Origin of the sequence: Propionivibrio sp., from assembly GCF_017995515.1 — a bacterium.
Classification (GTDB): Bacteria; Pseudomonadota; Gammaproteobacteria; order Burkholderiales; family Rhodocyclaceae; genus Propionivibrio.
Map to the genome: position 1 here is coordinate 10,257 of NZ_JAGOIT010000010.1, position 40,995 is coordinate 51,251.

The following is a 40,995-nucleotide window of genomic DNA, read 5'->3' on the forward strand; positions in this document are numbered from 1 at the left end:
CGCGCTCGCCGGCGCGCAGATCGTCGAGCGACTTGCCGGAGAGCTTGCCGTACCCGGCAAACTTGCGCACCGAGAAATTCACGTCGCCGTCGGCTGCCTTGTAGGCCAGGCCGTTCTGCTCCAACCGGTTGATCAGTGAAAGCATCTGCGGCACGTACTCGGTTGCGCGCGGCTCGTGGTCGGGTCGCTCGACGCCGAGCGCGTCCGAATCCTCGTTCATGAAACCGATGAAGCGGTTGGTCAACTCGCCGATGGTTTCGCCGTTTTCGTTCGCGCGCCGGATGATCTTGTCGTCGATGTCGGTGATGTTGCGTACGTAGGTGAGGTCAAAGCCGCTGGCCCGCAGCCAGCGCTGGACCATGTCGAAGACGACGAGAACGCGCGCATGACCCAGATGGCAGTAGTCATAGACGGTCATGCCACAGACGTACATGCGAACCTTACCCGGCTCGATGGGGACAAATTCCTGCTTTTCCCGCACAAGGGTATTGTAGATTTTCAGCATTTTCGGCTCACGAGAGCGCTCCACGCATGGTCGGGAGCGTAAGGAAGACTTGGGAATCGACGCGCTTCTTGCTAGAATCCGCGAGTTAAATTTTTAACGTTCGAACTATACCATAACGATGCATCAAGACTCCCAAACGCCTTCATTGGCGCGCCTTTCAGCCATTTTCGTCGGCGTCTTTCTGAGCATTTCAGCGCTCTCTGCCAACGCGCAGACATTGCCCGAGGTTCAAAGCCTGATGAAGCAGGGTCAAATGCCGCAAGCGCTGGAAAAAGTCGATGCTTACATCTCGACGAAGCCCAAGGACGCGCAGGGGCGTTTCATGCGCGGGCTGATCCTGACCGAGTTGGGGCGCTCGGCAGATGCCATCGCGGTGTTCACGAAACTGACGGAAGACTTTCCTGAACTGCCTGAGCCGTACAACAATCTGGCCGTCCTTTACGCACAGCAGAAGCAGTACGACAAGGCGCGCACCGCGCTCGAAATGGCGATTCGCACCCATCCGAGCTACTCCATCGCGCACGAAAACCTCGGCGATGTGTACGCCAAGCTTGCCAGCCAAGCCTACGACAAGGCGCTGCAACTCGATTCCTCGAACGCTGCGACGCAGACCAAGCTTTCCCTGATCAAGGATTTGATCAGCACGACGAAACCGGGCAAGCCCGGCGCAAGCGTTCCGCAACCGGCCGCGCAACCCGCGGTGGAGCCCGTCAAGCCTACCGCAACAGAGCCGTCGGCAGCCGTTACGCCGCCGCCGAAGCCGGCAGAGAAAGCCGTCGAACCGGCGCCAGCTCCCAAAGTGGCCGAAACAAAGGTCACCGAAGAAGCCAAGGCGCCTTTAGAAAAGCCGCAGGACGCCGTCTCGGGCGCAGAAGCCGAGGTTAAAAAGACACTGCTCGGTTGGGCAAACGCCTGGTCGCGCAAGGATGTCAAGGCGTATCTCGGCTACTACGCCAGCGATTTTCAGGCACCGAAAGGAGCCTCACGCAAGACTTGGGAGGCCGAACGGGCATCGCGCATCGACAAGCCCGGCAAACTCCAGGTCAGCGTCGATGACGTAAGAATTTCTATCACCAATGACAAAGCCACCGTCAAGTTCCGGCAGAGCTACGTCTCCTCTTCGCTCAAGTCATCGACCGGCAAGACACTGATACTCGTGAAATCCGGAAATAAATGGCTGATTCAGCAGGAACGCGTCGGTTGATTCGTCAGGCAGCAGTTGCGCTGACCCTGTCGGCAGCCGTTGCTACGGCCGGTGCGGTGTGGTTCAAAGACGCTGATGCCAGCAGCCGGCCGAAGCTCTCCTATTCCGATTCCGGCCTGGAACCGCAACTGGCGAAGATCTTTTCGGAGATTGAAGGCAATCGGCTCGAATCCGCGCGTCAGCTCACCGAATCGCTTCTGAACCAATACCCGACTTTTCGACTGGGCCACCTGATCAAGGGTGATCTACTGCTGGCCCGCAGCAAGCCGATCTCGACGTTCGGCAATGCGAGCAACGCACCGCAGGAAAAACTGAGCGATCTGCGCGACGAGGCGATCGTGCGCCTGAAGGCCTATCGCGACCGTTCGGCAGCGGCCGACTACGTGCCGCGCTACCTCCTGCAAATGCAGTCGGACCAGAAGAACGCCATCGTCGTAGACACGCAGAAATCGCGGCTTTATCTCTACCAGAACGATAACGGTCGGCCGCGCTTCGTCGCGGATTACTACATTTCGCACGGCAAACTCGGTGCGGAGAAGATGCGTGAAGGCGACAAGAAGACGCCGGTCGGTGTCTATCACGTCACCTCGAGCCTGTCGCCAAAGAAGGTGGGCGACTTTTACGGCACCGGCGCCTTTCCGATCAATTATCCCAACGAGTGGGACAAGCGACAGGGGCGCAATGGTCACGGCATCTGGTTGCACGGCACGCCGTCGGACACGTTTTCACGTCCGCCCAAGGCGTCGGACGGCTGCGTCGTGCTGTCCAACGTCGATCTCGATTCCTTGGCCAAGAACCTGCAAATCGGACTGACGCCCGTCATCATCAGCAACTCGGTCGAGTGGCTGACGCTTGACGACTGGCAGAACGAGCGTGCGACACTCAACAACAAGATCGAGGAGTGGCGCAAGGACTGGGAAAGCCGGGACATCGACCGCTATCTGAAACACTATTCGACGAAGTTCACGAGTGGCAAACAAAGCCTGGAGCAATTTGCGATACAAAAACGCCAGGTCAATTCGGGCAAGAGCTGGATCAAGGTCAAGCTCGCCAACCTGTCGATGTTCCGGAATCCAGGCAAGGACGAACTCGTGGTCGTCACTTTCGAACAGGACTATCAGAGCAACAACCTCTCCAACCAGATGAAAAAGAGCCAGTACTGGATCCGCGAAGACAGTACCTGGAAGATTGTTTTTGAAGGAGCTGCATGATGCTGTTGAAGAAGCTTTCAATGATTCCCGCCGGCGTGGCGCTCGCGTTTGCCGCGTTGTCGACCCAGGCCGCACCTTCGGTCGAAATGCAGACGAGCATGGGAACGATCGTCATTGAACTCGATGGCGACAAGGCGCCGCTCACGGTCAAGAATTTCCTCCAATACACGAACGATGGCTTCTACAACGGGACGGTCTTTCACCGCGTCATCGAGGGATTCATGATCCAGGGCGGTGGGTTCACCAAGGACATGGGCGAAAAGCCGACCGGCGCGCAGATTCCCAACGAAGCCAAGAACGGCTTGAAGAACCAGCGCGGGACGATTGCGATGGCGCGCCGTGCCGAACCGCATTCGGCGACCGCCCAGTTCTTCATCAACCACAAGGACAATACGCCGCTCGACTATCCCTCGCGCGACGGTTGGGGCTACGCCGTATTCGGCAAGGTCACGCAAGGACTGGATATTGTCGACAAGATCGCCAAGGTACCTACCGGCAATCGCGGCATGTTCCAGGACGTTCCGGTCGAACCGGTCGTCATCCAGTCGGTCAAAGTCATCCCTGATAAAAAGTAAGGAATATCCATGATCAAGCTTCACACCAACTTCGGCGTCATCAGCATTGAACTCGACGCCGAAAAGGCGCCGGAAACCGCGAAGAACTTCATCGCCTACGCCGAAGCCGGGCACTACGACAACACGATCTTCCACCGCGTCATCAATGGCTTCATGATCCAGGGCGGCGGTTTTGAGTCGGGCATGAAGCAGAAGCCGTGCAGGGATCCGATCAAGAACGAAGCCGACAACGGCCTCAAGAACGATACCTACACGATTGCCATGGCGCGCACTTCCGATCCGCACTCGGCGACCGCGCAGTTCTTCATCAACATCGCCGACAACGACTTCCTCAACTTCAAGATGCCGAACGCCAACGGCTGGGGCTACTGCGTTTTCGGCAAGGTGGTTGACGGCACCGATGTCGTCGACAAGATCAAAGGCGTGAAGACGGGCAGCGCCGGCTTCCATCAGGACGTGCCGAAGGAAGACGTCATCATCGAGCGCGCCGAAGTCTGCTGAGGTTGAAGTCAGTCAGGTCTGAAATCCGCTCGTGATCCACTTCATTTCGGACCTGCACCTCTCGCCGCAAGCCCCCGGCGTCACCCGCATCTTTCTTGATTACCTCGGCGGCTCTGCACGTTCCGCCGAGCAACTCTTCATCCTCGGCGACCTGTTCGAAGTCTGGCCCGGAGACGACGCGATCGACGACGCCGCCGAGGCGCTCAATCAAGACATCGTCAAATCACTGCGTGCGCTGTCCGACGCCGGAACACGCTTGCACCTGATGCACGGCAATCGCGACTTCCTGCTCGGCGAAGAATTCGCGACACGCTGCGGCGCGCAATTACTGCCCGACCCCTACGTCCTGACGCTTCCCGAATGGCAATTCATCCTCTCGCACGGCGACTCGCTGTGCACGGATGACCGGGAATACCAGACGTTTCGTGCACAGGTTCGCAGCGCCGACTGGCGCCGCGCCTTTCTAGAAAAACCGCTGTCCGAGCGCAAGGCGATCGCGCACGCGCTGCGCCAGCAAAGCGAGAAATCAAAGCACAAGAAGCTGCAGCACGCGCAGCGTTACCTGATGGATCTCAACCCGGTCGCCACCGACGACTTCCTGCGCGAGCACGGATACGCCACCTTCATTCACGGCCACACGCACCACCCGGCGACCCACGATCACCTGGTCGACGGCATTCACGTCGAGCGCTGGGTTCTTGCCGACTGGCACGAGAAGCGTGGCGAAGTCCTTTGCTGGGACGGCGAGCGCCTGCAACGCGAAGCCCTGTTCTGACGGCCATTCGCGTTGCCGTTGGCCGATCGAATGAACGCCGGGTGATAGAATTCCGGCTTTCGTTTTTCGGTGCACTGGATACAGCATGAACACGCCCGCCCCTATGCAATACGGGATTGCCCTCGCCGCAGAAATCGAGCGCAACGTCGATGCCGCGCTCGCCGAAGATGTCGGCAGCGGCGATCTCACCGCCCAGCTCGTTCCTGCCGGCGTCATTACACAGGCGACGGTCATTTCGCGCGAAGACGCTGTTCTTTGCGGTACGGCCTGGTTCCGGCGCTGCTTCGAGAAACTCGACCCAACGATCGTCATCGACTGGAAGGCCAAGGATGGTGATCTGATCCAGCCGGGCCAGTTGTTGTGCGAGTTGAAGGGTCCGGCACGCTCGCTGCTCACGGGCGAGCGCACAGCACTCAACTTCCTGCAAATGCTCTCCGGCGTCGCCACTCGCGCGCGACAGTACGCCGACGTCGTCGCCGGCACCCGGGCACAAATCGTCGATACGCGCAAGACCTTGCCCGGCCTTCGTCTTGCCCAGAAGTTCGCCGTCAAGTGCGGCGGTGGCGGCAATCACCGCCTTGGTCTCTACGACGCCATCCTGATCAAGGAGAACCACATCCTGGCGGCCGGCAGCATCGCCGCGGCAATGGCGGCGGCGATGCAGGTCGCCGATGCGACCGAAGGACGTTGCAAGTTCATCCAGGTCGAAGTCGAGACGCTCGACGAGCTGCAGCAGGCGCTTGCCGCAGGGGCAACGATGGTTCTGCTCGACAATATGAGCCTCGAACAGATGCGTGCAGCGGTCGCCGTCAGCGCCGGCCGCGCGGTACTGGAAGCCTCCGGCAACGTCAATCTCGAAACGCTGAGAGGCATCGCCGAGACCGGCGTGGACCGGATCTCGATCGGTGGCCTGACCAAGGACGTGCGCGCACTCGACCTCTCGATGCGCTTCCAAGGCTGAAGCAGAAGCGCCGTGTCGCTCAACCGACGCTGAACGGCAGGCGCCGGCCGGAACAATTCCACATTTTCACGCCTATGATGTGGCTATAATTCTGGCAGCGCCTTATGAAAAGCGGCTGGTGAATGCCGGTTGCAGAACAAAAGAAAGGAAACACCCGATGCTGTTTGCTTTGTTTTATGTACTGGCAATCACGATCCTCGTCCTGCATTTCACCGGTTTTCTGGCGCGGCACAACCTTGAGTGGCTGGTTCTCCTGCTGGCCGCAGCCGTTTTCCCGGCGGTCATCTACCTCTAGCACCTCAAACAGGCGATCGAGCAGGAGCTGGCCCCCCTTCGCCCTCTCGCACCACCGTACATGCGGTTCCGCATACGGCGGTTCATGAAAGACACTGGAGCCGTCGCGTCGTATCGAGCAGCGACACCAGCCCCAAACGATCAACCTGTTGTTCCTCAGTCAGCCGACCGCGAGCGGCGGCGAATTGCAGGGCATGACCACTGGTGGCGCATAGATTTTCTCGTTAGTCACGATGATCTGCCCGACGATGTAGCGAACGAGGGCTGCCCAGCATTCGGGTTTGGTCAACTGAGGCGCAGTCGCCCGGACGGTGTCAAAGTCCTTGCGAACATTGGCAATCATCGCCTTGACCCGAGTGCTGGCGGCATGGGTAATGGTCAGCAGCAGATGGGATTGGCCCGCATGCCGGGTCAGTCGGGCGACCCCGGCCAGCAGCAAAGGCCGCGAAGTAATGGCCTCCATGCGTGGCGAGCGTATCACGGTGAAACCTTGGAATACGTACGTACAGTTGCTTCAACCGCGCCAAGGTCGTGACCTACCAGATCGTTCCATTAATCCTGAAAAACTCGGTTCTTCACCGCAAAGGCGCAAAGATCGCAAAGGTTCGCAACGAAAATCAAAGCGCTACGCGAACAGCACCTGTCTTCCATCACCACCCACAGGGTGAATGGTCAAGTACGATCAACCTGTTGTTTCCTTTGCGATCTTTGCGCCTTCGCGCCTTCGCAGTGAGGTTTTCAGGTTAATACATGGAAAGGATGTTCGAGCTTGGCCCGAATGCTGACCTTGGTGAGCTCCATCCACTCAACCAGGTTGCCCTGCGGCGTATTCTTCAACGCCTTGCGCTTGCCCGGGCGTAGAGCGATGTGCCACGTCACCGGGCACTCAAGATTTGAGTCACGCTTTTCCACGCCTTGGTAGCCGGCATCGCCGAATGCCTGTGTTTCGTCGCCGTGCAGAAGGGCCTGTGCCTGCGTGACATCGCTGACGTGGGCCGCCGTGCCGATCCAGGGTATGCACGAGGCCCGACCGGGCATCGACACCGATATGCGCCTTCATGCCGAAGTACCATTGCCGGCCTTTCTTCGTCTGGTGCATCTCTTCGTCACGCCACCCCTCCCGGTTCTTGGTCGAGGGCGGCGCAGCAATCAGCGTGGCGTCAACGATCGTGCCTCCCTGTGCATCCATTGTGCAAAGTGGCTACTGAGCATCGTTCCGCCAGACGAAATGCCGCCACCGGAATGGCCAGCGACTGTTGTTCTTCCATGCGGCATGGGCGACGCGCGCAACCTCTTGATGGCGCTTGCCGGTGATGCCTGCATCGTGATTGGTGGTCGGGCGGGTACCAAGTCCGAGGTCCACCTGGCTTGGCTGCACAAACGTCCCTTGCTGCCACTGGTTGGCTGCGGCGGCTGGTCCGACGAGTTGCCAGCCAATCCGCCGGACGAGCGAGAAAGCTCGCCGATTCTTCCGTGGAGTTCGGTCGCGGAGATGGAAGAAAATCTGCGCCGGCTTGGCTTGGTCAAACAGACGGGTTGATGACCATCGGCGGGAAATACCGGTCCGGCCGGGTGCATCCGACGACTGTTTGAATGCGATTCCACGCCTCCGTAGTTTCCGCTGCTTCTTGCACAAATTACGGATGCACAAGCCGAGGTGACTTTGGGAACATGGCGTCTTGAGGCGGCTGATTCAGGCGGCAAAGTGTCACTTGCCCCTGTGGGCCCCAAAAATGCACACGGAACAACAGACATGAACGCAAACACACATGCTGCAAGTCGAAGCAGCGACCGCTCCTCTCTCAACCACACCCTGGCCATTCCGGGAATCAACACCACACAGGCGATTGCCCGCTTTTCCGGCGACGAAGGTCGCTACCGCTACTGGCTGGCCGAGTTCGTCAGCCACGGTCCGGCCACTGCCGCGCAAATTCGGCAGGCGATCGACAACGGTTCACGCGATACTGCGGTCAAACTGGCGCACGCATTGAAAGGGCGCACGGGCATGCTCGGTATGACCGAACTGCATTCGATCGCACAGTCGCTCGAACAGTGTCTCAAGAACGGCGAGCCCACGACACTCTGGTTTGAGGAACTGGAAAGCACGGTTGCGCACATGAGCGAGCAGATTTCCGCCGTGCTTGGGCCGGTCGAAGCCTGACGCCTGGCGAGCCCGAGACAACGCATATCACGAGGAATACGAGGGAGACATGAGCGCATCGTTCAAGGTGTATGTGGTCGACGACGACCCCGTCGTTCTCGACATCATGCACGCCATCCTGGAGCCCGATTGCCAGGTGGAGACTTTCCCGAGCGCTGAAGACTGCCTCATGCAGCTCGAAAGCGAGAAACCGGACTTCTTCCTGCTCGACGTGAATCTGCCCGGCATGGACGGCTACACGCTGTGCCGCCAGATCAAGGACAATCCGGCGCTGCGCAGCATTCCGGTCACTTTCGTCTCGAGCAACGATACGATCGAGGAACGGGTCACGGGCTACGACGCGGGCGGTGAGGATTTCATCGTCAAGCCGTTCGAACCCGAAGAGCTCCTGCGCAAGTTGCTGGTGGCGCAGAACATGATCACCGGCCAGCGCTCGCTTGCCGTCCAGGCCGAGGAAGCCGAGCTCCTGTCCTCGCTGGTCATGGCCAACATGGACGAAACCGGCATCCTCCTCCAGTTCATGAGCAAGCTGATCGCCATGGAGTCCGACGACGAGATCGCCACCGGTCTGCTCGAACTGATGCAGCGCTACGGACTCGAAGGCGTCGTGCAGACCCGCATCGGCGGCAAGGCAAAGACCGTCAGCGCGAACGGCAAGGATCATCCGCTGGAGGTCGCCGTCATCGAGCATGTGCGCGACCAGGGCCGTATCTTCGAATTCCGCCAGCGCAGCGTGCATAACTTTGAGCGCGTCACGCTGATGGTCAACAACCTGCCCCTCGACAATCCTGACTTCTGCGGCCGCCTGCGCGATCACCTTTCGGTCGCTGCCCAAGGCGTCGACTCGCGGCTCAAGGCGCTGGAGGCCGAAGCCACGCTGCAGGAGGCGCAGTCCGGCGTGCGCAATGCGCTTGAGAGCGTTAGCGAGACAATCCGCGAACTGCATCGCGTACAGAAGGAGAACACGCTGGCCAGTAGCAAGCTGACTCGGGATTTGCAGCAAACCCTGCTCGATTCGTTTTACCGGCTGGGCTTGACGGATAATCAGGAGAAGTTCCTGCAGGACATGGTCGGCGACTTCATCACCCAGATGTCCAGCCTCCTCAACCGTGGCACCGAAGCGCAGGAGACGCTGCACCGGCTGAGCAGCCGGCTCGAACAACTGCGCTGTAGTTGAAGGTCTTCCATGAATACGACGGACGTCGTCAAGCTGCAGGCAAAGGAGATCGAGCGCCTGGCACGCAACGTCCAGCCTGGGGCCTGGTCGGTCGACACGGACAAGCCGCTATCGACGCTGCTCGGTTCCTGCGTTGCCGTCTGCCTGTTTGACCCGGCGCTCAAGATCGGCGGCATCAACCACTTCATGCTGCCCGAGATGGGGCGCAGCAAGTACGGCGACGTCGATTCCTTGCTCTCCGGCAACTTCGCCATGGAAGCGCTGCTCAACGCCCTGATCGGGCGCGGCGCGCGCAAGGCGCGGCTGCAGGCAAAGGCCTTCGGCGGCGGCACGATCATCGATTCGGACGCCAGCGCGCCCAACATCGGCATGCGCAACGCCAGCTTCGCCAAGGAGTGGCTGCAACGTGAGGGAATTCCGCTGCTCTCTTCCGACTTTCTCGGCCCGTGGTCGCGTAAGATCATCTTTCTCCCGTTCAACGGCGAGGCGTTCTGCAAGCGACTGGTGACGAACATGGCCACGGCGAGCGTCATCGCCCGCGAAGAACGCAGCTACGCCGAAACGCTGTTGCAGAAACCGAAAGCCGTCGACAAGAAGATCGAGCTTTTCTGATGATCGATGCCACCGCCTCCGCAATCACCGCCGCGAACATCACGCAGCAGGAGTTCGTGCTGTTCCAGCGCCTGATCTACAAGATCGCCGGCATCAGCCTGAGCGACGCCAAGCAGGTATTGCTGGTCGGGCGGCTGAGCAAGCGGCTCAAGCAATACGGGCTATCGACTTTCACCGAGTACTACCGCATGCTCGCGTCCGGCGACTACCCGGAAGAGCTGCAGACGATGGTGGATCTGCTGACCACCAACGAAACCTACTTCTTCCGCGAGCCGACGCACTTCGATTTCCTGCGCAACGAGATCGTCGCCAAGCGAAATAATCCTGCAACATTCCGTGTATGGAGCGCCGCGAGCTCGAGCGGCGAAGAGGCCTACTCGATCGCCATGACGCTGGCGGAGACCATGCCTTCCAGTGCGTGGGAAATCGTCGGCTCGGACATCAGCACCAAGGTGCTGGCCGCCGCCGCGGCAGGGCACTACTCGCTGGCGCGCACCGACGGCATTCCGCCCGGTTACATGCGCAAGTACTGCCTGAAAGGCGTGCGCTCGCATGCCGGGACTTTTCTGATTGCGCCGGAGCTGCGCAAAAAAGCCCGCTTCTTCCAGATCAATCTGATGCATCCGGTCGAAGCCGACATCGGCGATTTCGATGTGATCTTTTTGCGCAACGTGATGATCTACTTCGACCCGGAAACGAAGACGCGCGTCGTCCACAACCTGCTCCCGCGGCTGAAGAAAGGCGGCCATCTGATCATCGGCCACTCGGAGACGCTGACCGGCATCACCGACCGCGTGATCGGCGTGCGCCCGACGATCTACCGCAAGCCATGAGCCACCGCCCGCCACCCACCGACACGCAGGAAGACGTCGAAACCGTCGTCCTGCGCCCGGGCGACTTCCATTTCGGCGGCGGCCACACGCGCATTTCGACACTGCTCGGTTCCTGCGTCTCGATCACGCTCTGGCATCCGCGCAAACGGATCGGCGGCATGTGCCATTACATGATGGCCGAGCGCGAACACCCCGACGGCAGCCCCCTCGACGGCCGTTATGCGGGCGAAGCCTTCGCGCTTTTCCTGCGTAACGTCGAGAAGGCCGGAACTCGCACCTCGGAGTACCAGGCCAAGCTTTTTGGCGGCGCCAACATGTTCGCGCAGAAAACCGGCACCAAGCTCGACATCGGCCGCCGCAACATCGAGGCTGCGCACCGCTTCCTCACCGCGCAGCACATCACCGTGATGGCCGAACACATCGGCGGCAGCGGGCGCCGCAAGCTGCACTTCGACGTCTGGAGTGGCAACGTCTGGCTCGCCTTCCCCGAGGGCGCGGACGCCCGCATCAGGAGTCACCATGGCTGAGGCCAGACTCACCGCCGACGTCATGATCAGTCTGGACTCGACACCCGGGCGCGGTCACGCCACCGAGCCGGTGGTTGCCATGGGCACGTCGACAGGCGGTACGCAAGCGCTCGAAACCGTACTCACGCGTCTGCCGGCGACGGTGCCGGGCATCGTCATCGTCCAGCACATGCCGGCCGTCTTCACGGCGATGTTCGCCGAGCGCCTGAACGCGCTGTGCGCCATCGAAGTGCTCGAAGCGAAACACGGCGACCGAGTACAGGCGGGACGCGCGCTCGTCGCACCGGGTGGCAAGCACATGATGCTCAAGCGCCTCGGCAACCAATACACCGTCGATGTCGCCGACGGACCGCCGGTCAACCGGCACCGGCCTTCGGTCGATGTACTCTTCCGCTCGGTCGCCAAGTTCGCCGGCGCCAACGCACTCGGCATCATCATGACCGGCATGGGCGACGACGGTGCGCAAGGGTTGAAGGAGATGCACGACGCGGGCGCGCGCACCGTCGCACAGGACGAAGCGAGCAGCGTTGTCTTCGGCATGCCGAGGGAGGCGATCAAGCTGGGCGCCACCGACCTTACCCTGCCCCTGAACCAGATCCCGGGCGCCATCGTCAATTTCGCTCACCGCACAGGCAAGGGAGGTGCGTGATGGATATTTCTTCAATATTCGCCGCAATCGCCGCCGATGCCGAACGCGGCGACATCGTTTTTCCGACGCACACGGACATCGCCCTGCGCGTCCAGCGCATGCTCGACGATCCGGATTGCGCCATCGACGCGCTCGGCAAGCTGATCGCCGCCGAGCCCATCCTCGCCGCGCGCGTCATCGGGCTGGCCAACTCGGTGAGCTACAACCCGGGCGGCCGCGCCATCACCGAACTCAAGAGCGCAATCTCGCGCCTCGGCTTCGCCGCCCTGCGCGCCATCACCGCGGCCATCGTCGTGCGCCAGATGAAAGAAATGTCGAGCGACGCAGCGCATCGCGCACTCGCCAGCCGCCTCTGGGAGCACACCGCCAACGTCGCCGCGCTGGCGCGCGTCATCGCCCGCCGCGTCACCCGCCAGAACCCGGACGCGGCGTTCTTCGCCGGCATCGTGCATGAAGTCGGCAGCTTCTACCTGCTCGCCCGCGCCGACGCTTTTCCCGGACTGTTTGGCAACGAACTCGATCCGTGGCCGGGCGACGCAGAAGCCCAGGTCGGCCGCGCCGTGCTGCGCGCTCTGGAGGTTCCCGATCACATCCTGGACGCGATCGAAACGTTGTGGTCCGGCTTCCTCGCCATGCCGCCGCACTCGCTCGGCGACACCCTGCTGCTCGCCGACCGCCTGTCGCCGGTGGAATCCCCGCTCGACGCGCTCGACGGCATGAGCCGCAAGGGCATGGCGGTCGAACTCGAAGTGCTGATCGACGATGAAACGCTGACCGACATCCTTGCCGAATCGCGTGAGGAAGTTAGCTCGATCATCGCCGCGCTAAAGGCATGAACGCCGGCGTGCGCACGCGCCGCCAAGGGCATTCTTCCTCCGTAATTCCCGCAGTTTTCTGCGGTTTCCACGGATGCACAGGAGCAGCCGGTTTTGAGAGCATAAGTCATTGAACCAACGGAAGGAAATTCCATATGAGTACGATCATGCTGGTGGACGATTCCGCCACGATCCTGCTGAGTGTCGCGAGCATTCTGAGCAAAGCCGGCTACACGGTCGAAAAGGCCGCAAACGCCGAACTGGCGCTGCAGAAGTTTAATGCGGGGGCGAAGGTCAACCTCCTGATCACCGACCTCAACATGCCCGGCATGAACGGCATCGACCTCATCAAGGAGGTGCGCAAGCTGCCCGCCTACAAGTTCATGCCCATCCTTTTTCTGACCACCGAATCGCAGCAATCGAAGAAGATGGAAGCCAAGGCCGCAGGTGCTTCTGGCTGGATCGTCAAGCCCGCCACGGCGGACGAACTGCTCAACACCATCAAGCTGGTTATTCGCTAGAGCGAGAAATCCGCATGAACTTCTCCAGCTATCAGCGCCGCGCCTTTCTGGTCGCCCTGATCGTCGCCCTCGGTGCCGCTGCTTCGGTCTATGTATTGCACGGCTGGTTCCACCAGCTATTCAAGTCCGCGGCGATCGTCGATGCCCTCGGAGCCGCATTTGTCGTGCTGGCTGGCTTTGTCGCACAGCGCCTTGTCTCAGTAACGTTTTGCCGTGATCACTTGCTGGGAGCCGCCGGGGTCCAGGCCATCGCTGACGCCAAGCTGGAGCGCTTGCACAAAGTGAACGAGGAGGTCGCCGCTGAACTCAAGCAGATGCAGGACTTCAATACCGTCGTACGCGGGCACTTGAAGAATGTGATCGATGAAACCGAAGCAGCCGCGTTCGGCATCGTCGAGCGACTTCAAACCATTGACGCGGTCGTTACCTCACTCGATCAGTTTGTCGCTGGAACAGCAGGAGAATCCGAGAACCTGACCCGCGGTGCACGAGAACGCATCGAAAAAAATCGGGACATCGTGGTCAAGATGAGCGGGTACGTCCAGCAGCGGCTACAAGACGCCGAGCAGGATCAGATACGCGTCGCACAGGTCGTCGGTGAGGCGCGCGCGCTCGAATCACTGGTGCAGTTGATCAAGCATGTCGCCGGGCAGATCAATCTGCTCGCCCTCAACGCGGCGATTGAAGCGGCACGCGCCGGCGAGGCTGGACGCGGTTTTGCCGTCGTCGCCGACGAAGTGCGCAAACTATCGGCAGAAACCGAAACGGCAGTCAGCAAGATCAGCCTCGGCATTCAATCGGTCGCCAAGTCGATCGAAATACAGTTTCAAGACACGCTCTCGCATGACGATCTGGATCAGGAAAAGATCATGCTCAGCCAGTTTTCGACTCAGCTGCAGGAGCTCGGCGAAAGCTATCAGGAGCTGATGCAGCACGAAACCGAGACCCTCAACCAGGTGCAGCGCAGTAGCACCCAGCTCGGCAACATGTTCCTTGAAGCGCAGGCTGGCGTTCAGTTCCAGGACGTCACCCGGCAGCAGATCGAGCAAGTCATGCAGGCGCTGAAGCAACTGGATGAACACGCCGAAGGACTCGCTGAACGTCTGCGCGTTTATGAAGAACCCGCAGCGAACTACACGCCTCTGACACGACGCCTCGAAACCCTGTACAGCGGGTACGTCATGGAGCAGCAGCGTACTAGCCACGACGCTTCCCTAAAGAGAGAGGCTTCGAAACAAGTATCCGTTAAGTCCAACATTGAATTGTTCTAGCCCCGCTATTGCAGGAGACCGCCATGCCCTCCACCCAACTGCTCACCCTCACGGAAGACCTGACCATCTACCACGCGCTGGAACAGAAGCACCGGCTGCTCGATGCCTTAAGCAGCGCCGACGAGCTCGAACTCGACCTGATGCAGGTCGGCGAGATCGACACCGCCGGGCTGCAGCTGCTGATCCTGCTCAAGAAGGAAGCGCAGCGCAGCGGCAAACACCTCGCGATCGTCGCCCACAGCCAGCCGGTACGTGCGGTGATCGACTTCTGCAACCTTGCGGCCGAACTCGGCGACCCGCTGGTCATCCCGGCCGCCGAATCTGCCTGACCGTCTGACCTCTGGAGAAAAGCATGGACGAACTGACCGGCGTTTACATCCAGGAGTGCCGCGAGCAACTCGCCGACATGGAGGCCGGCCTCTTGCGGCTCGAACAGGCCCCGGACGACCGCGACAACCTGAACGGCATCTTCCGCGCCGCGCACACGATCAAGGGCGGCGCCGGCGTCATCGAATGCCGCTTCATCGAGCACTTCACGCACGGCGTCGAGAACCTGCTCGACGCGCTGCGCAACGGCGACTTCGCCGTCACCGGCGGCATGGCGACGCTGCTGCTCGAATGCTGCGACCAGATGGTCGACCTGATCGACGTGCTCGCTGCGCAATCCACGGCTCCCGACGCCGACGTGCAGGCGCGCGGCGATGCGCTGACGCAGCGCCTCGGCGAAATCCTCGCCGCCAATCAAGGCAACGCCGGCCCTTCTGCGTCGAGCCTCACCGTGCAGGACGACGACGTCGAGGTCGAAAGCACGGGTGGCAGCGTCGTCAATACCGACAGCTGGCACATCTCCGTGCGTTTCGGCCAGAACGTCCTGCGCGGCGGCACCGACCCGCTCTCCTTCATCCGTTACCTCGCCAGTCTGGGCGAGATCATCGGCATCGAGACGATCGCCGACGCCATCCCGCAAGCGCCCGAGATGGACCCGGAATCGTGCTACCTCGGCTTCGAGATCCGCCTGCAGACCAAAGCGTCGAAGGCCGACATCGAGCGCGTATTCGACTTCGTGCACGACGACTGCGAGCTGCGCATCCTGCCGCCGCACAGCAACGTCGCCGACTACCTGCGCCTGATCACCGAATTGCCCGAAGACACCATGCGGCTCGGTGAAATGCTCGTGCGCTGCGGCGCGCTGACGCAGGCCGAGATCGATCAGGGTTTGCTGGCGCAGACGGCAGCGAAGACGCCCGAGGAACAAACACCGCCCCCGCTCGGCGAAATCCTCGTCGAAAACAAGGTCGTGCACAAGGAGATCGTCGACGCGGCGGTCGCCAGGCAGGCGCAGGTCGTCGAGAAGAAGGCGAAGGATGCCCAGCTCGTACGCGTGCATGCCGACAAGCTCGACCAGCTGATCGACCTCGTCGGCGAACTCGTCATCGCCGGCGCCTCGGCCAACTTGCTCGCAGTCAAAAGCCGGCAGAGCGACCTCGTCGAAGCCACCTCGGTTCTCTCCCGCCTCGTCGAGAACATCCGCGACTCGGCGCTGCAGCTGCGCATGGTGCAGATCGGCGACACCTTCACCCGTTTCAACCGCGTCGTGCGCGATGTTTCCAAGGATCTCGGCAAGGAGATCGAACTCGTCATCAGCGGCGCCGAGACCGAACTTGACAAGACCGTCGTCGAGAAGATCGGCGACCCGCTCATGCACCTCGTGCGCAACTCGCTCGACCACGGCATCGAACCGACTGCCCTCCGTCTCGAGCGCGGCAAGCCGGCGTGCGGGCGCGTCTCGCTCAACGCCTACCACGACTCGGGCAACATCGTCATCGAGGTCTCCGACGACGGCGGCGGCCTCAACCGCGAGAAGATCCGCGCCAAGGCGATAGAACGCGAGCTGATCTCGCCCGAGGCCAATCTCTCCGAGAGCGAGATCATCAATCTGATCTTCGAGCCGGGCTTCTCGACCGTCGACACCGTCTCCAAGCTCTCCGGGCGTGGCGTCGGCATGGACGTCGTGCGGCGCAACATCACGGCGTTGCGCGGCAGCGTCGATGTCGCCTCGACAGAGGGCCAGAGTTCGACCTTCACCATCAGGCTGCCGCTGACGCTGGCGATCATCGACGGTTTCCTCGTCGGCGTCGAGAAGGCGGCCTACGTCATCCCGCTCGACTCGGTTGTCGAGTGCATCGAGCACAAGAACCTCGCCGGCGACCGCAACTTCCTCAACCTGCGCGGTGAGGCGCTGCCCTTCATCCGCCTGCGCGAGCTGTTCGAGATCCGCGGCGCCGTACCGGCGCGCGAGAGCATCGTCGTCGTCCAGTTCGGCGGCCAGCGCGCCGGCATCGTCGTCGATCAGCTGATGGGCGAATTCCAGACCGTGATCAAGCCGCTCGGCCGCCTCTTCTCCAACCTGCGCGGCATCGGCGGCTCGACCATCCTCGGCAGCGGCGAGGTCGCGCTCATTCTCGACGTCGCGGCGCTGGTCAATCTCGTCGCGCGCGGCGAGGAGGAACGGCGTCACACCAACAAGCAATCCGCGTCGTTTGCCGCACTCGCAGACAATTCATTGGCAGTTCAACTGGGGAGGTAAATCATGTTCAAGAATCTGAAGGTCGGCATCCGTCTGGGGATCGGGTTTGCGGTCACGCTGGTATTGCTGATGGCGATTTCTGCTATCAGCTACCTGCGGCTTGGGGGGGTCAATAGCGAACTCGAGAAAATGGTTAACGACCGCTTCCCGAAAGTGGTCCAATCCACCCATATCATTGACAGCATCAACAATATCAATCGGTTGCTGCGCAATGCCTACATCTACACGGGCACGGAACAGCAAAAGGCCCTGGACGATATCCAGATTTCGCGCAAAGAGATCAGCGATACGCTGGAAAAGCTGGATCAAACGATTCGCAGCGATGAAGGCAAGGCGATTCTTAAAAGGATCACCACGGCACGGACCGCCTACGTCGGTTCCTACGACAAGTTCATCGAACTCCTCAAGGCCGACAAGCGGGCCGAGATCGTCCCCTTGATGCAGGGCGAACTGCGCAGCACGCAATCGGAATACATGGCCAGCGTCAACGCGTTGATCGAGTTTCAGACCACCATGGTCGGAAAGGCCGGCAAGAGCACGGACCAACTGGTGACCGATACCGAGCGCCTGATCATGATTCTGGGGAGCGTCGCGGTGCTATTGACCGCGCTGTTTGCCTGGTTCATCACACGCTCGATCACGCAGCCGATCAATGCTGCACTCGACGCCGCCAACAAGATGGCCGCCGGCGACCTGAGCTTCAAGCTGGAAGTCGCCAGCAAGGACGAAATCGGCCTGATGTGCAAGGCGGTTGAAAGCGTCCAGGGCGCCGTACAGCGCATGGTCGTCGACGCCGACCTGCTGGCCAAGGCCGCCGTCGATGGCAAGCTGGCAACCCGCGCCGATGCCTCCAAGCACCAGGGCGACTTCCAGAAAGTCGTCAAGGGCGTCAATGACACGCTCGACGCCGTGATCGGGCCACTAAATGTGGCAGCCAAGTACGTCGACGACATCTCGAAGGGTGCCATTCCGGCCAGGATCACCGACTCGTACAACGGCGACTTCAACACGATCAAGAACAACCTCAATACCTGTATCGACGCCGTCAATGCTTTGGTATCGGACGCTGGCCTGTTGTCCGCGGCGGCCGTTGCTGGAAAACTGGCGACTCGCGCCGATGCCTCCAGACACCAGGGCGACTTCCGCAAGATCGTTCAGGGAGTCAACGACACGCTCGACGCCGTGATCGGGCCGCTGAACGTCGCCGCCAAGTACGTCGACGACATCTCGAAGGGTGCCATTCCGGCCAGGATCACCGATTCGTACAACGGCGACTTCAACACGATCAAGAACAACCTCAATACCTGTATCGACGCCGTCGATGCCCTGGTCGCCGATGCCAGCATGCTGGCCAAGGCGGCCGTCGAAGGGAAACTGGAAACCCGGGCCGACGCCTCCAGACACCAGGGCGACTTCCGCAAGATTGTTCAGGGCGTCAACGATACGCTCGACGCCGTGATCGGGCCGATCCAGGACGTGCAACGTGTGATGGGGGCAATGGAACAGGGCGACATGACCCAGAGCATCACCAACGCGTATCAGGGGGATTTCGATACCCTGAAGAGCGCCATCAACAACACCATTGCCAAGCTGGTCGACACCATCACTCAGATCAACACGGCGGCCGATGCACTGACTAATGCGGCAAGCCAGGTTTCGGCCACTGCGCAGTCACTCTCGCAATCCTCCTCCGAGCAGGCAGCGTCGGTCGAGGAAACGACGGCGTCGATGGAACAGATGACGGCGTCGATCTCGCAGAACACGGAGAACGCCAAGGTCACCGACGGCATGGCATCGAAGTCGGCGAAGGAAGCGGCCGAGGGTGGCGAGGCCGTGAGCAAGACGGTCGAGGACATGAAGAGCATCGCCAGCAAGATCGGCATCATCGACGACATCGCCTACCAGACGAATCTGCTCGCGCTCAATGCGGCGATCGAGGCAGCGCGTGCCGGTGATCACGGCAAGGGCTTTGCGGTGGTCGCGGCCGAAGTCAGGAAACTGGCCGAGCGTTCGCAGATCGCGGCGCAGGAAATCGGCGATCTGGCTTCGTCGTCGGTCAAGCAGGCAGAACGTGCAGGGATGCTGCTAACCGAGATGGTCCCGTCGATTCGCAAGACGTCCGACCTCGTGCAGGAGATCGCTTCGGCGTCGTCCGAGCAGAGTACCGGTGTCGGTCAGATCAACGGGGCGATGGGCCAACTCAATCAAACGACACAACAGAACGCGTCGGCGTCCGAGGAACTGGCGGCAACGGCCGAGGAACTCGGCTCGCAGGCCGAGCAACTGCAGCAGACGATGACCTTCTTCCGACTCGCCGAGGTCCCCCAGCGTCAGGCACGCAGCTTCACGCCGCCGGCGCGCGCGAGCAGCGCAGGCAGCACACGCAGCGCCGCTTCGCGCGTCGCCGCCGTCCAGATCAACGAAGGTGACTTCGAGCGTTATTAACCGCGCTTGACAGGGACGAGCACGAAAGACCGTTCGGCCTGAGCTTGTCGAAGGCTTGTCGTGGCAAGACACGGCGGTTCGACAGGCTCACCGCGAACGGCAATGAGTTTGGCGGGAAGAACTACTGGGGAATCACTATGGGACAAATCGTTCAAGCACAAAATACGGGCAAAGCCCCGGGAGGGGCCGTCGCCCTCCGGGTGAATGAAGCACCCTCGCAGTACCTGACCTTCGCGCTTGGCGGCGAGATGTTCGCCGTCGGCATTCTCAACGTGAAGGAGATCATCGAGTACGGCCATCTGACCGAGATTCCGATGATGCCGAGGTTCATCCGCGGCGTGATCAATCTGCGCGGCAGCGTCGTACCGGTGATCGACCTCTCGGCACGCTTCGGCGGCAAGACGACCGAAGTGTCGCGCCGCACCTGCATCGTCATCGTCGAGGTCAGCGACGGCGAGATGCGCCACGACATCGGGATCATGGTCGATGCGGTATCGGAGGTACTCGACATTCCCGGTAGCGAGATCGAGCCGCCGCCGTCGTTTGGCGCCAAAATCCGCGCCGATTTCATCTTCGGCATGGGCAAGGTCGGCGGCAAGTTCGTGATCATCCTCAATATCGACAAAGTGTTGTCGGTCGAGGAGATTGCGATGCTGACTGGAACCGGTACGACCACGGATCAGCAAACGAACGGATAAGGAGAACACAGGCTCATTGCAACGGATGCGTCACGGCGCAGCGTCGCGGAGCAACTACAAGAAAAGAAACGATAACCATGAAATCAGGCACTTTCCGGAACTGGCCGATTGCTCGAAAGCTGAACACGGTGCTGCTGCTCGTCACCACCCTGCTCTTCGGCGCAATGACGGTCGTTCTCAGCACCTACGTCGCGGGCATGCTGAAGGACGACAGCATGTCCGCATGAACATCGACATGATGGATTCGTACGGGCAGAGCCTGAAGACCGACATCGGCACCCTGGGCGCGGTTTTCGCGGCCGGTTCCAACGAGCCTTTGCGCTGGACGCAGGCGCGACGGTCAGGGTCGGGGCACAGGAGACACCGGTGCTGAAGAACGGCGAAACCCGGCGCAATCTCGATCTAGCCGCCGTCGATCGCTTTACCCGCACAACCGGGGCCATCGCCACCGTCTTTGCCCGGCGCGCCGTCGGCGCGCTGCTCGGTCGCGCGCCGACGGCCTACGCCAAGGTGATCGACGGGCAGGAATACAAGATTGCGGTTTTCAACCATTACCCGGAATGGAACCGGATCGTCGTGACGGGCAGCTATCTCGACGAGTTCACCGCGCTCAGCCAGGCGACGCAGCAGAATGCGAGCGCCTCCGGGGAACTCGCCGCGACCGCCGAAGAACTCGGCTCGCAAGCCGGACAACTGCAGCAGACGATGACGTTCTTCCGGTTGGCGAACACGTGAAACAACCGGGTGGCCAGGGCGGCCGCCCATAGTCGTTGAGTTGGTGTCGGGCATGCAGCGTAACGGCTGGGAGCCCGATGCCTTTGGAGAAGTTCATGGTACAAGCCTTTGTCACCCTGAGCGCAGATCGCCACCCGGCACGGCGTGCTGGCGACCGCCTGGCGCATCCGACGATGCTGATGCCCTCGCCCGTCGTCGCCCTGCCCGGGGGAACGCCGGTCCTGCGACGGCGCTCCACCGACAACGAGACGATCCTGATCATCGACGATTCGCCGGCAAACCTCACCGTTCTCGGCGAACTGCTGCAAGGCGCCGGCTACCGCGTCAAGGTCGCCAACTCGGGCGCAACCGGGCTGCACCTCGCCGTGCAGGAACCGCGACCGGCGCTCATCCTGCTCGACATCATGATGCCGGCCATGGACGGCCACGAAGTCCTCATGCTGCTGCGCGACAATCCACAAACGCGGGATACGCCCGTCATCTTCCTGACCGCCAGGGACAGCGACGCCGACGAGGAGCGCGCGTTCAACGACGGCATCGCCGACTACATCGTCAAGCCGATCAAGCCGACCATCGTCCTTGCGCGCGTGCGCAGCCAACTGCTCGTGCGCCAGGCGCGGCACTGGTTGCAGGACCAGAATCAGGCGCTGGAGGCCGAAGTGGCGCGGCGCATGCGCGAAAACGAGCTGATCCAGGCGGTCAGCATCCGGGCGCTGGCCCACCTGGCGGAGACGCGCGATAACGAAACCGGCGATCACATCCAGCGCACGCAGAGCTACATTCGGCTCCTCGCCACGCTGATGGCACGGCACCCGCGCTTCGCGGCAACGCTCGACAACAACTACATCGAGACGCTGACGCGTTCGGCGCCGCTGCACGACATCGGAAAAGTCGGCATTCCCGACTACATCCTGCTGAAGCCGGGAAAACTCACGCCGGAAGAGTGGGAGATCATGAAGACGCATACGCTGCTCGGTTTTGACGCGATCACGCTGGCCGAGCGGGACATCCGCACGTCGGTCGAATTCCTCTCACAGGCCAAGGAAATCGTCCGCTCGCACCACGAACGCTGGGACGGGACGGGTTATCCCGACGGCCTGGCCGGCGATGCGATCCCGATTTCTGCCCGTCTGATGGCGATGGCCGACGTTTTTGACGCACTCATTTCGCGGCGCGTCTACAAGGAGGCGTTCCCGTTCGCGTCCGTCCGCAACATCATCGCCGAGGAGCGCGGCCGCCTGTTCGACCCGGATATCGCCGATGCCTTCCTCACCAACTGTTGCGAATTCGAGGCGATCGCCCTGCACTTTGGCATTGAGAAATGACCGTGAGCATGAACAGGAACGAAAGCGGCCGACCCGGCACTGTGCGGTCCCCGCTGCATCGGAACAAGGACGGCGGTGTTGCCGGACGGGTTCTTCTCTACGCCGGACTCTTGGGCCTCGCGCTCGTCATTCTGGTGCTGGCCATTCTTTGCGCCGGCCTGCAGGTTCCCCAGCTCGACCGGGAGACGATGTTCTGGGTCGCGCTCATCGTGCTGGCAGCCGTCCTGGCCATCATGGCCGTGTTCTTCGTGCTGCTGCGGCGGCAGGAAAGCGTGCAGGAGCTGAGCCTGCAGTCGCGGCAGGCGCGCGCCGACCAGCTGATCGACTACTTCTTCAACCAGCCTTTCATCGGCATGGCGATCGTCGCGCCCGGCACGCAGCAGTTCGTCAAGTTCAACGACCAGGCGTGCGTGATGACCGGCTATTCCTATGACGAGCTGCGTACCAAGACCTGGCGCGACATCACGCACCCGGAGGACATGCAGCTCACTTACGCGCAAGTATTGAAGATCAAGAACCGCGAAACCGACACGATTTCCTACGAGCAGCGGCTGATGCGCAAGGATGGCTCGTTCATCTACGTCAATACCGACGTTCAGTGCGTGCGCAATGCCGACGGCGAGATCAATTTCCTGATGTGCAGCGCGCAGGACATCACGCCGCGCAAGCTGAACGAGATGGAACTCAATGTCGCCAATACCCAGCTGCGTGCCAATCAGGAGACATTGCGGCGCCAGAACGAGGAGCTCCTGGCGGCCAAGTCGGCGCTGGAGGAGTCACGCAGCCGCTTCTTCAACCTCTACGAATTTTCGCCGGCAGCCTATCTCACGCTCAACCCGGTCGGCGAGATCCTGCGCATCAACCACACGGGCGCCAGCCTCCTCGGCTACCGGCGCCACGAATACGAGGGCCGGAGTTTCTCGACCTTCCTCACCGCGGAGGATCTGGAAAACTGGACCACCTTCCTGCATCACTCGACCCAGGCCAACCAGCGCGATAGCGGCGAGTTCGCGCTGCACTGCGCCGACGGCAGCATCGTTTATGTGAGTGCCGAAAGCACCTTCCAGAACCTCGAAGAGGATTCACCGGTGCTGCACATGACGCTGACCGAAATCACCCGCCGGCGCCAGGCCGAGATGGCCCTGCGCGCCAGTACCGAGCGCCACAAGGCGGTCGTGCAGTCGTCGAACGACGCCATCGTCAGCTCGGACAGCAAGGGACTCATCGTCTTCTGGAATCCCTGTGCCGAACGGATGTTCGGTTATCAGACGGCGGAGATCATCGGCAAACCGATCGATTCGCTGATGCCGGAGCGCTTCCGCGACGAGCAACGGATCTGCATGAAGCGCATCCTCGAAGGCGGCGAATGCCACGCCTTGAACTCGACGGTTGAAATGTCGGTCCTGCACAAGGATGGCCACGAGTTCACCATCGAGCTGTCGCTCACCATGTGGAAGATCGCCGATGGCGTCTACTTCACCTGCACCATGCGCGACATCACCCAGCGCAAACAGACCGAGCAAACGCTGCGCATGCTCTCGGAGGCTGTCCGGCAAAGTCCGGAGGCGATCATCATCACCGACCTCGAGGGGCGTATCGAGTACGTCAACGAAGCCTTCGTCAGCAACACCGGCTTCTCGCGCGAGGAAACGCTCGGGCAGAACGCCTCGATGCTGTCATCCGGCGAAACCGGACTGGGGACCTACGCGGCGATGTGGGAAACGCTCAAGCGCGGCGAGGTGTGGAAAGGCGAGTTCCATAACCGCAGGAAGGACGGCAGCGTGTTCATCGAATCGGCCGTGCTCGCCCCGATCCGCCAGCCGGACGGCACCGTCACGCACTACGTCGGCGTCAAGGAGGACATCACCGAAAAGCGCGGGCTTGAGGAAGAACTCGACAAGCACCGGAATCACCTCGAAACGCTGGTCGTCGAACGCACCGCACAGCTTACCGAGGCACAGCACCGGGCCGAGACGGCGAATGTCGCCAAGAGCACTTTCCTCGCCAACATGAGCCACGAGATCCGCACGCCGATGAACGCCATCGTCGGACTCACGCATTTGCTGCGCAATGCCGATCCAACGCCCAGGCAGCTCGATCGGCTGGAGAAGATCGACGCCGCGGCGGCGCATCTGCTCGAATTGATCAAGAATATTCTCGACCTCTCCAAGATCGACGCCGGCAAGATGGAGATCGAATACACGGACTTCACGCTCGATTCGGTCATCAGCCCGGTACGCTCGATGATCATCGACGAAGCGCGCGAGAAGCGGCTCGGCGTCGTGGTCGATCTTGGCAACACCCCGGTCTGGCTGTACGGCGACGCGACGCGGCTGCGTCAGGCGCTGCTCAACTTCGCCGCCAACGCCGTCAAATTCACCGAGCGCGGCCAGATCATCGTGCGCACCCGGCTCATTGAAGCCGACGAGCGTGGCCTGTTGATCCGCTTTGAAGTCGAGGACACCGGCATCGGCATCGATCCGGAAAAAGTGAAGAGCCTGTTCCAGCCGTTCGAGCAGGCCGATCCATCGATCACGCGCAAGTTCGGCGGCAGCGGCCTCGGCCTGGCGATCACGCGCCGCCTGGCCCAGTTGATGGGCGGCGACGCGGGCGTCAAGAGCGCGCCCGCTTGCGGCAGCACGTTCTGGTTCAGCGCCCGTCTGGAACACGGGCGTGGTGTCATGCCGCAAATCATTGATGAGGACGGCATCGACCTCGAGGAAGAACTGCGGCGCCAGTGCAGCGGCATGAAGATCCTCTTGGCCGACGACGTCGAGGTCAATCTTGAGGTCGCCCAGTTGCTGCTGCACGGCGTCGGCCTGCAGGTCGATACCGCGTGCAACGGGCGCGAAGCCTTCGACAAGGCGCGCACGACAAGCTACGACCTCGTGCTGATGGACATCCAGATGCCCGAGATGAACGGGCTCGACACAACGCGCGCCATTCGCCGCGTTTTCGGGCGAACGACGACGCCGATCCTGGCGATGACTGCCAACGCCTTCGACGAAGACCGGCGCGTGTGCCTGGAGGCCGGCATGAACGACTTCGTCGCCAAGCCGGTCGATCCGAGGACGCTCTATTCCATGCTCCTCAAATGGTTGCCCCGCCCGGACAAGGCGCCGGGTACGGTGTGTGAAGGACAAAGCGTTTTGCCCGTACCGGTGAGAAACGGCGACGGAGCAGCGACTCCGCACGAAGCCACGGGCATGCGGCAACGCCTCGATTCAATCCCCGGACTCGACGTGGCAAACGGTCTGGCGCGCGTTCGCGGCAACGAGGAGAAGTTCGGGCAGGTCATCGAGCTCTTCCTCAAGGGGCACGAATTCGATCTCGAGAAGATCCACGCGGCACTCGAACGCAACGACATGAACGCGGCGGAACAATTGACGCACGCGCTGAAAGGCTCGGCCGGCCTGATCGGCGCAACCTTCGTCGCCGAGTCTACGACCACACTGTTGACACTGATTCGGCAGAAAGCCCGCACCGGCGACATCGACAAAGCCTACGTCGCCCTCACGCCGCGCCTGACCGGGCTGATCGACGGGCTGCGCCACGCGCTGGCTGGCAAGGTCGCGGATGCTCTGCCACCGCCCGCCGATCAGGATCGCCTGCGCAGCATCGTCGCGCGCCTGGAGCACCTGCTCGCCGTCGGCGACATGGCCGCCTGCACGCTGGCGCGGGAGGAACGGGCGTTTCTCGAAGCCTCACTCGGCACGCACGGCGCGACGATCATCGCATCGATCCAGGTATTCGCCTTTGACCAGGCGCTAAGCGGCCTGAAGAACGCGATGGAAGAATTGTCCGGCGCCGGAATCGTCTCCTGACACCAGGAACGGTGCAAATCGTTACCCCGACGAACACGGGGTAACGAACGCTCCGATCGTTGCTAGAAGTGCAGCGGCCGGCCGTCGCAGGCCAGCGCGGCTTCGTGCACGACTTCCGACAAGGTCGGATGCGCGTGGCAGATGCGTGCCAGGTCTTCGCTGGCAGCACCGAATTCCATGGCGACCACGCCTTCGGAGATCAGCTCGGAGGCATTCGCGCCGACGATATGTACACCGAGGATTCGGTCACTTTCCGCGTCGGCAAGAATCTTGACGAACCCTGTGGTATCTCCCATGCCGAGCGCACGCCCATTGGCGGCAAACGGAATCTTGCCGGCCTTAAAGGCAACGCCGGCATCCTTGAGCTGCTGCTCGGTCTTGCCGACCCAGGCGATCTCCGGGCTGGTGTAGAGAACCCACGGAATCGTGTCGAAGTTGCAGTGCCCGGACTGCCCGGCCATCAGCTCGGCAACCATCACCGCTTCCTCCATCGCCTTGTGCGCGAGCATCGGGCCGGAGACAACGTCGCCCACCGCCCACACGCCCGGCAGGTTGGTGCGGCAATGATCATCGACATCGATGCGCCCGCGCTCGTCGAGCTTGAGGCCGACGGCCTCCGCATCGAGCCCCTCGGTGTTCGGAACACGGCCGACCGAGACGATCAGGCGATCGGCGTCGAGCTTCTGCGCCTGCCCGTCCTTGTCCGTGTAGGCAATCGAGACACTTTTCTTCGCCGCCTTGACCTCGCCAATCGTCACGCCCAGCAGGATGTTCAGCCCCTGCTTGCGGAACACCTTGGCCGCCTCCTTCGCCACGTCGACATCGGCCACCGAGAGGAAATCCGGTAGCGCTTCCAGGATGGTGACCTCGGCGCCGAGCCGGCGCCAGACGCTGCCCATTTCGAGGCCGATCACGCCGGCACCGATGATGGCGAGTTTCTTCGGCACCGCGTTGATTTCGAGCGCCCCGACGTTGTCGCACACCAGCACGTTATCCACCGCCACGCCCGCCAGATGGCGCGACCGCGAACCGGTGGCGACGATGACCTGTTTGGCCTCGACCAGTTCTTCGCCAACCTTGACCTGCCAACCGCCAGCGCTCTGCGCAACGAAACTGCCATGACCATTCAAGAGCGTCACTTTGTTCTTCTTGAACAGGCCCTTGATGCCGGTCGTCAGCTGTTTGACGATGGTGTTCTTGCGCTCGATCATCGTCGGCACGTCGATCTTCGGCGTTCCGACGGTGATGCCCTGCGCAGCGAAGCCGTGGCTTGCTTCCTCGAACAGATGCGACGTATGCAGCAACGCCTTCGACGGAATGCAGCCGACATTCAGGCAGGTTCCGCCGAGACGCGGCTCATCCTTGGGGTCGGCGTAGGCGTTGGACTCGCAGCAGGCGACGCTGAAACCGAGCTGCGCCGCGCGGATCGCCGCCACGTAGCCGCCGGGGCCACCACCGATAACGAGCACGTCAAATTGCCTGGACATCTTGTTTTCTCCCGGGGATCAGACGCCGAGCAGCAGACGTGCCGGATCTTCCAGCGCTTCCTTCATCGTCACCAGCGCCAGTACGGCTTCGCGCCCGTCGATGATGCGGTGGTCGTAGGACATCGCCAGATAGTTGATCGGGCGGATGACGATTTCGCCATTCTCGACCACAGGGCGGTCCTTCGTCGCATGGATGCCGAGGATTGCCGATTGCGGCGGGTTGATGATCGGCGTCGACAGCATCGAGCCGAAAACGCCACCGTTCGAAATCGAGAAGGTCCCGCCCGTCAAGTCCTCCAGCGACAGCTTGCCGTCCTTCGCCAGTTGGCCGAACTCGCCGATCTTCTTCTCGATGTCGGCAAACGACATCTGGTCCGCGTCGCGCAGGATCGGCACGACCAGGCCGCGCGGGCTGCCAACGGCGACGCCGATGTCGATGTAGCCGTGGTAGACGATGTCGTTGCCGTCCACCGAGGCGTTGATGATCGGGAACTTCTGCAACGCAGCGACCGCGGCCTTGACGAAGAAGCCCATGAAGCCGAGACGCACGCCGTGCGCCTTCTCGAACTTCTCGCCGTATTGCTTGCGCAGCGCCATGATCGGCGCCATGTTCACTTCGTTGAAGGTGGTCAGGATGGCATTCGTCGATTGTGACTGCACCAGCCGCTCGGCAACGCGCGCGCGCAGACGCGACATCGGAACGCGCTGTTCCGGCCGGTCGCTCAGGGGGATCGCCACGGGGGGCGCGGGAACGAGGTTGAGCGGCGACACGGGTGCCGACGCGGGCGCCGGGACCGCCTTGCCACGCGCGGCATCAACCACGGGAGGCGTCGCCGCGGCGGAAGCCGCCAGCGCATCGGCCTTGGTGACACGGCCACCACGACCGCTGCCAGCGACGTCGGCAGCCGCGACGCCCTTTTCATCCAGAATCTTGCGCGCTGCGGGCATGGCGACGCCAGCCACCGGTTGCGCCGCAGGAGCAACCTCGGGTTTGGCGGCCGGCGCCGCCTTCGGCTTCTCAGCCGGTGCCGTTGCTGCCACCGTGGCCACGGCCTCGGTGTCGATGCGTGCAATCACTTCACCGGCAACGACCGTATCACCATTTCTCTTGACGATTTCGACGAGCACACCGGACGCCGGCGCCGGCATCTCCAGCACGACCTTGTCGGTTTCAATGTCAATCAGGTTTTCGTCCCTGGAAACGGCCGCGCCGACCTCCTTGTGCCAGGAAACGAGCGTCGCTTCGGCGACCGACTCTGACAGCTGCGGAACTTTGACGTCGATGATCATGTTGACTCCGGATTAGGCTAATTTGTATGGGCCAATTTCGCCCAGTGCGGACTCGATCAGCGCTTTTTGTTGTGCGTTGTGCTTGCTGTAGTAGCCGACCGCGGGCGACGGCGACGCGGAACGCGACACCAGGAGCAGGCGCTGCTTGCTGTTGAACGAGCGATCGAGGTGCTGGCGCGAGGCGATCCAGTACCAGGCGCCCTGGTTGCGCGGCTCTTCCTGGCACCAGACGATCTCGGTAGCCTTCGGGTACTTGGCCATTTCCGCCTGGAAGGCTTCCTGCGGGAAGGGGTACAGTTGCTCCAGCCTGGCGATGGCGATATCGGTGATGTTCTTCTCACGTCGCGCCGCCAGCAAATCGTAGTAGACCTTGCCCGAACAGAAGATGACGCGCGTCACCTTCTTGCCGTCGATTGGGTCGACTTCGCCGATCACCGGCTTGAAGCTGCCCTTGGCGATGTCGTCCATCGTCGAGACCGCATCCTTGTGCCGCAGGAGCGACTTTGGCGTAAACACGATGAGCGGCTTGCGCTGCTTGCGGATGGCCTGCCGGCGCAGCATGTGGAAGACCTGGGCCGGCGTCGAGGGCTGGCAGACTTCCATGTTCATTTCGGCACACAAGGACATGAAGCGCTCGATACGCGCCGACGAGTGCTCCGGCCCCTGCCCTTCGTAGCCGTGCGGCAGGAAGACGACAAGGCCGCAGGCGCGCCCCCACTTCGATTCGCCGGAAGCGATGAACTGGTCGATCACCACCTGCGCACCATTGACGAAGTCACCGAACTGCGCTTCCCAGACGACGAGGTCGTAGGGGTTCGAGGTCGCGTAGCCGTACTCGAAGGCGAGCACCGCTTCTTCCGAAAGCACGGAGTCGAAGCACTGGAACCGGGCCTGGTTGTCCTGCAGGTTGGCGAGCGGCGAGTAGGTGCCTTCGTCCCAGTTCTCGCGGTGCTGGTCGTGCAACACGGCGTGACGGTGGAAGAAGGTACTGCGCCCGACGTCTTCGCCCGAAATGCGAACGCCGTGCCCGGAAACGAGCAGCGTCGCGTAAGCGAGGTTCTCGCCCATGCCCCAGTCGATCGGCAGACTCCCCTGTCCCATCAGGCGACGGTCATCGATGATCTTCTTGACGCGGCTATGCAGCGCAAAATCCTCTGGATAGGTTGCCAAGCGCTCCGACAAGCGCCTGATTTCCTTGACCGGCACCGTCGTGTCGCAGTTGTCGATGTACTTTTGCGTCAGGAACGGCGTCCAGTCGATGAGGATCGGATTGGTGTAGCCGGCGATGACCGGGTTGTACAAGAGCTCGCCGCGATCGAGGTGATCGCGGTAGTTCCGGATCATGTCGTCCGGCCCGTCGCTCGGCAGCACGCCTTCGGCGACCAGCCGGTCGGCATAGAGCTTCCGCGTGCCCGGATGGGCGGCAACACGCTTGTACATCAAGGGCTGCGTTACCATCGGTTCGTCTTGCTCGTTGTGCCCCAGCTTGCGGAAGCAGACGATATCGACGACGACGTCCTTCTTGAACTCCTGCCGGAATTCGACGGCCAGACGCGTCGCCAGCGCCACTGCTTCGGGGTCGTCGCCATTGACGTGGAAAATCGGCGCGTCGGACATCTTGAAAATGTCGGTGCAATACAGCGACGAGCGTGAGTCGCGCGGATCGGACGTCGTGAAGCCGATCTGGTTATTGACGACGATATGCACCGTCCCACCCGTGCCGTAGCCACGCGTCTGGGCGAAGTTGAGCATCTCCTGATTGACGCCCTGGCCGGCCACCGCGGCATCGCCGTGGATCAGCACGGGCAGCACCTTCTCCCGTCCGTTGTCGCCGCGACGGGTCTGGCGGGCATAGACGGCGCCTTCGACGACCGGATTGACGATCTCGAGGTGCGACGGATTGAAAGCCAGCGTCAGATGGCATGGGCCGCCCGGCGTCATGACGTCGGACGAATAGCCGAGGTGGTACTTGACGTCGCCCGAGGTGAGATCCTGCGCCTTCTTGCCCTCGAACTCGTCGAACAGCATCGCCGGCGCCTTGCCCAGCGTGTTGACGAGCACATTCAGGCGACCACGGTGCGCCATGCCGACGACGATATCGTCAATGCCGCTGCCGCCCGCGACGCGAATCACTTCATCGAGCGCGACAATCAGCGATTCGCCGCCTTCAAGCGAGAAGCGCTTCTGCCCGACGTAGCGCGTGTGCAGGTAGCGCTCGAGCGTCTCGGCAGCCGTCAGGCGTTCAAGCAAGCGCAACTTCTGGCTTGCCGTGTAGGTGCCCTTGCTGTGAATCGGCTCGATCCGCGCCTGAACCCAGCGCCGCTCGGTGATGTTGTTGATGTACATGTACTCGACGCCGACCCAGCCGCAGTAGGTTTCCTTGAGCGCATCGAGGATTTGCCCGAAGGTTGCCCGCTCGGGGACGCCCTTGAACGAACCCGCGTTGAACGGCGTGTTGATGTCGGCGTCGCTCAAGCCGTAGAACGACGGTTCGAGTTCGTTCAGTTTGGGACGCGGCTGGCGCTTCAGCGGATCGAGATTGGCCCAGCGCGCGCCCAGCGTCCGATACGCGCTGATCATCTGGAGGATGCTGACCTGCTTCTTGTCGTCCGCCGGCCGCCGAACAGCCGCCTTGTATCCGCCGTTCTTCGCCTGTTCGGCAAAGGCATGCACTACCGGCAAATGCGGCACGTCGCGCGCAATCGTCCCCGGCAACTGGGCCAGCTTGTCAAAATAGTCGCGCCACTCGCCGGGAACGGACGCCGGATTATCGAGATAGTTTTCGTAGAGTTCTTCGACGAACGGGGCATTGCCGCCGAAGAGATGAGACGTTCCGAACAATTGATTCATCATGACAGTGATCTGCGCTCTGGTTGCAGTGAAGGATTCGGGTGCGTTGGCTCACAACACGGGACGATTCCAATTCGGCCGGCACAAAAGCCAAGAGCTGCGGACACTGCCGCAGCCCCTTGCATCCATCACTCTTCGCGTTGATGGATCGGCGGTACGTCGCGCATCGGCGTTCCCATATAGAGCTGGCGTGGGCGGCCGATCTTGAATTCGGGATCCGAAATCATTTCTTCCCACTGCACCATCCAGCCAACTGTACGGGCCAAGGCGAAAATGCAGGTAAACATCGAGGTCGGGATGCCGATCGCCTTCTGAACGATGCCGGAATAGAAATCGACATTCGGATAGAGTTTCTTCTCGATGAAGTATTCGTCTTCCAGCGCGATCTTCTCGAGCTCAAGCGCCAGCTTGAACAGGCGGTCGTTCTGCAAACCAAGTTCCTGCAGCACGTCACCGCAAACCTTGCGCATGATCTTGGCGCGCGGGTCGAAGTTCTTGTAGACCCGATGGCCGAAGCCCATCAGCTTGAACGAGTCATTCTTGTCCTTGGCGCGCTTGATGTACTCCGGCACGCGCGACACGTCGCCGATTTCTTCGAGCATCTTGAGGCAGGCCTCGTTGGCGCCGCCGTGCGCCGGCCCCCACAGACAACCGATACCGGCCGAAATGCAGGCGTACGGGTTGGCGCCCGACGAGCCGGCGAGTCGCACGGTCGAGGTCGAGGCATTCTGTTCGTGGTCGGCGTGCAGCGTGAAAATGGTATCGAGCGCGTGGACCAGCACCGGGTTCGGCTCGTATTTCTCGCAGGGCGTACCGAACATCATGTGCATGAAGTTGGCGGTGTATCCGAGATCGTTACGCGGATACATGAACGGCTCGCCGACCGTGTACTTGTGGGCCATCGCCACGATCGTCGGCAGCTTGGCGACGATGCGGTTGAAGCTGATGTTGCGGTGCGCGGCGTCGGAAAAGTCCTCGGCTTCGTGGTAGAACGCGGACAATGCGCCAACGACGCCGACCATGACCGCCATCGGGTGCGCGTCTCGCCGGAAGCCCTGGTAGAACTTGGCCATCTGCTCGTGCACCATCGTGTGCTTTTTGACGATCGAAACGAACTCGCGCTTCTGGTCGGCATTCGGCAGGTCGCCGTGTTTCAGCAGATAGGCGACATCCAGGAAGTTGCAGTGCTGCGCCAGCTGTTCGATCGGATAACCGCGATACAAGAGCTCGCCCTTGTCGCCGTCGATAAAGGTAATCGTTGACTGACAGGAGGCCGTCGACAGGAAGCCCGAGTCGTAGGTAAACAAGCCCGTCTTCGCGCCGAGCGTGCGGATGTCAATACAATCATTGCCATGCACTGGCGTCAGGACGGGGAACTCTACGGGATCTCGCCCCTCGATCGTGAGTACGGCCTTTCGTGCGTTTGTCATAGTCATCTCCCGTTCAGGTTATTGAGCTACTAAATTGATCAAGCCCCAACACTAGGTCTCTTCCCTTACTTTTGCCTTACGTTGCGCAGCATTGCCAGGACCTCGACCTGTACGGAATCAGCGCACGCGCGCTTCCCCATGATCATGGGCCATAGATCGTGATCTTCCATCTCCGCCAGCACGACGAACGCGGCGACCTGCTCCGCGTTCAAGTTCGGAAATTGCGTGTCAAGAAAGCTTCCCAGCAGCAAGTCCATTTCCAGTAGCGCACGGTGCGTACAGCGCCAGCGCAAACGATTCATCTCAGAAACTTCCATCAAACTGGCCTCCTGACCATCATTGCCATGATCTTTCGTTCTATTACATGGCCAGACCAGATTCAAGCTGCGGGAATGGCCATTTCGATTTGCATAAACAGGAAAAGTTCAAGCGAGCGCTGCGGATTTAGCCGCTCGCCCCATTCCTTTGACAGCGAGTGTCACCCGAGCTCGTTGTGGTAATGAAAATGCTGCGTCGAATAGAAGCCCCTGCGCCACTCGACCGGTTTATCGGCGTATGTAAACGTTACCCGTTCAACCAGCAACAGCGGGCTCCCCTCGGGAACCTGCAACAACCCGGAACTCAATCGATCGGCAGAAACCGCGCGCAAGCGCTCGTCGGCACGAATCATGCGAACACCGAATTTGGTCTCGAACAGACTGTACAGCGACATCCCGCCGGCCTTCAGGACATCCAGCGTGAGATCCGCAAACAAGTCTCCCGGAAGATAAATCTCATCGAAAACGGCAGGCTCGTTACCAAAGCGCAACAACCGGCGAACGATGATGATCGGCGCCCCGGGCTCAAGCGCGAGCGTTCGCGCCACGTCCGAACCGGCCTTCGCTCGCCAGCACTCGATGGGAATGCTCTTCAGCGGCTTCAACTCGCCTTCGTTGGCACCAATGCGCAGAAAACGGAAGAAGGAGCGAGGATCATTGTGCGAAGCGACGAAAGTCCCCTTCCCCTGACGCCGAACCAACAGATTCTCCGCGGCCATCTCGTCGATGGCCTTGCGTACCGTCCCCTGACTTACGCCGAAACGCACCGCGAGTTCGGACTCGCTCGGGATGAGGTCACCCGGTCCCCATTCGCCGGATTCAAGACTGCGCGTAATCAACCCTCGGATCTGGCGATAGAGGGGACTGAAAGTGGGTGAATGCGAGGCGGCTTGTCGACTCATGGCTTTGGATTGCAGCACATTTTCACTGGTCGGTCCACACAAAAATAAGCATCATATATATAACATAAGATAATGATTCCTGCGACAGTGTACGATTGACACTCGCGGTTCTTAGCTCTTATCATCCCGCGTTGATTCGCCCAGTCCGGGCACGCCGTCTCAGCACTCGATTCCCTTTCCGTTTTTTTCTGTCCTATTTTTAATCCGTTGTTTTTCTTAGGAGTTTTTCCATGTCCAAATCCCCAGTCCGCGTAGCAGTCACGGGTGCAGCCGGCCAGATCGGTTACAGCCTGCTTTTCCGCATCGCCTCCGGCGAAATGCTCGGCAAGGACCAACCGGTCATCATCCAGATGCTCGACCTCCCGCAAGCGCAGAAGGCTTGCCAAGGCGTCATCATGGAACTCGACGATTGCGCGTTCCCGCTGCTCGCTGGCGTGTTTGCCACCGACGATCCGAACGTTGCCTTCAAGGATGCCGACATCTGCTTGCTCGTTGGCGCCCGTCCCCGCACCGCTGGCATGGAGCGCGCTGATCTGCTGAGCGCAAACGGCGCGATCTTTACCGTCCAGGGCAAGGCCATCGCCGAAAACGCCAAGGAAGACGTCAAGGTTCTCGTCGTCGGCAATCCGTGCAACACCAATGCCTACATCGCTGCCGCCACTGCCAGGAAAGTTGGCCGCACCAACCCGGCGAACTACCACGGCATGCTTCGCCTCGACTACAACCGTGCCGCGTCGCAACTGGCCGCCAAGATCGGTCGCCCGGTTTCGACGATCAGCAAGCTCGTGGTCTGGGGCAACCACTCACCGACGATGTATGCCGACTACCGCAACTGCGTTTCCAACGGCGACAGCGTCAAGGCCCTGATCAACGATCCGGTCTGGAACAACGACGTCTTCCTGCCGACCGTCGGCAAGCGCGGCGCTGCCATTATCGAAGCCCGCGGCCTCTCGTCCGCTGCTTCGGCCGCCAACGCAGCGATCGGCCACATGCGTGACTGGGTTCTCGGCTCCGATGACTGGGTCACGATGGGCGTTCCGAGCGACGGCTCCTACGGCATTCCCGCCGGCATCGTCTACGGCTTCCCCTGCGAGTGCAAGGGCGGTTCCTACAAGATCATCCAGGGCCTCGAAATCGACGAGTACTCGCGCGAGAAGATGAACAAGACCCTCAAGGAACTGACCGACGAAGCCGAAGCCGTCAAGAGCATGCTCTAAGCCGGTTCGTGTCGCCGAAGCCGCAGCGACGCTGCGGCTTTTTTTTGCCTTCGCGCAAGACACAGAGCGTTAGAATGGCGCTCCTTGAGTACTCGACGGAAGAATCCCATGCGACACCCTAGTGACGTTCTCTTTTCCGGGGAGAAGCTCTTCCCGATCCTGCCGGTAGTCGACCACTACGCCGGTTCGGAAAAACTGATGAACAAGGCCATCCAGCTACAGAACGACCTGGGGCCCGTGTTCGATGTCACCTGCGATTGCGAGGACGGCGCCCACGCTGGCGCCGAACGCGAACACGCCGAGATGGCCGCGCATGTAATCATGAGCGATGCCAATCGCTTCGGGCGTGTCGGCGCTCGTATCCACGACATCACGCACCCGAACTGGCAGCAGGATCTCGATATCCTGGTTTCCATCGCCGGCACCCGTCTGCCTTTCATTACCTTCCCGAAGCCGCGCAGCGCCGCCGATGTTCGAGCCCAGGTCTCTGCGCTGCGCGATGCTGAAGCACGAACGGGGTTAAAACAACAGATTCCGGTGCACGTACTGATCGAAACCTTCGGCGCCCTGCGAGAAGCGTGGGAAATCGCCGCGCTACCGAGCGTGGAATCGCTTGACTTCGGATTGATGGACTTCGTGTCCGGACATCACGGCGCAGTCCCGGGGTCAGCGATGAAGAGTCCGGGGCAATTCGAGCATCCGCTTGTAGTCCGGGCGAAATGCGAGATTTCAACCGCTGCACTCGCCAACGGCGTCGTGCCCACGCACAACGTAACAACCGAACTCAAGGACATTGAGGTCATCCGAAACGATGCGCGACGGGCGCGCGTCGAGTTTGGCTATCTCAGAATGTGGAGCATTCACCCGAACCAGATCATGCCCATCGTCGAAGCGATGCGACCGGACTTTTCCGAGGTCGAAGTCGCCACGGAGATTCTGGTCGCAGCGCAGGATACCGACTGGGGCCCCATCGCCCATGACGGACGACTCCACGATCGTGCCTCGTATCGCTACTATTGGGAACTGCTCGCACGTGCCAGGGCGACAGGCATGACCCTTCCTGCCAACGCGGCAGAGCGCTTCTTCGGCTGACTCGATGAGCATGCGGTCACTGATCAAGGATTTGTTGAAGTTCCGGGACGAACGAAACTGGTCGCAGTTTCACACGCTGCGCAACCTGATCGTTTCACTCAATCTCGAAGCGGCCGAGCTACTCGAACTCACGCAATGGAAGTCGGACGAAGAGATATCGCGGCTCACCGAAGATCCGAGGTCAGATGAAGCGTTGCGTGACGAATGTGCTGATATTCTGCTCTACCTGCTCTTGATTGCCGAAAAGGCCGGCTTCGACCTTACTGAAGCGGCACAAGAGAAAATCACAAAGAACGCAGCGAAGTACCCCATATCCAAGAGTTACGGATCAAGCCGGAAATATACGGAATTGGGCGTCGATAACTGAGAGCACAGTCGACCTTCGCCCTCTACGCCAAACGTGAAAAGGGCCAGTGGATTTGATCCACCGGCCCTTTCACTGTCTCAACCGCTACAACGATTCGGGTTGCTAGCACTCGCCGGGCGACACCAATCCGCGTGTCGCCGGACCGCTAGAGCGAGCGCAGGAGGGAGAAGGCGCACAGGGACATTAACGTTTGCGGGAAAAGGCCCAGCGCGGCAATGGCCAAACCGTTTGCCGACATCAGCACCTTGGCACCCACGGGCGCTTCGATCCGCGATGCGTTCGCAGGCGGTTGGTCGAAGTACATAACCTTGACGACGCGCAGGTAGTAATATGCGCCGACCAGCGAGAAGAAGACCGCGGCAATCGCCAACCAAAGGTAGCCCGCGGCCACGACCGCTTGCAACACCGAGAACTTGGCGAAGAAGCCAACGAAGAACGGCACGCCCGCCATCGAGAACATCATCATCATCATCATTGCGGCTAGCCACGAACTACGTTTGTTCAGTCCGGCGAAGTCGCTGATTTCCTCGGACTCGAATCCGGCCTTCGACAAGAGCATGATCATCCCGAAGGTACCTGCACTCGTCAGCACATACGTGATGATGTAGAACATCGATGAACTGTAGGCGTTCAGCGCGAAGCGGGCATCGCCATCGACGACGCCGACAACCAGGCCGAGAAGCATGAAGCCCATGTGGGAAATGGCCGAATACGCCAACATGCGCTTGAGGTTGGTCTGCGCGATCGCTCCAAAGTTACCGACGGCCATCGAAAGTACCGATAGGATGAGCAGCATCGCCTGCCAGTCTTTCGATACCACGATCAATCCGCTAACCAGCATCCGGATGACGATTGCGAACGCGGCCAGCTTGGGCGCACTCCCGATGAAGATCGTCACCGCGGTCGGAGCGCCGTGATAAACGTCGGGTATCCACATGTGGAAGGGCACCACGCCGAGTTTGAACGCGATTCCGGACACCAGGAAAACAACACCGAAGACCAGGATCGTCTTGTTCCCGTCACCCGCGAAAAGCCGCTCGGCAACCGTGGAAATCTGCAGCGAACCCGTCGCACCGTAAATCATCGACATGCCATAAAGAAGCAGGCCTGATGCAAGCGCGCCAAGAACAAAGTACTTCATTGCCGCCTCGGTCGCGGTCGTCGAGTCGCGGTTCAAGGCAACCATCGCATACAGCGAAAGCGACAGCAACTCGATGCCGATATACACGCTCAGGAAATGATTCGCCGAAATCATCACCATCATGCCGAGAGTCGCGAACAGCGTAAGCGAGTAGAACTCTCCCCGCGCCATCTGCGGCCGCACGAGCACGTAGCTTCGCGAGTAGCACAGAACGACAATAACCGTCAGATAGACCAGCAGTTTGAGCAGGTCGGACAGAAGATCTCCGACGAACATGTTGCTAAACGTGTAAAGCACCTGGCCGCTGCTCGTGTTGAACGTAATAACCGCTGCGCCGAGCAGCGCGATCACAGTCAACACGAAGGTCGCAGTACGTTTCTTGTCTTTGACGAAAACATCGGCGATAAGGATGAGACACGCCATCGCCAACATGAAGATCTCGGCGCTGGCGAGGCGGAGATCCGGCGGTACAAACTGCATTTCAGCAAGCGTCATAGCGAATACCAATTAGAGGATCTTGCTTACGGAGACGTGGCGCATCAGTTCGTTGACCGAGCTATGCATCACTTCCGTGAATGGCTGAGGATAGAGGCCCATACCGAGGGCGCAAACGGCGAGCAAAGCGAGCACCAGGAACTCCCGTGCGCTGATATCCGAGAGTTCTGCGACGTGGTGATTCCCGACCGAACCGAATACGACTCGCTTGTACATCCAGAGCGTGTACGCCGCACCGACAATCATCGTCGTCGCAGCAGTCAGCGCAATCCAGAAGTTGTACTTGACGGTTGCCAGGATGATCATGAACTCACCGACGAAGCCTGAGGTCGCAGGCAAGCCTGCATTCGCCATGGCGAACAACATGAAGAATGCGGCAAATTTCGGCATCGTATTGACGACGCCACCGTAGTCCGCGATTTGTCTTGAATGGACGCGGTCATACATCACGCCGATACAGTAGAACATCGCGCCCGCAATGAAGCCGTGCGAGACCATTTGAACGAGCGCGCCCTCAATGCCCAGCGCACTGAACATGAAGAAGCCGAGCGTGACGAAGCCCATGTGCGCAATCGAAGAGTACGCAACAAGCTTCTTCATATCGACCTGAACCAGCGCCACCAAGCCGATATAGACGATCGCGATCAGGGACAAGCCGATGATCCAGCCTGAAAGCTCCTGCGATGCATCGGGTGTAATAGGAAGTGAAAAGCGCAAGAAGCCGTAAGCACCCAGTTTGAGTGCGATTGCCGCCAGCACGATCGAACCGCCCGTCGGCGCCTCGACGTGAGCGTCAGGCAACCACGTATGTACCGGCCACATGGGCACCTTGACGGCGAATGCGGCAAGAAACGCGAGGAAGATCCAGATCTGGGCCGTGCGCCCGATCGGCAGCTGATGCCAGTCGAGAATCGAAAAGCTTCCACCGGATTGCACAAACAGGTAGATCATCGCAACCAGGAAGAGCAAGGAGCCCATCAGCGTAAACAGGAAGAACTTGAATGCTGCATATACGCGATTCGGCCCGCCCCAGACCCCGATGATCAGGTACAAGGGAATGAGCGACGCTTCGAAGAAGATGTAGAACAGCATGCCGTCGAGCGACGCGAAAATACCGTTCAACAGCCCGGACATGATCAGGAAGCCCGCGTTGTACTGCGCCACCTTGCTGTCAATCACTTTCCAGCCAGCGAGTATCACGATGACCGTGATAAAACTATTCAGGATGACGAAAAGCATCGAGATGCCATCCACCCCAAGATGGTAGTTAATGTTGAATCGCGGAATCCACGCAGACAACTCGACAAACTGCATTGCCGACGTCGTCAGATCAAATTGCGTATAAAGAGGCACGGTAACGAGCAGGCCCGCAACCCCGCCTGACAGTGCGAGCATTTTCGCCAAAGGCGCATTACGGTCTGATCCTGTAGCCAGCACAAAGAGACCGGAAAAAATCGGCACCCAGATGGCAAGTGAAAGAAGTGGCATTCCTAACATGTTGTTCTCAGTCTCTCAGTTCGGATCAGGCACGCAACAGCCAGAATGAAAGAAGCGCGCAAACACCAAAGATCATCGTAAACGCATAGTGGTAGATGTGCCCCGACTGGAAAAACCGGACAAGCATCGAAATACCGCTGACTACGCGAACCGCCCCTCCAACGATCAATCCGTCGATAACGCCGGCGTCCCCGCCTTTCCACAGCCCGCGGCCGATCAATTTTGCCCCGCCGGCAAGCACTTTCTCGTTGAACTTGTCGAAGTAATACTTGTTCTCGAGAACGGTATAAAGCGGACCCGAGGCAGCCTTGATGGCAGCGGGGATTTCCGGGCGTTTCAGATAGAAGAACCACGACAGCGCGACGCCGGATACAGCGAGCCAGAACACCGGCGTCTGAATCGAGTGAAGCGCCATTGCCGTCGCCCCATGGAATTCGTGAGCCAGCTCTGCCATCACGGGATGGGCCTCAGCGTTGATGTGAATCGCCCCTAGGAAATAGTCGCCGAAGAGCATCGGCTCGATCGCGAAATATCCGATGACGACCGAAGGAATCGCCAGCAGAACAAGCGGCAAAGTAACAACCCACGGCGTCTCATGCGGTTTCTGCCCAGGCTTGAGACCGTGATGCTCGTGTACATCGTCGGCGCTACCGTGGTCATCATCGCCAGCATGCTTCGCATGTGCATCGTGATGGGCGCCGTCA

At 60.8% G+C, this 40,995-nt stretch carries 38 protein-coding genes and 3 pseudogenes; 29 read left to right on the forward strand and 12 right to left on the reverse strand.

What is annotated here, in order from left to right; all coding sequences use genetic code 11:
- Window positions 1-505 (reverse strand): class I tRNA ligase family protein (locus KBA32_RS02920; protein ID WP_294355044.1); only part of this gene is annotated, 505 nt, incomplete at its 3' end.
- 118 nt (window positions 506-623) lie between these two features.
- On the opposite strand from KBA32_RS02920, the gene KBA32_RS02925 reads away from it, so the two are divergent.
- The 7 genes from KBA32_RS02925 (at window position 624) to KBA32_RS02955 (ending at window position 6,027) form a co-directional block, all read left to right on the forward strand.
- Entirely contained in the window at window positions 624-1,709 is a 1,086-nt protein-coding gene (locus KBA32_RS02925) for a tetratricopeptide repeat protein (protein ID WP_367113735.1), read from the forward strand.
- The gene (locus tag KBA32_RS02930; RefSeq protein WP_294355048.1) at window positions 1,679-2,920 is read left to right on the forward strand and encodes a L,D-transpeptidase family protein; all 1,242 of its coding nucleotides are present in this window, start codon (window positions 1,679-1,681) and stop codon (window positions 2,918-2,920) included. Before KBA32_RS02925 ends, KBA32_RS02930 begins: the two co-directional genes overlap by 31 nt.
- Window positions 2,920-3,495, forward strand: coding sequence for a peptidylprolyl isomerase (locus KBA32_RS02935; RefSeq protein WP_294355050.1), 576 nt, complete (start codon window positions 2,920-2,922; stop codon window positions 3,493-3,495). The genes KBA32_RS02930 and KBA32_RS02935 overlap by 1 nt, the downstream gene beginning before the upstream one ends.
- A 9-nt stretch (window positions 3,496-3,504) precedes the next feature.
- Window positions 3,505-3,996, forward strand: coding sequence for a peptidylprolyl isomerase (locus tag KBA32_RS02940; RefSeq protein ID WP_294355053.1), 492 nt, complete (start codon window positions 3,505-3,507; stop codon window positions 3,994-3,996).
- Window positions 3,997-4,027: 31 nt separating this feature from the next.
- Window positions 4,028-4,771 (forward strand): UDP-2,3-diacylglucosamine diphosphatase, encoded by a 744-nt coding sequence (locus KBA32_RS02945; protein ID WP_294355056.1) that lies wholly within the window; start codon window positions 4,028-4,030, stop codon window positions 4,769-4,771.
- A gap of 85 nt (window positions 4,772-4,856) precedes the next feature.
- A complete protein-coding gene (gene nadC / locus KBA32_RS02950) occupies window positions 4,857-5,732 on the forward strand; it encodes a carboxylating nicotinate-nucleotide diphosphorylase (RefSeq protein ID WP_294355058.1) in 876 nt (291 codons plus the stop codon).
- A gap of 157 nt (window positions 5,733-5,889) precedes the next feature.
- Window positions 5,890-6,027, forward strand: a complete 138-nt coding sequence (locus KBA32_RS02955; RefSeq protein WP_294355061.1) for a hypothetical protein — start codon at window positions 5,890-5,892, stop codon at window positions 6,025-6,027.
- Window positions 6,028-6,186: 159 nt separating this feature from the next.
- Here KBA32_RS02955 and KBA32_RS02960 read toward each other — a convergent pair whose 3' ends face one another.
- Together KBA32_RS02960 and KBA32_RS02965 are read right to left on the reverse strand one after the other, a co-directional pair.
- Window positions 6,187-6,489, reverse strand: a complete 303-nt coding sequence (locus KBA32_RS02960; RefSeq protein WP_294355063.1) for a hypothetical protein — start codon at window positions 6,487-6,489, stop codon at window positions 6,187-6,189.
- A 281-nt stretch (window positions 6,490-6,770) separates the two neighbouring features.
- A pseudogene (locus tag KBA32_RS02965) lies at window positions 6,771-7,206 on the reverse strand (IS5 family transposase); the annotation flags it as partial.
- A 48-nt stretch (window positions 7,207-7,254) separates the two neighbouring features.
- Between KBA32_RS02965 and KBA32_RS02970 the strand changes: the two are divergent.
- From KBA32_RS02970 to KBA32_RS03060, 19 genes and pseudogenes are all read left to right on the forward strand, one after another.
- Window positions 7,255-7,566 carry a hypothetical protein gene (locus tag KBA32_RS02970; RefSeq protein ID WP_294355065.1) on the forward strand — a complete coding sequence of 104 codons (312 nt, stop codon included), beginning with the start codon at window positions 7,255-7,257 and terminating at the stop codon, window positions 7,564-7,566.
- Between the two features lie 213 nt (window positions 7,567-7,779).
- Window positions 7,780-8,187: an Hpt domain-containing protein gene (locus KBA32_RS02975; RefSeq protein WP_294355067.1), complete on the forward strand. Its 408-nt coding sequence runs from the start codon at window positions 7,780-7,782 to the stop codon at window positions 8,185-8,187.
- Window positions 8,188-8,236: 49 nt separating this feature from the next.
- Complete coding sequence (locus KBA32_RS02980; RefSeq protein ID WP_294355069.1) at window positions 8,237-9,364, forward strand: response regulator; 1,128 nt, start codon at window positions 8,237-8,239, stop codon at window positions 9,362-9,364.
- 9 nt (window positions 9,365-9,373) lie between these two features.
- The gene (locus KBA32_RS02985) at window positions 9,374-9,976 is read left to right on the forward strand and encodes a chemotaxis protein CheD (RefSeq protein ID WP_294355073.1); all 603 of its coding nucleotides are present in this window, start codon (window positions 9,374-9,376) and stop codon (window positions 9,974-9,976) included.
- Window positions 9,976-10,809, forward strand: a complete 834-nt coding sequence (locus KBA32_RS02990) for a protein-glutamate O-methyltransferase CheR (RefSeq protein ID WP_294355077.1) — start codon at window positions 9,976-9,978, stop codon at window positions 10,807-10,809. Before KBA32_RS02985 ends, KBA32_RS02990 begins: the two co-directional genes overlap by 1 nt.
- On the forward strand, window positions 10,806-11,336 hold the full coding sequence (locus tag KBA32_RS02995) for a chemotaxis protein CheD (protein WP_294355080.1): 531 nt from the start codon (window positions 10,806-10,808) through the stop codon (window positions 11,334-11,336). Before KBA32_RS02990 ends, KBA32_RS02995 begins: the two co-directional genes overlap by 4 nt.
- A gap of 61 nt (window positions 11,337-11,397) precedes the next feature.
- A pseudogene (locus KBA32_RS03000) lies at window positions 11,398-11,985 on the forward strand (chemotaxis protein CheB); the annotation flags it as partial.
- Window positions 11,985-12,821, forward strand: coding sequence for an HDOD domain-containing protein (locus KBA32_RS03005; RefSeq protein WP_294355083.1), 837 nt, complete (start codon window positions 11,985-11,987; stop codon window positions 12,819-12,821). The pseudogene KBA32_RS03000 and the gene KBA32_RS03005, both read left to right, overlap by 1 nt.
- Before the next feature lie 134 nt (window positions 12,822-12,955).
- A complete protein-coding gene (locus KBA32_RS03010) occupies window positions 12,956-13,321 on the forward strand; it encodes a response regulator (protein ID WP_294355086.1) in 366 nt (121 codons plus the stop codon).
- Between the two features lie 14 nt (window positions 13,322-13,335).
- Window positions 13,336-14,592 carry a methyl-accepting chemotaxis protein gene (locus tag KBA32_RS03015; protein ID WP_294355088.1) on the forward strand — a complete coding sequence of 419 codons (1,257 nt, stop codon included), beginning with the start codon at window positions 13,336-13,338 and terminating at the stop codon, window positions 14,590-14,592.
- A gap of 23 nt (window positions 14,593-14,615) precedes the next feature.
- The gene (locus KBA32_RS03020) at window positions 14,616-14,921 is read left to right on the forward strand and encodes a lipid asymmetry maintenance protein MlaB (RefSeq protein ID WP_294355091.1); all 306 of its coding nucleotides are present in this window, start codon (window positions 14,616-14,618) and stop codon (window positions 14,919-14,921) included.
- 23 nt (window positions 14,922-14,944) lie between these two features.
- Window positions 14,945-17,179, forward strand: a complete 2,235-nt coding sequence (locus KBA32_RS03025; RefSeq protein ID WP_294355093.1) for a chemotaxis protein CheA — start codon at window positions 14,945-14,947, stop codon at window positions 17,177-17,179.
- 3 nt (window positions 17,180-17,182) lie between these two features.
- The gene (locus KBA32_RS03030) at window positions 17,183-19,624 is read left to right on the forward strand and encodes a methyl-accepting chemotaxis protein (RefSeq protein WP_294355097.1); all 2,442 of its coding nucleotides are present in this window, start codon (window positions 17,183-17,185) and stop codon (window positions 19,622-19,624) included.
- 137 nt (window positions 19,625-19,761) lie between these two features.
- The gene (locus tag KBA32_RS03035) at window positions 19,762-20,322 is read left to right on the forward strand and encodes a chemotaxis protein CheW (RefSeq protein ID WP_294355100.1); all 561 of its coding nucleotides are present in this window, start codon (window positions 19,762-19,764) and stop codon (window positions 20,320-20,322) included.
- Window positions 20,323-20,399: 77 nt separating this feature from the next.
- Window positions 20,400-20,549, forward strand: a complete 150-nt coding sequence (locus tag KBA32_RS03040) for a hypothetical protein (protein ID WP_294355104.1) — start codon at window positions 20,400-20,402, stop codon at window positions 20,547-20,549.
- On the forward strand, window positions 20,546-20,695 hold the full coding sequence (locus KBA32_RS03045; RefSeq protein ID WP_294355106.1) for a hypothetical protein: 150 nt from the start codon (window positions 20,546-20,548) through the stop codon (window positions 20,693-20,695). Before KBA32_RS03040 ends, KBA32_RS03045 begins: the two co-directional genes overlap by 4 nt.
- Window positions 20,644-21,057: a hypothetical protein gene (locus tag KBA32_RS03050; protein ID WP_294355148.1), complete on the forward strand. Its 414-nt coding sequence runs from the start codon at window positions 20,644-20,646 to the stop codon at window positions 21,055-21,057. Before KBA32_RS03045 ends, KBA32_RS03050 begins: the two co-directional genes overlap by 52 nt.
- Window positions 21,058-21,152: 95 nt before the next feature.
- Entirely contained in the window at window positions 21,153-22,382 is a 1,230-nt protein-coding gene (locus KBA32_RS03055; protein ID WP_294355109.1) for a two-component system response regulator, read from the forward strand.
- A gap of 8 nt (window positions 22,383-22,390) precedes the next feature.
- Complete coding sequence (locus KBA32_RS03060; RefSeq protein ID WP_294355113.1) at window positions 22,391-26,206, forward strand: PAS domain S-box protein; 3,816 nt, start codon at window positions 22,391-22,393, stop codon at window positions 26,204-26,206.
- A 62-nt stretch (window positions 26,207-26,268) separates the two neighbouring features.
- On the opposite strand, the gene lpdA is transcribed toward KBA32_RS03060, so the two are convergent.
- From lpdA to KBA32_RS03090, 6 genes are all read right to left on the reverse strand, one after another.
- Entirely contained in the window at window positions 26,269-27,693 is a 1,425-nt protein-coding gene (gene lpdA / locus KBA32_RS03065; RefSeq protein WP_294355116.1) for a dihydrolipoyl dehydrogenase, read from the reverse strand.
- 18 nt (window positions 27,694-27,711) lie between these two features.
- Window positions 27,712-28,983, reverse strand: coding sequence for a 2-oxoglutarate dehydrogenase complex dihydrolipoyllysine-residue succinyltransferase (gene odhB / locus KBA32_RS03070; protein WP_294355119.1), 1,272 nt, complete (start codon window positions 28,981-28,983; stop codon window positions 27,712-27,714).
- 12 nt (window positions 28,984-28,995) lie between these two features.
- The gene (locus tag KBA32_RS03075) at window positions 28,996-31,836 is read right to left on the reverse strand and encodes a 2-oxoglutarate dehydrogenase E1 component (RefSeq protein WP_294355122.1); all 2,841 of its coding nucleotides are present in this window, start codon (window positions 31,834-31,836) and stop codon (window positions 28,996-28,998) included.
- A gap of 125 nt (window positions 31,837-31,961) precedes the next feature.
- On the reverse strand, window positions 31,962-33,263 hold the full coding sequence (gene gltA / locus KBA32_RS03080) for a citrate synthase (RefSeq protein ID WP_294355125.1): 1,302 nt from the start codon (window positions 33,261-33,263) through the stop codon (window positions 31,962-31,964).
- Between the two features lie 65 nt (window positions 33,264-33,328).
- Complete coding sequence (locus KBA32_RS03085) at window positions 33,329-33,580, reverse strand: succinate dehydrogenase assembly factor 2 (protein ID WP_294355127.1); 252 nt, start codon at window positions 33,578-33,580, stop codon at window positions 33,329-33,331.
- A gap of 161 nt (window positions 33,581-33,741) precedes the next feature.
- Window positions 33,742-34,482 carry a GntR family transcriptional regulator gene (locus KBA32_RS03090; protein ID WP_294355134.1) on the reverse strand — a complete coding sequence of 247 codons (741 nt, stop codon included), beginning with the start codon at window positions 34,480-34,482 and terminating at the stop codon, window positions 33,742-33,744.
- Window positions 34,483-34,712: 230 nt separating this feature from the next.
- Here KBA32_RS03090 and KBA32_RS03095 point away from each other — a divergent pair, with 230 nt between their 5' ends.
- The 3 genes from KBA32_RS03095 (at window position 34,713) to KBA32_RS03105 (ending at window position 37,158) form a co-directional block, all read left to right on the forward strand.
- Window positions 34,713-35,699 (forward strand): malate dehydrogenase, encoded by a 987-nt coding sequence (locus KBA32_RS03095; RefSeq protein WP_294355137.1) that lies wholly within the window; start codon window positions 34,713-34,715, stop codon window positions 35,697-35,699.
- Between the two features lie 108 nt (window positions 35,700-35,807).
- Window positions 35,808-36,791, forward strand: coding sequence for an aldolase/citrate lyase family protein (locus tag KBA32_RS03100; protein WP_294355140.1), 984 nt, complete (start codon window positions 35,808-35,810; stop codon window positions 36,789-36,791).
- A 10-nt stretch (window positions 36,792-36,801) separates the two neighbouring features.
- The gene (locus KBA32_RS03105; RefSeq protein WP_294355143.1) at window positions 36,802-37,158 is read left to right on the forward strand and encodes a nucleotide pyrophosphohydrolase; all 357 of its coding nucleotides are present in this window, start codon (window positions 36,802-36,804) and stop codon (window positions 37,156-37,158) included.
- A 145-nt stretch (window positions 37,159-37,303) separates the two neighbouring features.
- On the opposite strand, the gene nuoN is transcribed toward KBA32_RS03105, so the two are convergent.
- The 3 genes and pseudogenes from nuoN to KBA32_RS03120 form a co-directional block, all read right to left on the reverse strand.
- On the reverse strand, window positions 37,304-38,779 hold the full coding sequence (gene nuoN / locus KBA32_RS03110) for an NADH-quinone oxidoreductase subunit NuoN (protein WP_294355151.1): 1,476 nt from the start codon (window positions 38,777-38,779) through the stop codon (window positions 37,304-37,306).
- A gap of 27 nt (window positions 38,780-38,806) precedes the next feature.
- Entirely contained in the window at window positions 38,807-40,291 is a 1,485-nt protein-coding gene (locus KBA32_RS03115; protein WP_294355146.1) for an NADH-quinone oxidoreductase subunit M, read from the reverse strand.
- A gap of 25 nt (window positions 40,292-40,316) precedes the next feature.
- Window positions 40,317-40,995 (reverse strand): annotated as a pseudogene (locus KBA32_RS03120) (NADH-quinone oxidoreductase subunit L); the annotation flags it as partial.

What these genes read in the sequence shown, in the direction of transcription:
- KBA32_RS02930 (WP_294355048.1), top strand. Translation starts at nt 1,679, where the DNA reads ATGGCTGATTCAGCAGGAACGCGTCGGTTGATTCGTCAGGCAGCAGTT.
- KBA32_RS03105 (WP_294355143.1), top strand. Translation starts at nt 36,802, where the DNA reads ATGCGGTCACTGATCAAGGATTTGTTGAAGTTCCGGGACGAACGAAAC.
- KBA32_RS03040 (WP_294355104.1), top strand. Translation starts at nt 20,400, where the DNA reads ATGAAATCAGGCACTTTCCGGAACTGGCCGATTGCTCGAAAGCTGAAC.
- KBA32_RS02975 (WP_294355067.1), top strand. Translation starts at nt 7,780, where the DNA reads ATGAACGCAAACACACATGCTGCAAGTCGAAGCAGCGACCGCTCCTCT.
- nadC (WP_294355058.1), top strand. Translation starts at nt 4,857, where the DNA reads ATGAACACGCCCGCCCCTATGCAATACGGGATTGCCCTCGCCGCAGAA.
- KBA32_RS03095 (WP_294355137.1), top strand. Translation starts at nt 34,713, where the DNA reads ATGTCCAAATCCCCAGTCCGCGTAGCAGTCACGGGTGCAGCCGGCCAG.
- KBA32_RS02970 (WP_294355065.1), top strand. Translation starts at nt 7,255, where the DNA reads ATGCCGCCACCGGAATGGCCAGCGACTGTTGTTCTTCCATGCGGCATG.
- KBA32_RS02955 (WP_294355061.1), top strand. Translation starts at nt 5,890, where the DNA reads ATGCTGTTTGCTTTGTTTTATGTACTGGCAATCACGATCCTCGTCCTG.
- KBA32_RS02960 (WP_294355063.1), bottom strand. Translation starts at nt 6,489, where the DNA reads ATGGAGGCCATTACTTCGCGGCCTTTGCTGCTGGCCGGGGTCGCCCGA.
- KBA32_RS03115 (WP_294355146.1), bottom strand. Translation starts at nt 40,291, where the DNA reads ATGTTAGGAATGCCACTTCTTTCACTTGCCATCTGGGTGCCGATTTTT.
- KBA32_RS02940 (WP_294355053.1), top strand. Translation starts at nt 3,505, where the DNA reads ATGATCAAGCTTCACACCAACTTCGGCGTCATCAGCATTGAACTCGAC.
- KBA32_RS03030 (WP_294355097.1), top strand. Translation starts at nt 17,183, where the DNA reads ATGTTCAAGAATCTGAAGGTCGGCATCCGTCTGGGGATCGGGTTTGCG.
- KBA32_RS03090 (WP_294355134.1), bottom strand. Translation starts at nt 34,482, where the DNA reads ATGAGTCGACAAGCCGCCTCGCATTCACCCACTTTCAGTCCCCTCTAT.
- KBA32_RS03020 (WP_294355091.1), top strand. Translation starts at nt 14,616, where the DNA reads ATGCCCTCCACCCAACTGCTCACCCTCACGGAAGACCTGACCATCTAC.
- KBA32_RS03010 (WP_294355086.1), top strand. Translation starts at nt 12,956, where the DNA reads ATGAGTACGATCATGCTGGTGGACGATTCCGCCACGATCCTGCTGAGT.
- KBA32_RS03055 (WP_294355109.1), top strand. Translation starts at nt 21,153, where the DNA reads ATGGTACAAGCCTTTGTCACCCTGAGCGCAGATCGCCACCCGGCACGG.
- KBA32_RS03100 (WP_294355140.1), top strand. Translation starts at nt 35,808, where the DNA reads ATGCGACACCCTAGTGACGTTCTCTTTTCCGGGGAGAAGCTCTTCCCG.
- KBA32_RS03045 (WP_294355106.1), top strand. Translation starts at nt 20,546, where the DNA reads ATGAACATCGACATGATGGATTCGTACGGGCAGAGCCTGAAGACCGAC.
- KBA32_RS02995 (WP_294355080.1), top strand. Translation starts at nt 10,806, where the DNA reads ATGAGCCACCGCCCGCCACCCACCGACACGCAGGAAGACGTCGAAACC.
- KBA32_RS03025 (WP_294355093.1), top strand. Translation starts at nt 14,945, where the DNA reads ATGGACGAACTGACCGGCGTTTACATCCAGGAGTGCCGCGAGCAACTC.
- nuoN (WP_294355151.1), bottom strand. Translation starts at nt 38,779, where the DNA reads ATGCAGTTTGTACCGCCGGATCTCCGCCTCGCCAGCGCCGAGATCTTC.
- KBA32_RS03035 (WP_294355100.1), top strand. Translation starts at nt 19,762, where the DNA reads ATGGGACAAATCGTTCAAGCACAAAATACGGGCAAAGCCCCGGGAGGG.
- KBA32_RS02990 (WP_294355077.1), top strand. Translation starts at nt 9,976, where the DNA reads ATGATCGATGCCACCGCCTCCGCAATCACCGCCGCGAACATCACGCAG.
- odhB (WP_294355119.1), bottom strand. Translation starts at nt 28,983, where the DNA reads ATGATCATCGACGTCAAAGTTCCGCAGCTGTCAGAGTCGGTCGCCGAA.
- KBA32_RS03075 (WP_294355122.1), bottom strand. Translation starts at nt 31,836, where the DNA reads ATGATGAATCAATTGTTCGGAACGTCTCATCTCTTCGGCGGCAATGCC.
- KBA32_RS03085 (WP_294355127.1), bottom strand. Translation starts at nt 33,580, where the DNA reads ATGGAAGTTTCTGAGATGAATCGTTTGCGCTGGCGCTGTACGCACCGT.
- KBA32_RS02925 (WP_367113735.1), top strand. Translation starts at nt 624, where the DNA reads ATGCATCAAGACTCCCAAACGCCTTCATTGGCGCGCCTTTCAGCCATT.
- KBA32_RS02935 (WP_294355050.1), top strand. Translation starts at nt 2,920, where the DNA reads ATGCTGTTGAAGAAGCTTTCAATGATTCCCGCCGGCGTGGCGCTCGCG.
- lpdA (WP_294355116.1), bottom strand. Translation starts at nt 27,693, where the DNA reads ATGTCCAGGCAATTTGACGTGCTCGTTATCGGTGGTGGCCCCGGCGGC.
- KBA32_RS03015 (WP_294355088.1), top strand. Translation starts at nt 13,336, where the DNA reads ATGAACTTCTCCAGCTATCAGCGCCGCGCCTTTCTGGTCGCCCTGATC.
- KBA32_RS03005 (WP_294355083.1), top strand. Translation starts at nt 11,985, where the DNA reads ATGGATATTTCTTCAATATTCGCCGCAATCGCCGCCGATGCCGAACGC.
- KBA32_RS02980 (WP_294355069.1), top strand. Translation starts at nt 8,237, where the DNA reads ATGAGCGCATCGTTCAAGGTGTATGTGGTCGACGACGACCCCGTCGTT.
- KBA32_RS03060 (WP_294355113.1), top strand. Translation starts at nt 22,391, where the DNA reads ATGAACAGGAACGAAAGCGGCCGACCCGGCACTGTGCGGTCCCCGCTG.
- gltA (WP_294355125.1), bottom strand. Translation starts at nt 33,263, where the DNA reads ATGACAAACGCACGAAAGGCCGTACTCACGATCGAGGGGCGAGATCCC.
- KBA32_RS02985 (WP_294355073.1), top strand. Translation starts at nt 9,374, where the DNA reads ATGAATACGACGGACGTCGTCAAGCTGCAGGCAAAGGAGATCGAGCGC.